At 39.8% G+C, this 57,671-nt stretch carries 56 protein-coding genes (1 of these 56 running past the window's edge); 32 read left to right on the top strand and 24 right to left on the bottom strand.

Going from position 1 to position 57,671, the window contains the following annotated elements:
- Nucleotides 1-116: 116 nt before the first annotated feature.
- The 7 genes from psaD (at nt 117) to IQ236_RS04920 (ending at nt 5,595) form a co-directional block, all read left to right on the top strand.
- Nucleotides 117-545: a photosystem I reaction center subunit II PsaD gene (psaD, locus tag IQ236_RS04890; RefSeq protein WP_193868229.1), complete on the top strand. Its 429-nt coding sequence runs from the start codon at nt 117-119 to the stop codon at nt 543-545.
- Nucleotides 546-652: 107 nt separating this feature from the next.
- Nucleotides 653-2,194, top strand: coding sequence for an anthranilate synthase component I (trpE, locus tag IQ236_RS04895; protein WP_193868336.1), 1,542 nt, complete (start codon nt 653-655; stop codon nt 2,192-2,194).
- A gap of 161 nt (nt 2,195-2,355) precedes the next feature.
- Nucleotides 2,356-2,814, top strand: coding sequence for a SufE family protein (locus IQ236_RS04900; RefSeq protein ID WP_193868230.1), 459 nt, complete (start codon nt 2,356-2,358; stop codon nt 2,812-2,814).
- A 27-nt stretch (nt 2,815-2,841) separates the two neighbouring features.
- Nucleotides 2,842-3,189, top strand: a complete 348-nt coding sequence (gene hisI, locus IQ236_RS04905) for a phosphoribosyl-AMP cyclohydrolase (protein WP_193868231.1) — start codon at nt 2,842-2,844, stop codon at nt 3,187-3,189.
- A 210-nt stretch (nt 3,190-3,399) separates the two neighbouring features.
- A complete protein-coding gene (cysS, locus tag IQ236_RS04910) occupies nt 3,400-4,839 on the top strand; it encodes a cysteine--tRNA ligase (RefSeq protein ID WP_193868232.1) in 1,440 nt (479 codons plus the stop codon).
- Nucleotides 4,840-4,984: 145 nt separating this feature from the next.
- Complete coding sequence (locus IQ236_RS04915; RefSeq protein ID WP_193868233.1) at nt 4,985-5,206, top strand: hypothetical protein; 222 nt, start codon at nt 4,985-4,987, stop codon at nt 5,204-5,206.
- Nucleotides 5,194-5,595: a type II toxin-antitoxin system VapC family toxin gene (locus tag IQ236_RS04920; protein ID WP_193868234.1), complete on the top strand. Its 402-nt coding sequence runs from the start codon at nt 5,194-5,196 to the stop codon at nt 5,593-5,595. The genes IQ236_RS04915 and IQ236_RS04920 overlap by 13 nt, the downstream gene beginning before the upstream one ends.
- A 42-nt stretch (nt 5,596-5,637) precedes the next feature.
- Here the strand turns inward: IQ236_RS04920 and IQ236_RS04925 are convergent, their stop codons facing one another.
- From IQ236_RS04925 to IQ236_RS04935, 3 genes are all read right to left on the bottom strand, one after another.
- Nucleotides 5,638-6,678 carry a HEAT repeat domain-containing protein gene (locus IQ236_RS04925; protein WP_322744085.1) on the bottom strand — a complete coding sequence of 347 codons (1,041 nt, stop codon included), beginning with the start codon at nt 6,676-6,678 and terminating at the stop codon, nt 5,638-5,640.
- Nucleotides 6,679-6,688: 10 nt separating this feature from the next.
- Nucleotides 6,689-7,567: a hypothetical protein gene (locus IQ236_RS04930; RefSeq protein WP_407676141.1), complete on the bottom strand. Its 879-nt coding sequence runs from the start codon at nt 7,565-7,567 to the stop codon at nt 6,689-6,691.
- Between the two features lie 88 nt (nt 7,568-7,655).
- Complete coding sequence (locus tag IQ236_RS04935) at nt 7,656-9,407, bottom strand: serine/threonine-protein kinase (protein WP_322744086.1); 1,752 nt, start codon at nt 9,405-9,407, stop codon at nt 7,656-7,658.
- 702 nt (nt 9,408-10,109) lie between these two features.
- Here IQ236_RS04935 and IQ236_RS04940 point away from each other — a divergent pair.
- From IQ236_RS04940 to IQ236_RS04970, 7 genes are all read left to right on the top strand, one after another.
- Nucleotides 10,110-11,540: a form I ribulose bisphosphate carboxylase large subunit gene (locus IQ236_RS04940; RefSeq protein WP_190515954.1), complete on the top strand. Its 1,431-nt coding sequence runs from the start codon at nt 10,110-10,112 to the stop codon at nt 11,538-11,540.
- 120 nt (nt 11,541-11,660) lie between these two features.
- On the top strand, nt 11,661-12,071 hold the full coding sequence (rcbX, locus tag IQ236_RS04945) for a RuBisCO chaperone RbcX (protein WP_193868237.1): 411 nt from the start codon (nt 11,661-11,663) through the stop codon (nt 12,069-12,071).
- 54 nt (nt 12,072-12,125) lie between these two features.
- The gene (locus tag IQ236_RS04950; RefSeq protein ID WP_190515958.1) at nt 12,126-12,461 is read left to right on the top strand and encodes a ribulose bisphosphate carboxylase small subunit; all 336 of its coding nucleotides are present in this window, start codon (nt 12,126-12,128) and stop codon (nt 12,459-12,461) included.
- Nucleotides 12,462-12,595: 134 nt separating this feature from the next.
- A complete protein-coding gene (locus tag IQ236_RS04955) occupies nt 12,596-14,209 on the top strand; it encodes a glycosyltransferase family 39 protein (protein WP_193868238.1) in 1,614 nt (537 codons plus the stop codon).
- An 85-nt stretch (nt 14,210-14,294) separates the two neighbouring features.
- Entirely contained in the window at nt 14,295-15,878 is a 1,584-nt protein-coding gene (locus IQ236_RS04960) for a peptide ligase PGM1-related protein (RefSeq protein ID WP_193868239.1), read from the top strand.
- Between the two features lie 354 nt (nt 15,879-16,232).
- On the top strand, nt 16,233-16,598 hold the full coding sequence (locus IQ236_RS04965; protein WP_193868240.1) for a type II toxin-antitoxin system HicB family antitoxin: 366 nt from the start codon (nt 16,233-16,235) through the stop codon (nt 16,596-16,598).
- Between the two features lie 5 nt (nt 16,599-16,603).
- Nucleotides 16,604-17,038 (top strand): type II toxin-antitoxin system VapC family toxin, encoded by a 435-nt coding sequence (locus IQ236_RS04970; RefSeq protein WP_193868241.1) that lies wholly within the window; start codon nt 16,604-16,606, stop codon nt 17,036-17,038.
- A 108-nt stretch (nt 17,039-17,146) separates the two neighbouring features.
- On the opposite strand, the gene IQ236_RS04975 is transcribed toward IQ236_RS04970, so the two are convergent.
- The 4 genes from IQ236_RS04975 to IQ236_RS04990 form a co-directional block, all read right to left on the bottom strand.
- A complete protein-coding gene (locus IQ236_RS04975; protein WP_193868242.1) occupies nt 17,147-17,830 on the bottom strand; it encodes a DUF1036 domain-containing protein in 684 nt (227 codons plus the stop codon).
- 13 nt (nt 17,831-17,843) lie between these two features.
- Nucleotides 17,844-18,896, bottom strand: coding sequence for a protein kinase domain-containing protein (locus IQ236_RS04980; RefSeq protein WP_193868243.1), 1,053 nt, complete (start codon nt 18,894-18,896; stop codon nt 17,844-17,846).
- A gap of 3 nt (nt 18,897-18,899) precedes the next feature.
- Nucleotides 18,900-20,426 (bottom strand): PP2C family protein-serine/threonine phosphatase, encoded by a 1,527-nt coding sequence (locus IQ236_RS04985; RefSeq protein ID WP_193868244.1) that lies wholly within the window; start codon nt 20,424-20,426, stop codon nt 18,900-18,902.
- A gap of 118 nt (nt 20,427-20,544) precedes the next feature.
- Nucleotides 20,545-21,231 (bottom strand): vWA domain-containing protein, encoded by a 687-nt coding sequence (locus IQ236_RS04990; RefSeq protein WP_193868245.1) that lies wholly within the window; start codon nt 21,229-21,231, stop codon nt 20,545-20,547.
- 295 nt (nt 21,232-21,526) lie between these two features.
- Here IQ236_RS04990 and IQ236_RS04995 point away from each other — a divergent pair, with 295 nt between their 5' ends.
- Nucleotides 21,527-22,033, top strand: a complete 507-nt coding sequence (locus IQ236_RS04995) for a helix-turn-helix transcriptional regulator (protein WP_193868246.1) — start codon at nt 21,527-21,529, stop codon at nt 22,031-22,033.
- A gap of 10 nt (nt 22,034-22,043) precedes the next feature.
- On the opposite strand, the gene IQ236_RS05000 is transcribed toward IQ236_RS04995, so the two are convergent.
- Nucleotides 22,044-22,460: a putative toxin-antitoxin system toxin component, PIN family gene (locus IQ236_RS05000; RefSeq protein WP_193868247.1), complete on the bottom strand. Its 417-nt coding sequence runs from the start codon at nt 22,458-22,460 to the stop codon at nt 22,044-22,046.
- Nucleotides 22,457-22,702, bottom strand: a complete 246-nt coding sequence (locus IQ236_RS05005) for a hypothetical protein (protein ID WP_193868248.1) — start codon at nt 22,700-22,702, stop codon at nt 22,457-22,459. Before IQ236_RS05005 ends, IQ236_RS05000 begins: the two co-directional genes overlap by 4 nt.
- Nucleotides 22,703-22,801: 99 nt before the next feature.
- Between IQ236_RS05005 and dnaG the strand changes: the two genes are divergently transcribed.
- The 7 genes from dnaG (at nt 22,802) to IQ236_RS05040 (ending at nt 30,894) form a co-directional block, all read left to right on the top strand.
- Entirely contained in the window at nt 22,802-24,742 is a 1,941-nt protein-coding gene (dnaG, locus tag IQ236_RS05010) for a DNA primase (RefSeq protein WP_193868249.1), read from the top strand.
- Between the two features lie 572 nt (nt 24,743-25,314).
- A complete protein-coding gene (locus tag IQ236_RS05015) occupies nt 25,315-25,542 on the top strand; it encodes a hypothetical protein (protein ID WP_190515979.1) in 228 nt (75 codons plus the stop codon).
- 274 nt (nt 25,543-25,816) lie between these two features.
- Nucleotides 25,817-26,620: a TPM domain-containing protein gene (locus tag IQ236_RS05020; protein ID WP_193868250.1), complete on the top strand. Its 804-nt coding sequence runs from the start codon at nt 25,817-25,819 to the stop codon at nt 26,618-26,620.
- A gap of 188 nt (nt 26,621-26,808) precedes the next feature.
- Nucleotides 26,809-27,435: a precorrin-8X methylmutase gene (locus IQ236_RS05025; protein ID WP_190515983.1), complete on the top strand. Its 627-nt coding sequence runs from the start codon at nt 26,809-26,811 to the stop codon at nt 27,433-27,435.
- Between the two features lie 657 nt (nt 27,436-28,092).
- Nucleotides 28,093-29,358 carry an RNA-guided endonuclease InsQ/TnpB family protein gene (locus IQ236_RS05030; RefSeq protein ID WP_193868251.1) on the top strand — a complete coding sequence of 422 codons (1,266 nt, stop codon included), beginning with the start codon at nt 28,093-28,095 and terminating at the stop codon, nt 29,356-29,358.
- Nucleotides 29,355-29,897 carry a 16S rRNA (guanine(966)-N(2))-methyltransferase RsmD gene (gene rsmD, locus IQ236_RS05035; RefSeq protein ID WP_193868252.1) on the top strand — a complete coding sequence of 181 codons (543 nt, stop codon included), beginning with the start codon at nt 29,355-29,357 and terminating at the stop codon, nt 29,895-29,897. The genes IQ236_RS05030 and rsmD overlap by 4 nt, the downstream gene beginning before the upstream one ends.
- 37 nt (nt 29,898-29,934) lie before the next feature.
- Nucleotides 29,935-30,894, top strand: a complete 960-nt coding sequence (locus tag IQ236_RS05040; protein ID WP_193868253.1) for a 3'(2'),5'-bisphosphate nucleotidase — start codon at nt 29,935-29,937, stop codon at nt 30,892-30,894.
- A 224-nt stretch (nt 30,895-31,118) separates the two neighbouring features.
- Here IQ236_RS05040 and IQ236_RS05045 read toward each other — a convergent pair whose 3' ends face one another.
- Both IQ236_RS05045 and tnpB read right to left on the bottom strand, forming a co-directional pair.
- On the bottom strand, nt 31,119-31,790 hold the full coding sequence (locus tag IQ236_RS05045; RefSeq protein WP_193868254.1) for a DUF6629 family protein: 672 nt from the start codon (nt 31,788-31,790) through the stop codon (nt 31,119-31,121).
- A 107-nt stretch (nt 31,791-31,897) separates the two neighbouring features.
- Nucleotides 31,898-33,076, bottom strand: coding sequence for an IS200/IS605 family element RNA-guided endonuclease TnpB (tnpB, locus tag IQ236_RS05050; RefSeq protein WP_228041426.1), 1,179 nt, complete (start codon nt 33,074-33,076; stop codon nt 31,898-31,900).
- A 271-nt stretch (nt 33,077-33,347) separates the two neighbouring features.
- On the opposite strand from tnpB, the gene IQ236_RS05055 reads away from it, so the two are divergent.
- From IQ236_RS05055 to IQ236_RS05070, 4 genes are all read left to right on the top strand, one after another.
- Nucleotides 33,348-34,412, top strand: coding sequence for a class I SAM-dependent methyltransferase (locus IQ236_RS05055; protein ID WP_193868255.1), 1,065 nt, complete (start codon nt 33,348-33,350; stop codon nt 34,410-34,412).
- Nucleotides 34,413-34,529: 117 nt separating this feature from the next.
- Complete coding sequence (locus IQ236_RS05060) at nt 34,530-36,230, top strand: tetratricopeptide repeat protein (protein ID WP_193868256.1); 1,701 nt, start codon at nt 34,530-34,532, stop codon at nt 36,228-36,230.
- Nucleotides 36,231-36,337: 107 nt separating this feature from the next.
- Nucleotides 36,338-37,045: a DUF433 domain-containing protein gene (locus IQ236_RS05065; protein WP_193868257.1), complete on the top strand. Its 708-nt coding sequence runs from the start codon at nt 36,338-36,340 to the stop codon at nt 37,043-37,045.
- The gene (locus IQ236_RS05070) at nt 37,042-37,455 is read left to right on the top strand and encodes a PIN-like domain-containing protein (RefSeq protein WP_193868258.1); all 414 of its coding nucleotides are present in this window, start codon (nt 37,042-37,044) and stop codon (nt 37,453-37,455) included. The genes IQ236_RS05065 and IQ236_RS05070 overlap by 4 nt, the downstream gene beginning before the upstream one ends.
- A 104-nt stretch (nt 37,456-37,559) precedes the next feature.
- Here the strand turns inward: IQ236_RS05070 and IQ236_RS05075 are convergent, their stop codons facing one another.
- The 6 genes from IQ236_RS05075 to IQ236_RS05100 all read right to left on the bottom strand — a co-directional run bounded on the left by IQ236_RS05075 (nt 37,560) and on the right by IQ236_RS05100 (nt 45,211).
- Nucleotides 37,560-38,651, bottom strand: coding sequence for a phosphotransacetylase family protein (locus IQ236_RS05075; protein WP_193868259.1), 1,092 nt, complete (start codon nt 38,649-38,651; stop codon nt 37,560-37,562).
- A gap of 176 nt (nt 38,652-38,827) precedes the next feature.
- The gene (ebsA, locus tag IQ236_RS05080; RefSeq protein WP_190515995.1) at nt 38,828-39,217 is read right to left on the bottom strand and encodes a type IV pilus biogenesis protein EbsA; all 390 of its coding nucleotides are present in this window, start codon (nt 39,215-39,217) and stop codon (nt 38,828-38,830) included.
- Between the two features lie 148 nt (nt 39,218-39,365).
- Entirely contained in the window at nt 39,366-41,978 is a 2,613-nt protein-coding gene (priA, locus tag IQ236_RS05085) for a primosomal protein N' (RefSeq protein WP_193868260.1), read from the bottom strand.
- An 80-nt stretch (nt 41,979-42,058) separates the two neighbouring features.
- Entirely contained in the window at nt 42,059-43,216 is a 1,158-nt protein-coding gene (locus IQ236_RS05090) for a sugar phosphate nucleotidyltransferase (RefSeq protein WP_193868261.1), read from the bottom strand.
- 212 nt (nt 43,217-43,428) lie between these two features.
- Nucleotides 43,429-44,268: a segregation/condensation protein A gene (locus tag IQ236_RS05095; protein ID WP_193868338.1), complete on the bottom strand. Its 840-nt coding sequence runs from the start codon at nt 44,266-44,268 to the stop codon at nt 43,429-43,431.
- A 145-nt stretch (nt 44,269-44,413) separates the two neighbouring features.
- Nucleotides 44,414-45,211, bottom strand: a complete 798-nt coding sequence (locus IQ236_RS05100) for a DUF3153 domain-containing protein (protein WP_228041427.1) — start codon at nt 45,209-45,211, stop codon at nt 44,414-44,416.
- 256 nt (nt 45,212-45,467) lie between these two features.
- Here IQ236_RS05100 and IQ236_RS05105 point away from each other — a divergent pair, with 256 nt between their 5' ends.
- Nucleotides 45,468-46,382, top strand: a complete 915-nt coding sequence (locus IQ236_RS05105; protein ID WP_193868262.1) for a bacteriohemerythrin — start codon at nt 45,468-45,470, stop codon at nt 46,380-46,382.
- A gap of 569 nt (nt 46,383-46,951) precedes the next feature.
- A complete protein-coding gene (gene pirA, locus IQ236_RS05110; protein WP_437126747.1) occupies nt 46,952-47,104 on the top strand; it encodes an arginine synthesis PII-interacting regulator PirA in 153 nt (50 codons plus the stop codon).
- Between the two features lie 158 nt (nt 47,105-47,262).
- Here pirA and IQ236_RS05115 read toward each other — a convergent pair whose 3' ends face one another.
- From IQ236_RS05115 to psbO, 3 genes are all read right to left on the bottom strand, one after another.
- On the bottom strand, nt 47,263-48,606 hold the full coding sequence (locus tag IQ236_RS05115; protein WP_228041436.1) for a TldD/PmbA family protein: 1,344 nt from the start codon (nt 48,604-48,606) through the stop codon (nt 47,263-47,265).
- A gap of 139 nt (nt 48,607-48,745) precedes the next feature.
- Nucleotides 48,746-49,519 (bottom strand): RNA polymerase sigma factor SigF, encoded by a 774-nt coding sequence (locus tag IQ236_RS05120; RefSeq protein ID WP_193868263.1) that lies wholly within the window; start codon nt 49,517-49,519, stop codon nt 48,746-48,748.
- Between the two features lie 523 nt (nt 49,520-50,042).
- Nucleotides 50,043-50,879 (bottom strand): photosystem II manganese-stabilizing polypeptide, encoded by an 837-nt coding sequence (gene psbO / locus IQ236_RS05125; protein WP_193868264.1) that lies wholly within the window; start codon nt 50,877-50,879, stop codon nt 50,043-50,045.
- Between the two features lie 404 nt (nt 50,880-51,283).
- Between psbO and IQ236_RS05130 the strand changes: the two genes are divergently transcribed.
- On the top strand, nt 51,284-51,631 hold the full coding sequence (locus IQ236_RS05130; RefSeq protein WP_193868265.1) for a hypothetical protein: 348 nt from the start codon (nt 51,284-51,286) through the stop codon (nt 51,629-51,631).
- Between the two features lie 22 nt (nt 51,632-51,653).
- Here the strand turns inward: IQ236_RS05130 and IQ236_RS05135 are convergent, their stop codons facing one another.
- Together IQ236_RS05135 and IQ236_RS05140 are read right to left on the bottom strand one after the other, a co-directional pair.
- Nucleotides 51,654-52,385, bottom strand: a complete 732-nt coding sequence (locus IQ236_RS05135; RefSeq protein ID WP_193868266.1) for a calcium-binding protein — start codon at nt 52,383-52,385, stop codon at nt 51,654-51,656.
- Nucleotides 52,386-52,453: 68 nt separating this feature from the next.
- Nucleotides 52,454-53,113, bottom strand: a complete 660-nt coding sequence (locus IQ236_RS05140) for a phosphoribosylanthranilate isomerase (protein WP_193868267.1) — start codon at nt 53,111-53,113, stop codon at nt 52,454-52,456.
- 222 nt (nt 53,114-53,335) lie between these two features.
- Between IQ236_RS05140 and psaK the strand changes: the two genes are divergently transcribed.
- Nucleotides 53,336-53,617 carry a photosystem I reaction center subunit PsaK gene (psaK, locus tag IQ236_RS05145; RefSeq protein WP_190516009.1) on the top strand — a complete coding sequence of 94 codons (282 nt, stop codon included), beginning with the start codon at nt 53,336-53,338 and terminating at the stop codon, nt 53,615-53,617.
- A 235-nt stretch (nt 53,618-53,852) separates the two neighbouring features.
- Nucleotides 53,853-55,070: a site-2 protease family protein gene (locus IQ236_RS05150; protein ID WP_193868268.1), complete on the top strand. Its 1,218-nt coding sequence runs from the start codon at nt 53,853-53,855 to the stop codon at nt 55,068-55,070.
- Nucleotides 55,071-55,141: 71 nt separating this feature from the next.
- Here IQ236_RS05150 and IQ236_RS05155 read toward each other — a convergent pair whose 3' ends face one another.
- Nucleotides 55,142-55,831, bottom strand: coding sequence for an ExbD/TolR family protein (locus IQ236_RS05155; RefSeq protein WP_190516012.1), 690 nt, complete (start codon nt 55,829-55,831; stop codon nt 55,142-55,144).
- A gap of 64 nt (nt 55,832-55,895) precedes the next feature.
- Entirely contained in the window at nt 55,896-56,708 is an 813-nt protein-coding gene (locus tag IQ236_RS05160; protein ID WP_193868269.1) for a MotA/TolQ/ExbB proton channel family protein, read from the bottom strand.
- Between the two features lie 249 nt (nt 56,709-56,957).
- Here IQ236_RS05160 and IQ236_RS05165 point away from each other — a divergent pair, with 249 nt between their 5' ends.
- A protein-coding gene (locus IQ236_RS05165; protein ID WP_193868270.1) for a transglycosylase SLT domain-containing protein crosses the window boundary here: on the top strand, nt 56,958-57,671 show its beginning. It continues 1,467 nt past the right edge of the window; the window shows 714 of its 2,181 coding nt (coding positions 1-714); the start codon lies at nt 56,958-56,960; its stop codon lies off the right edge, out of view.

Consider the following 57,671-nt stretch of genomic DNA (forward strand, 5'->3'; position numbering starts at 1 on the left):
GTCCCCCTGTCCCCCCGTCTCCCCCTCTTCTTCTGTAACGGTTCTTTACGACAACTACAGACAAGGGCAACATCAATGTTACGATTCCGTAAAAACATGATTTGAGTGATATTTCTATGGCAGAAACACTGACTGGACAACCACCCAAGTTCGGCGGCAGCACCGGTGGGTTATTAACAAAAGCCCAAGTGGAAGAAAAATATGCAATCACCTGGACTAGCACCAAAGAACAGGTGTTTGAAATGCCCACAGGCGGTGCGGCCATTATGAACGAAGGGGACAACCTTTTGTATTTAGCCCGCAAAGAACAGTGTCTAGCTTTAGGTGCTCAACTGCGGTCAAAATTCAAACCCAGAATAGACAACTATAAAATCTATCGCGTTTTCCCTAACGGCGAAACTCAATATCTGCATCCCAAAGATGGCGTTTTCCCTGAAAAAGTCAACGAAGGACGTGAAGCCGTCAATGGCGTTGCTCACAATATCGGTAGCAACGTTGATCCGGCTAAAGTCAAATTTACAGGTAAATCTACCTCTGACGTTTAAAACGCTTTAAGTAATTCCAGGGCGCAATGCCCATAAACATATTAGGATGAAGGATGGTTTATTCTCACCTTCATCCTTTTGTTTTTTATTGTTCGCTATTAGTCGCCATGATTTTTCCAGATTTTTCCCAATTTGCTCAACGCGCTTCCACAGGAAATTTTATTCCGGTCTATCAAGAATGGGTGGCTGATTTAGATACTCCGGTTTCTGCATGGTATCGGGTTTGTGCGGATCAACCCTATAATTTTTTGTTAGAGTCCGTTGAAGGTGGCGAAAAAATCGGACGTTATAGTTTCTTAGGCTGTGATCCAGTTTGGATTTTAGAAGCCAAAGGCGATGGGCTCCGCCCAGCCGAAGGCTATCGCACCGTGCAAAAATGGCGAGATGGAACAATTCAAGAATTTACAGGCGATCCCTTCAAAGCGTTAGAAGCCTGTTTAGAACCTTATCATCCGGTAAAATTACCTCAACTCCCGCCCGGAATTGGGGGACTCTTTGGGTTTTGGGGGTATGAATTAATGCAGTGGATCGAGTCCCGTGTTCCTGTTTATTCCCCGAATTCTGATGATTTACCCGATGGGTTATGGATGCAGGTTGATCAGTTATTAATCTTTGATCAAGTTAAACGTAAAATTTGGGCGATCGCCTACGCAGATACTCGCAATACCGATTTAGAAACCGCCTATCAACAAGCTTGCGATCGCGTTCAACAATTAGTGACTAAATTACAATCCCCATTATCCCCAGAAAACACCCTTTTAGAATGGACTCCCCCCGATCATCAACCGCTATTAACCTATAAAAGTAATGTTTCTGAAGATCAATTTTGCGCCAATGTAGAAAAGGGTAAACAATATATTAAAGCCGGAGATATTTTTCAAGTGGTTTTATCTCAACGGTTAACCACAGAATATTCCGGTGCTCCCTTTTCCCTATATCGTTCTTTACGGTTAATTAACCCGTCTCCCTATATGGCTTATTTTAACTTTGGAGATTGGCAATTAATTGGTTCCAGTCCTGAAGTGATGGTAAAAGCCGAAAAAAATCCCGACGGAAAATTAATTACTACTGTCCGTCCCATTGCGGGAACCCGTCGCCGAGGTCAAACCTATCAAGAAGATCAAGCTTTAGGAAAAGATTTATTGCAAGATCCCAAAGAAGTCGCGGAACACATTATGTTAGTCGATTTGGGACGCAATGATTTAGGGCGAGTTTGTCGGATGGGGACGGTTAAAGTTGATGAATTAATGGTCATTGAACGCTATTCCCATGTTATGCACATTGTTAGTAATGTGATTGGAGAATTAGCGGATACTAAAACCGCCTGGGATCTGTTAAAAGCTTGTTTTCCTGCTGGGACAGTTAGCGGAGCCCCTAAAATTCGGGCGATGGAAATTATTCATGAGTTAGAAGGCTGTCGCCGTGGGCCCTATTCTGGGGTTTATGGTTACTATGATTTTGAAGGACAACTCAATAGTGCCATTACCATACGCACCATGATTGTTGAAAATCAAGGTGAAAATCAACATCAAGTTAGTGTTCAAGCGGGTGCGGGTATTGTCGCCGACTCCCAACCTCAAAAAGAATATGAAGAAACCCTGAATAAAGCACGGGGGTTATTAGAAGCCATTCGGTGTTTAAAAGGTTGAGAATTGACTGTTGATATAATAGGGAATGCTTTTCCTATTCCCTATTATCGATTGCGGCTGACTGATAACTGATACAGACGTGCCATGGCTCGTCTCTACACTGATAACTGATTATTGCCAACACCTGCTAAACTTAGGGAGAAATTGTATCGTTTTGGATCATGTCTTCCACTGCAACCCCTTTACCCCCTACTTTAGAACGGATGGTACAGCGTTTTAAGCGCGCCTCATCTAATAAATTGCGTTATGAACAATTAATTACCATCGCCCAAAAACTTCCCCCCTTTCCAGAAGATCAGAAAATTCCTGATAATAAAGTCCCCGGTTGTGTGTCCCAGGTTTATGTGATTGCTGACTTAGATGAACAGGGAAAAGTTCAATTTCAAGGAGAGTCTGATTCTCAATTAACCAAAGGATTAGTTGCTTTTTTAATTATGGGAATGAACGGACTCACCCCCCCAGAAATTGATCAACTTCAACCGGATTTTATTCAAGAAACAGGATTACAAGCGAGTTTAACACCCTCTCGCGCTAACGGCTTTTTCAATATTTTCCAAACCCTGAAGAAAAAAGCCGTTACCTGTGATCCGAATTTTAATTCTGAAGGGTCAGGAATCTGAAAAAATACTTGACAATTTAACCGAGCAATGAATCAAGATTATTTGTGGATAGAAGCCTTAAAATTTAATGATCAAGGGTTAATTCCTGCGATCGCTCAAGATGCAGAAGATGGAACCGTATTAATGATGGCTTGGATGAATAAAGAATCGATTCAAAAAACCCTAGAAACCCAAGAAGTTCACTATTGGAGTCGTTCTCGTTCAGAATTATGGCACAAAGGAGCCACATCAGGACATATTCAAAAACTTAAATCTTTATATTATGATTGTGATGCCGATACTTTATTATTAAAAATAGAACAAATTGGCAATATCGCTTGTCATACAGGCGCAAGAAGTTGTTTTTTTACAGAAGCAAAAATCAGTTATCAGTAATCAGTTATCAGTGTAAGAGTTATCAGTTCGAGGATAAACAGTCAACATTGAGTAAATTGTTAACCGTTGGCAAGTGATAACGATTAATTTTAAACTCAAAACTAACAACTAACTACTAAGGACTGTTCAACTGATAATTGATTACTCATCACTAATAACTGATAACTGTCAACTGATAACTGATAACTGATAACTGATAACTGATTAAACATGGTAATCAAACTTTATAATACTCAAACTCGTCAAAAAGAAGATTTTCAACCGTTAGAAACCGGGACAGTAAAAATGTATTGCTGTGGGGTGACGGTTTATGATTATTGTCATTTAGGTCATGCTAGATCCTATATTGTCTGGGATACCGTTAGACGCTATTTAGAATATGTAGGATATCAAGTTAATTATATTCAGAATTTTACGGATATTGATGATAAAATTCTCAATCGTGCCAAATTAGAAGGCGCGACCATGCAGGAAGTTTCCGAGAAATATATTCAAGCTTATTTTGAAGATATTCGACGATTAAATATTAAAGATGCCGATAATTATCCCCGCGTAACTGAACATATCCCCCAAATTATTCAACTAATTCAAGAATTAGAAAAACAAGGAGTTGCTTATGCAGTAGATGGGGATGTTTACTATAGTGTCAATCAGTTTCCTGAGTATGGAAAATTATCAGGACGACAACAGGAACAACTACAAGCAGGCGCGGGGGGACGGGTTTCTTTATCCGATCCTGAAGCGATCAAGAAAAAAGATCCCTCGGATTTTGCCCTCTGGAAAGCCGCAAAATTAGGCGAACCTGCGTGGGAATCTCCTTGGGGAAATGGTCGCCCTGGATGGCATATTGAATGCTCTGCAATGGTAAAATCAATATTAGGAAATACCATTGATATTCATAGCGGTGGTGGTGATTTAGTTTTCCCCCATCATGAAAATGAAATTGCCCAGTCGGAAGCCGCAACCCATCAACCTTTATCTCGGTATTGGATGCACAATGGGATGGTGCGGGTGAGTGGGGAAAAAATGTCAAAATCCCTGGGAAATTTCACAACAATTCGAGGTTTATTAGATACGCCGCTTGATCCAATGGTGGTGCGTTTATTTGTGTTACAAGCTCATTATCGTAAACCTTTGGATTTTACCGATGAAGCGATCGCATCTGCTGAAAATAGCTGGAATACCATCAAAGAAGCCTTGTTATTTAATCATGAATATGGAGATAAATTAGGGTTTGATCTTCAGAAAACATTGATTGATCAAGATGCTATTGAACGGTTTAAAACGTCAATGGATGATGATATTAATACACCGGAAGGGTTAGCGGTTGTGTTTGAATTAGCCAAAGAATTAAAACGCGATCGCAATATTTTAGTACATGGCGGAACCCCAGAAACCTCACCGGAAACCCTACAAAAATATTGGCAAACCTTAGTGGAATTAACAACAGTGTTAGGGTTAGAAGCAAAACCAGAGGAAAGTCAGGAGTTAGGATTGAGTGATAGTGAGATTGAAGCGTTAGTTCAGCAACGGTTAGAGGCGAAAAAAGCTAAGAATTTTGCCGAAAGCGATCGCATTCGAGATGAATTAAAAGGGTTAGGGATTACCTTAATTGATCAACCCGGAAACAAAACCATCTGGCATCGTTAATTAAGGTGAATTGAGCAGGGTTCTAGGATATATAATACTTCTTAGGATAGTGTTAATTGCTTAAACTCTTCTTACTTTTTAGGCTTTTTCCTTCTGTTCCCTGTTCCCTGTTCCCTGTTCCCTATCAAAACCAAAGGAGATGATCATGTTAAAAAGTTATGAAGCAATTTATGAAAACGGTCAGGTGAAATGGTTATCAGAACAACCTCAAGTTACTTCAGCGCGTATTATTGTAACCGTGTTAGAAGAAACAAAAATCCCCCTAAAGCGTCGGATTCCTTCTGCTTTGATAGCTGGTAAAGCTAAAATTTTAGGAGATATTATTAGCCCTATTATCGATGAAGAAGATTGGGAATGTCTGAAATAATTGTTCTCGATACTCATATTTGGTTGTGGTGGATTAATCGGGAATTTGATCGCTTTCCTGACCAATGGCGAGACAAAATAGAAACTGCTAATCAGGTGGGGGTTTCTCCTGTATCTTGTTTTGAAATCGCACTGGCTGAAAAACGAGGCAGACTGCAATTATCGTGTCCTGCAAAAGAATGGTGTGAAGAAGCTTTGACCCCATCAGACATCATGTTATTTCCCTTAACCCCTGAAATTGCCTCTAGCGCCGTCAATTTGTCACCGATTCATAAAGATCCTTTTGATCGAATTATTATAGCTACAGCGTTAGTTTATCAAGCAAATTTAGCCAGTATTGATAGTGTGTTCTCTCAATATTCAGAACTCGATCCCTACTTGATGAAATAGCCGAGAAGTTCCATAAAATTCTGCAATAACTCTAATACACAATTAACCATTCACCAAATCCCACAACGCATCAATACCCCACCCAACAAATTCAGAATCTTCATGTTGTTGAATCCACTCTACCACCAACGGCTTAACTTGATCGGATTGCTTACCTAACTTGCCTAATGCCTCTGCTGCATTCCCACGCACACTACCCTCACTATCGGACAAAGCTTCAAGCAAAGCTGCAATTACTGTTTCTGAAGCATTTCCTAACTTGCCTAATGCCTGTGCTACCTCTACACGCACAAAACCCTCGCTATCGGACAAAGCATTAAATAAAGCCTCAATTACTGTTTCTGAAGTATTTCCTAACTTGCCTAATGCCGTTACTGCACTATTACGCACCGAATTATCACTATCCGACAAAGCGTTAAGCAAAGCCTCTATTACTGTTTCTGAAGCATTTCCTAACTTGCCTAATGCTATTACTGCATTCCGACGCACCCCATCATCACTATCGAATAAAGCGTTAAGCAAAGCCTCAATTACTGTTTCTGAAGCATGGCTTAAGTTAGCTAATGCCAATACTGCATTCCGACGCACCCCATCATTACTACCGGAAAAAGCTTGAAGCAAAGCCTCAATTACTGTTTCTGAAGCATTCCCTAACTTGCCTAATGTTATTACTGCATTCCGACGCACCCCATCATTACTACCGGAAAAAGCTTGAAGCAAAGCCTCAATTACTGTTTCTGAAGCATTCTCTAACCGGCTTAATGCCAATGCTGCATTCCAACGCACCAAATGATTGCTATCGGAAAAAGCTTGAAGCAAAGCCTCAATTACTGTTTCCGAAACATTCCCTAACTTGCCTAATACCAATGCTGCATTCACACGCACCAAATGATTGCTATCGGAAAAAGCTTGAAGCAAAGCCTCAATTACTGTTTCCGAAGCATTCCCTAAGCTGCCTAATGCCTCTGCTGCATTCACACGCACCAAATGATTGCTATCGGACAAAGCCTTAAGCAAAGCCTCAATCACTGTTTCCGAAGCATTCCCTAAGTTGCCTAATGCCGATGCTGCATTCACACGCACCTCATCATCACTATATCAAAATCGGTAGCCAATCAAATTCGGAATTTAAGCCTAATAATTCCGATTGATTTTGAGCGATAATAACGGAAAAATAGCTTAATAAAGTGGTTTTTCCTGAACCGGGCGCACCCAAAATGACAACTTTCTTCGCTTGATTTTTCGTTAATAAATCCTTAGCTGAAAAAGGGTTCCCTGCATAACTTTCTAAATCTGTCCATTGCCGTTGTTGTCGGGATAATTCCCCTTGACGGTTTCCGCGATCGCCTAATTCTAAAAAATCAGCTTCCCTCAAACTCCCATAACGTTCTTTTTTCTCTTCTTTGACATCTTGCATCACAAAAATTTTAGCTAGCTTTTCGGATTTATCGTCTTCCTGTCCTCTAACATCAATCCCCACAAACTTAACATCATCATACCAGTTTGCTAATTGTTTAAGATAAACAGCCTTAGCATACTGAAAGGTTAAATTACCAATTTGTTTAAAATATTCTGTTTTAAATAGTTCTAACCAAGGCTGAATAAATTCTCGATTAATTCGATTATTTCTATCGGGATTATTATTGTTAACCGTTTCTTTAAAAGCAAAAACCAGTAAATCCAGATTAATCCCCTGATTAACTAGAGGTTTTTGCAATTCTTCTAAAACTTCTCTTCTCTGAAAATATTGATCTAAAAATTTACGTTTAAACCGCTTATCACTCTGACCAAATAACTGATCACAGTGTTGATCTGCTACAGTAATCGCCACTTTTAAGGCTTTTTCAATCTCCTGGGGATTTAATTGACTGCAAATATTCTTCAGAATACCACTTGCGATTTTTACTGCTCCCCATTCCCCTAACCAAGGTGCTATTGCCGTGCCTAAAGTGCCTAAAGTTTCAAATAACATATTCAAAAATTATTCTAAATAATTCTATGATATTATTTTAACAAAAAAAATGACTGTGCGACAGTTGTTTTTGAGGGAAAACGGGGAATTAGCGATTTAACCAACGAAATATGGGAAGGATGAAATAGTGAGTGATTCCCAGAGAAAAGGCAGTTGTACCACTGAGTAACGCCATAAAACCTAAACTTTGCCAAAATTGAGGTAAATCAGGCTGTTGCATTCCAGTGGGAAACTTTAATAGCTCTTGAGGAAGAAGATCAAATTGATTGAAACCTAAAAATAAAGTTATGACGGTTAATAAAACACAAATTCCTTGAAACAGTTGATCACTGCGTAATCCTAAACCTAATGTTACTAATATCGCCGCTATTCCTAAAGGAAGTTGATTTAAAAGTTCTAATTCCCTTCCGTGAAGTCCTATATTTCCTAAACGATTAATTAATTCTCCACTGGCTCCCCCCACAATATACCCTAATAGTCCCATAATTCCGGCTAACGGATAACGGCGACGTTGATCAAATCCTCCTGCATCTGTTAAACCAATTCCAGTTCCTAATCCCGCTAATCCCCAAACTAATATTTCCGCGCCTAAAGTTAGGGGGACATTGGGCAAAAGTTGAGGTAATTCTTGGGCTAAAAAAACAGTGATTATTTCTCCCAACCCCGAAAAATAAACAAACATTGATCCAATGACAGTTCCAATCATAGATCCAATCACGGCTAATGCCATTTCCCAACTCGTTTCTACGACTCCCCGAACACAATGGAGGGTTAATTTTCCCAGTCCTAAAACCAGTTGAATTAATCCGCGATCCCATTGAATTAATGTGGTTTTGATGCGGTCTAGTAATTGTTGATGAGACGACATCATCCGTCGAGGACGTTTTTTCTGTCGAACAATTCTAAAGATATCTGTTTGAATTTCCGTCGCACTTTGGGGACGTTGACGGGGATCGAGTTGAACCATGCGATCTAATAAATTAGCAAACCCAGAACTGACTTGAACTTTTTGTCGCCAATGTAATTCCGTTGTTAACCCATCTTCTAATTCCCCTGGAAATTGACCCGTTAATAAATGAATACAAGTGCGTCCCAAGGCATAAAAATCCGTTGCTGGCCCCACCATTGCCCCCATCACCTGTTCTGGGGGACTGTATCCGGCGGACACGAGGCGGGTGGTACTGCGGGGGGTATTTTCGCGATCGCCATGTACCCGATTTCCAATTTGTTTAGCGCCGCCAAAGTCAATCATCACCAGTTGGGTTTGCCAAACTTGAGTGGTACTCAAGGGTTGATGGGGAGTCATGCGTAACATCAAGTTCGAGGGTTTAATGTCTCGATGAATAATTTGATAGCTATGTAACTCGCGTAAAATTTCCAAAGCTTGGGATAACCAACTGAGCACCCAGTCTTCGGGACAACCTTGGGGGTATTGGTTCAAAATTTCCTGTAACGTCGGGCCATGAATTTTTTCCATGACTAAACAGGGGAGATGGCCATCGTTCCCATTGCGTTTTTTTAAATAAAAATAGCCATCTCCTTCAACTCTGGGAACTCCAGAATGGCGTAACTGAGCTAAAACCGCCGCCTCCTGTTCAAACAGTTCTAAGGCTTTGGGAGAAGGTTCAATCAGAACTTTGAGGACTTTTTCGGTTTGGGTTTTGAGATCCCAAACGGTATAAAGTCGGGAAAACCCGCCACTTCCTAAATGATGGAGGGGAATATAACGTTGGTTCAGTTGTAGGGGAGCTCCACAACTCTGACAAAATTTGTTCCCCCAAGGTTGGTGGGAGGGATGGGAACAGTGGGGATTAATACAGTGGATAGTGGGTGACTTCACAATGAATCAGTTATCAGTGATCAGTGATCAGTTATCAGTGGGTAAGAGGGAATAGGTAATGGGCAACCGTCAACGGTCAACAGCTATAACAACAATCTTAACGAAGAGTTCTACGCAAAACCCAGTTTTGGGTGAATTGATTAAAATCAATTGTTAGTTAATTTACTATAGATGATATGCTATTAATCTAGCATGGGACTAACGGACTCAGACTCAAGAAAGCTGAAACTAGGCGTTAGGGACGGATCTGAATTTGGAGGGAGAAAAAAGATGTCAGGGGAAATCGCCAAACTGGGAAGACTATCGTTGAAATCCTAGGGTAAACCGGGAAATACTTCTTAGATGTTCTCCCTGGGGGAAATATTTAGGCTCTCCATCGGGGATCATGATGTTGGGCTTGACAGAAGGCTTCAAATATGCAGTCTCAACGCCGGAAAAGTTTAAGTAAAATAACTTATTCGAGTTGACAGAATTAATTTAATAACACTTAATATAAAAAGTGTCATCTTAGTGGTAAAGAGACTAAAAAATTTACTGGAATCTGAAGAGAATATGGCAATATCCGAAGAAATATAAACAAATGTTATGAAAATATTAAAAAGATTCAAGGTTGCAATGACTCATTTCTTGATACTATTTTAATCAATTGCCAATCAGCGCATAAAATAAGCGATTCCTCACGAAGGGAGATTTAAGGGAGATATGTCTTACTCTCAAACACAAAGCAAGTCCAAATCTGGCTATAAAGCTGGTGTACAGGACTATAAACTGACCTATTACACGCCCGACTATACACCAAAAGATACAGATGTTCTGGCTGCCTTTCGGGTCACGCCTCAACCTGGAGTTCCCCCCGAAGAAGCGGGTGCTGCGGTAGCTGCCGAATCCTCTACCGGAACCTGGACAACGGTATGGACAGACTTACTGACCGACCTTGATCGTTACAAAGGTCGTTGCTATGAAGTCGAGCCCGTTCCTGGTGAAGATAACCAATATATTTGCTACATCGCCTATCCTCTGGATCTGTTTGAAGAAGGGTCTGTCACCAACTTACTGACCTCTTTAGTTGGTAACGTTTTCGGCTTCAAAGCTCTGCGCGCCCTGCGTTTAGAAGACTTACGGATTCCCATTGCTTACCTGAAAACCTTCCAAGGGCCTCCTCACGGGATTACCGTTGAGCGCGATAAATTAAACAAATACGGTCGTCCTCTGCTCGGCTGTACCATTAAGCCCAAACTCGGTCTGTCTGCCAAAAACTATGGCCGCGCCGTTTATGAGTGCTTACGCGGTGGTTTAGACTTCACCAAAGACGACGAAAACATCAACTCTCAGCCCTTCATGCGTTGGCGCGATCGCTTCCTGTTCGTTCAAGAAGCCATCGAAAAAGCTCAGGCTGAAACCGGGGAAATCAAAGGCCACTACTTAAACGTGACCGCCCCCACCTCTGAAGAAATGATGGAACGGGCTGAATTCGCCAAAGAAATCAAAACCCCCATCATCATGCACGACTTCCTGACGGGTGGTTTCACCGCTAACACCAGTTTAGCTAAATGGTGCCGTAGCAATGGGCTGCTGCTCCACATCCACCGCGCCATGCACGCGGTTATTGACCGTCAGAAAAATCACGGGATTCACTTCCGCGTGTTAGCCAAATGCTTACGGATGTCTGGTGGAGACCACCTGCACTCCGGTACCGTCGTCGGTAAACTCGAAGGCGAAAAAGGCATCACCATGGGCTTCGTTGACTTGATGCGCGAAGACCACGTGGAACTTGATCGCGCTCGTGGGATCTACTTTACCCAAGATTGGGCTTCTATGCCTGGTGTTATGCCCGTTGCGTCCGGTGGGATTCACGTTTGGCATATGCCCGCCCTGGTGGAAATCTTCGGCGATGACTCTTGCTTACAGTTCGGTGGTGGAACCCTCGGACACCCTTGGGGTAATGCTCCCGGTGCAACCGCGAACCGTGTGGCTCTGGAAGCTTGTATCCAAGCGCGTAACGAAGGCCGTAACCTGTTCCGTGAAGGCGGCGACGTCATCCGTGAAGCTTGCAAATGGTCTCCTGAACTGGCTGTTGCTTGCGAACTCTGGAAAGAAATCAAGTTTGAATTCGAGTCGATGGATACCGTCTAATTGATTGGAGATTCAGGATTTTGGATTTTGGGTCAGACTTGACAAATCAAGTCAGTTGTGGTTACAACTCAATCCAAAATCTAAAATCTAAATCCACAATCAAGAGGGTTAGGTCAGCCTATGGATATCAAACAAGTTGCGAAAGAAACATCAAAGGTGCTGGCAAGCTACCTGACCTATCAGGCTGTTAGGATTATTACGAATCAATTACGGGAAACGAACCCTGGACAAGCAATTTGGCTGAGTGGATTTTCCTCAACGGGTAAAATTCAGGACGGAGAAGCTTATCTACAGGAAATGCTTCAAGAAAATCAGGAAATGGCTTTTCGCATTATGACGGTGCGAGACCATCTGGTGCAGGAAGTCGCTGATTATTTACCGGAAATGGTTCGTGACAATATTCAAAAAGCCAATATGGATTTTCGGCGTCAGTATTTAGAACGAATTACGCAACTGAGTAGTGTTGAACCTAACCCAGAGACTCAATTGCAAACCGACTCAGAACCAAACCCCGATGCTTCGGTGAGTTAAGGCTTGATTGCCATTGCCTGTAAACCTTTAGTGGACTGAACTTCAGAAACAACAATGCGGACATTACCCAAAGAACGTCGTTTTGAAACTTTATCCTATCTGCCCCCCTTGACCGATGCTCAAATCGTCAAGCAAGTCCAATATATTCTGGATCAAGGATATATCCCCGGTGTGGAATTTAGCGACTCTTCTGAACCCACCCAACACTATTGGACACTGTGGAAACTACCTTTGTTCAATGCTTCTACCGCCCAAGAAGTCTTAGGTGAAGTTCAAGCTTGCCGCCAAGAATATTCCAAATCTTTTATTCGCGTCATGGGTTTTGACAACGTGAAACAGTGCCAAGTGTTAAGCTTCATTGTTCACAAACCTTCTACTTCTCTGTACTAAGATTAAGTCTTAAGACTGGATGAGTTAGAACTAGATTCCGAAGTCCCTAACTTATCCTTTGCTTAAAATTGTTTAGAATTTGAGCCAAATTTAGGCAGGGAAATTCCCTGCTTTTTTTAATCAAAAGCTATGTTATGTTCCATCCCAGAAAAATTTTTAAGAAAATTCGCCTTCAGATTCTGCCGTTATTTTTAATTATTGCCATTGTTGTTGGTGTCAGCTTTCGCTTTGTAGCATTAGATGGAAAAATTTATTGGCATGATGAGGTTTATACCACCCTGCGGGCGGCGGGATATACACGTGAAGAATTCACCCAGGAATTCTATCAAAATCGCATGGTTTCCCCCGTTGATCTGCTGAAATATCAACAACTTAAACCGGGGAGTACCCCCCTAGATACCCTCAATTCTTTAGCCACAGAAGATCCTCAACATTCTCCCTTTTACTTTTTATTGGCACGAGGATGGATGTTTGTAGGGGGTAATTCTATTCTGGCTTCTCGTCTTTTACCTGCTTTTATTAGTTTAATATCCTTACCGTTTATGTATTTATTGGCTTGGGAACTCTTTCAATCTTCCCAAACCGCTTTACTCGCCACAGCCTTTCTCGCTTTATCTCCCTTTGATATTTTATTTGCTCAAACCGCCCGACAATATAGTTTACTGACTTTGATGGTAATTGTGAGTAGTTATTGCTTACTCAAAGCTGTCCGTTGGCGACATCCTTTATTTTGGGGTGGCTATAGTTTAGCTTGTATTTTAGGACTCTATACCCATGTTTTATTCGGGTTAACAATTATTGGTCATGGCGCTTATATTCTATTATTGAGTCTTGAACCTTCCTCGTCATTTTCCCGAAGGAAAAAACTTCCTTTCTCTACTTTGTTGTTAGAATTTTTAGCAGCAATTGCGATCGCTATCCTGGCTTATAGCCCTTGGTTAATCATTTTAATCAATAATTTACAACAAGCTGTAGATGTTACGAATTGGTCAAGTTCTTCCATGAGCTTACTCAATTTACTCAAGTTTTGGATTTTGAGTTTTACCTGTCTATTTGTTGATATCAATTTTGACTTCAACAGTATTCAGATGTATTTACTCAGACTGCCATTTCTTCTGTTAATTTTGGTAGCCTTATTTCAAATTAGCCAGCAAACAAATCGACAAACTCGCCTATTTATTTGGACATCAATTTTCGTTCCCTTTTTAATCTTAGCCTTACCTGATGTACTGCTAGGGGGAGGACGTTCCGCAGTAGCTCGATTTTTAATTCCTTGTTTTCCTGCGGTTCAATTAGCTGTTGCTTATCTATTTTCTACACACATTCAGAGTAATAAAATTTCTTTAATTGATGGAGAGATTTTTTGGCGGGGACTGTTAGCAATAATGTTTACCTTGAGTATTATTTCCATGACGCTCAGTGCCAACTCTCAAAGCTGGTGGCATCAAGTTCCCAGTCATGAAATTCCCCAAATGGCTCGTTATTTGAATCAAAATCCCTCAGCTACTCTCATCGTGGATCAAGGAATTGATTATACAAATTTAGGAAATATTATTTCGCTGAGTTACGAATTGAATCCCAACATCAAACTATTTATGGTCAATTCTCAACCGAATCTATTATTACTCCCAGTAGGGCCAAAAATTTTGGTTCTCAACCCCTCTCAAGAATTACGCCAAAGGATTGAAACTTCTAACTATCAGCTAGAAAAGGTTGCTCAACAAACCCAACTCTGGGAACTCAAGTAACAAAATTTTGCAATTTTTCTCAAAACCTCTATCTCGTTGATCCCCTAAACTAAGATGGTAATATCGGGTTCAACAGGCTAGGGTTATGAATGGATTACCTCACTCCAATACAAACACTGTTCAACGGTTTCGAGAATTACAAACTCAACTTCGCCAACGGTTTCACAGTTTAAGCTATCAGGAATTAAAAGATCAAGATGTCGTCGTGATTCCCTCTCTGAGTTTAGATAGCCATCAATTAGAAAAAGTTCAAGGTGCCCATCAATATGAGGAGCGATTACTCTTTTCTTTAATTCGATTACGCAACCCTCAAATGCGGTTGATTTATGTGTCTTCTCAACCGGTTCATCCGACGGTGATTGATTATTATTTACATTTAATGCCCGGAATTCCCCTTAGCCATGTTCGGGATCGTTTACTGTTGTTTTCAACCTATGATACCTCTCCTAAACCCTTAACCCAAAAAATTTTAGAACGTCCCCGTTTAATTTCTCGAATTCATCAAGTTTTAAGACCGAATAAATCTTATATGGTTTGTTTTAATTCCACACCTTTAGAACGAGAATTATCGGTACAATTAGATATCCCCTTATTTGGAGTTGATCCTGACTTAAATTATTGGGGAACTAAAAGTGGAAGTCGGCAAATCTTTACTGAAGTGGGCATTCCTCATCCCGATGGCAGCCCTTTAGTTTGGAATTCCGAAGATTTAACAGAAGTTGCCCTAGAATTATGGGCTCGTCAACCCACTTTAAAACGGATGGTGATTAAACTGAATCAGGGATTTTCAGGGGAAGGAAATGCTTTATTTGATTTAAGACCTTTCCAAGATTTAACTGCTCATGAAAGAGCAAAAACTTTAAAAAATTCTTGGCATCATTTAAGGTTTCAAGCCCCTGATGAAACTTGGGAAACTTTTAGCGATCGCATTTCTGAATTAGGGGTAATTGTAGAAGCCTTTATTGAAGGAGAAATTAAAGAATCTCCCAGTGTTCAGTGTGAAATTTTTCCCAATGGAAAGGTTGAAGTTCTTTCTACCCATGATCAAATTTTAAGTGGCCCTGATGGTCAAGTCTTTCAAGGATGCCGATTTCCCGCCCAAAAAGCTTATCGATTACAATTACAAGAAATGGGGGAAAAAATTGGTCAAAATTTAGCAGAGAAAGGGGCTTTAGAACGCTTTAGTGTGGATTTTATCGCGGTGAATCAACCTAATAGTTCTCACTGGGATTTACAAGCAATAGAAATCAACTTACGTCGAGGCGGCACAACCCATCCGTTTATGACATTAAAGTTATTAACCAATGGACGTTATGATTTACAGACCGGGCTATTTTATAGTCAACAATCTCGTCCTAAATTTTATATTGCGTCTGATAATTTACAAAGTGAACGCTATCAAGGCTTATTACCCAATGATTTAATGGATATTATCGTTAATCATGAATTACATTTTGATAATAGTACGGAAACAGGAACAGTTTTTCACTTAATGGGATGTTTATCTCGTTATGGAAAATTAGGGTTAACTTGTATTGGCAATTCTCCTGAACACGCCCAGGAAATTTATGATCGAGTTGTGGCGGTTCTTGATGAAGAAACCGAAATTCATCCCTTTAGAAGTTGGGAGAATGATTCTTTATCGAAGGGGATACCTATTATTCCGTGAGGGTTAAGGGATTAATAAACCACAAAGGTACAAAGACACGAAGCAGGAGAAAAGGATCAGATTAGGGGATTTTATGTCAAAATAAAGACTAGCAATTTCAGTTCAATTCCCAATGTTGACTCCCCGAATTCATCCAGAAATGATCGAAGATGTTAAGGAATGTGTTGATATTATTGTTGTAAGCGATCGCGCATTATTAAGTTACGATCTAAAACGGTGACATCCTGACCTAAAGAATGCAATCTCAACACTAATTTCTGACCTAAAAGCCCAGTTACTCGCGTAACTCAAAGCTTTTTTATAACTTCAAATAGTATATAATAAGACTGAATTAGATTATAAAAGGATAGTTCTATGACCGCTAACTTAATTCAATCGTCATCTCTATCTATTGCCAAATTGACTTATCCTGTGTTAATTCAACAACAGAATGAAGAATATATAGTAACAGTATTGGGTTTAGATTGTAAGGCTAAAGGTGCAAGTCGAGAAGCAGCACTAGAACAATTATTAGAACAAGTTAATGCTATTTTGAAGCAAGGCGAAATTGTGCAATTAGAAATTCCTCTACCCAAACCGGAACATCCTTGGATGAAATTTGCAGGAATGTTTAAAGACGATCCCTACTTTGACGAGATGCTCAAAGATATTGAAGATTATCGTCGTGAAAGAGATGCTGAAACCGAAGAATATTATCGTCAACTTGATGGAGAGGAGTAGAAAAAGTGAGTTTTTGGATATTAGATACTGATCATATTTCCTTATTTCAACGACAACATCCTGTTGTAACACAACGAGTGATTACAGTTAATCCTGAAGAAATTGCAGTTACTATTGTTACAGTAGAAGAACAGTTTTATGGACGTTTAAACCAAATTAAAAAAGCAAAATCTGCTGATGAGCTTCTGTTTGCTTACGCAAGATTAGAAGAAAATTTAAAGTATTATCAAACTATTAATGTGATAAATTTTGATCAAGAATCTTATCATTGTTATTTTGAGTTATTGCGTCAAAAAATTCGGATTGGTACGCAAGATTTACGCATTGCTGCTCTTGTCATGGCAAACAATGGAATTTTAGTAACACGCAATCGACAAGATTTTGAACGAGTTCCTGGGTTGAAGTTTGAAGATTGGAGTATTGAAAATAGGGATGTTTAAAGAATGCGATGGCGTACCTACCATCTTGATTATTATAACATTTTCTACTGATTCGGGTAAGTTAGGGTGAGCGCGATCGCAATTTTAAAACAATAACTTTTAGTTAAATTATTCTTCTAAATTCCATAGCGTTATACCTGGAGTTACTGCAAAAACTTTCATCTGAACTTTTCTCTCGCCTATTTCGTTACAAGGCATTTGATTAGCATTGATAAAATCAAATTCTCTTAAGCTATGAACACAAAAAGATAAATCAGGCAAATTTGAATTCCAAAATCTAGTTCCGCTTTGTCCGTACATATAAACATTACCTGTATAGCTTCTTCCTAGATCAACCTCTTCACATCTACTCGGATAAATAGTCAACCATCCTTTTGTTCGCAGTTTTGTTCCATTATTTCCATCCCAGTAACCGACTGCAAGATTAATTGTTTCGCCACGAGTTTGATTACAAAAACGAACAATTGTTGTTTGACGTAATTGGTCAAGTTGTGCTTGTAACTCATCTCTTTCTCGCTGAAGGTTTTGAATCTTAAGGTTAAGTCTATTATTATCTAAACCCAGCTTAAGACCCATGAAGAAGACCAAACTAGAAGCCATTCCTAAAAGAATAGCTGTAGATCTACTAAAATTATTTTGCTTCTTTTTGGCATCAGAGATTATTGTTTTTTTTACAGATTTTGAACTTTTTTCTAAAGCAATTAAATTTTTACCTCCACAAATATCACATTCTAAAGGTAATACATCAACTCTAAACTCATGAGTACAAGTCTGGCATTTATAAAGAGGCATAAGAATTTGAAAATCAATTTTTTCTTAAATTTGTTTTAATTCGAGTTCCATCCGTTTTTCTTTCTGTACTATCTGTTGGGAAGGTATCATGATGATAAAGATGTCGTAAAATCTTATGAACTTCTACAATAGATAGGCGATTTTCTGGCTTTAAAACCAACATTTTTTCAATTAATAGTTTGATTTTATGATCTGTGGGATTAGAATAGATTTTACTTGGGGTACTCCGCGTCAAACCTTTGCTAATATTGATACGGCTTTGTGGAGGAATTTCATGGGTTAAACACTCAGGAAGTGTTAATTCTTGACCACTAGAAACTGTTTGATAAGCGTATTGATAACGCTTGGGAAAAGTTGGGAGTGAACCAGTCCAGTATTGACAAAAGATTAAACCCAGGGAAAAAATATCAGATTTTTGATTGGGTGCTGAAGTTTTACCTTCTGTATTAATATATTCAGCAAACTCTGGTGAATAGTAGACTTGATCTCCCACTAAAAATTCGGGTGTTGTGGGTTCTCCTTCTAATATACTATTATCAAAATCAATAATCTTAGCGATTAAACGATTTTCCCATTCCTGAATCAGAATATTATCGGGTTTTAGATCAAGGTGAATAATTTTACTCCCATGAAGAATCTTTAAAGCTCCTGCTGCTGTTAACATCACAAACAGCCGATTTTTCATTTCTAACTCATGAACTTTATTAGATAAAGAGCTAGTATCGACTTTTTGAGAAACTTTAAAGTAATGGCTTCCATGTTCATTACCATGTTTAAAAAAGTCTATTGTTCTGACAACTAACCCGCCATCACCACAAGCCGAAAGAGCTTTCATCATCGCTAATTGTTTTCTTTCAAAAGCTTCACATTGATCTCGTTTTTTTTGTTTCCCTTTCTCACTTCCTGGTGCAGATGTACCAGGATAAACAGGGCTTAAAAACTTTTTAATAAAAACCTCCTCTGCTCCCGCTTTTGCAAATCCCCATTGACACTGACCACCATTAGCACTGTCAAAATCACGACTGACGGTATATTTACCAATAACATCGCCTGTTTTGTAAGACATAATTTAGTTTTCTCCTTCTGAAATTTGCGTTAAATTGTCAATTTTTTGAAGTAATTCTAATGTTTTCTTGTATTTTTCATTGTCATTTGCTGTAGGACTCACTCGAAGTTGATAATATTGACTTGCTTCCTTGCAATAATCCCTAGCTTTGTCTAAGTTATTACATAGGTAATTAATCCATGCGATAAAAAATTTAAAACTTGTTCTTAGATCAGAATCCAAATATTCTTTGTTTGATCCACTCTGTAAACATTGTTCTAATAGCAATTCTAAATCTTGAATTTTCTGGATATTTTCTTGACCTAGAGAATTCAAATTTTCAGGTTTCAGCAGTGGGTATAAATTTTCTAAGAACTTTTTAATAGCTTCTTGAAAATCATTGTTTTCCAAATAGATTTGAGCGAGTATTAAATAAGATTTAATCAAATTATATTCAACTTGATCAGATTCATATTTGTTATGATCTTCTATAAGTTCTTGTCCTCCATGATCTATAGTAGAATCATTCTCGTAAGAAGGTTCAGAAATTATTTCTTGAGTTGGAACAGAATCTCTATTAATTTCTACACTAGATTGAGCTAGTTCCAGTTTTTCAACTGAATATAAATATTGTTCATAAGTTTCTCGGTATTTTTCCCATAATGGATTTAATGCCCCAATATTTGTATTTTTACAATCAAAATTATCTTGTAAATAAGCCTGACGGTCTTTGTAGGATTGCTTCAAATTTTCAAAATCTTCATAGCCGATGGGGTAAAGAATAAGAGATACATCATCCTGTTTAATGTCTTGATATTGTTGATTTAATGAATCTTCCCATTGTTTAACATTCTCCGATTGATTTAAGGTATTTAACAATAACTTTTCAAACTCCCAAGGTGCAGGTAAATATTGAAAGCATCCGTCAGTACAAGCCAGAATACATCCGGGTTTATCCAATTCTTGTAATTTAAAATGAATCTGCCAGTCGTCCTTCATATCTGCACTTAAATATTGAGACATAGGCGGATCTTCTCGAATCATTTCAAACGCATCTTTTTTTACTTCTAAATCATCGTGAGTTAGTTGCTGTAAACCGGCTTCTGGACTTAAGAAGTATAACCGTGAATCTCCAATCCAAGCTAAACTAACGTGATATTTTGTTGACCCTTCAATTGATTTTGGAATACTCGCCAGTGCCATCGTTGTACACAAGCGTTTACCTGCTAAAGATCCTCCAAGACGAGAGGGCTTAATATGGGCATCAGCTGCTTCTTTTAAAGTGTTATAAACTTTCTCTTTGAGTGCTTTAACGATTTCAGCATTTAGTTGTCCATACCATTGATCTAAAAAAGCTCCGACTGTTTCTGAAGCTTTTTGGGAAGCAATTTTTCCGCCAGTTTGCCCATCATAACCTGCTGAACGCCCTCCTAAGCCATCAAAAACTCCGATGACTATAACATCAGGATAATCATCAGCACTAAATAGATGAGCATCCTCACCTTTGCCAGTGGCAATTTCTATATTGACAGTTATGCAAAACGAGTTCATAGCTTAGTCAAGCGCAATAGAAGTTTATCGATCTAAATTAGAGCAATTAGAAATTCGATTAAATCAAGAAAATCCTCATATTTTGACTCTGAAGATTTTCTTGATTTTTCAAGACCATTTAAACGCTATTAGCAATAACATCTAAAATTTCATCCATTTCAAATTCTTCTAATCCTTTACCTGCTTTAGATGCAAAATGTATCGTGTTATCCCAACTACTAGCAATCATTGTCCAAGGAGAAGCATCAGGAGTAAACAATAGTAATCGTTTAGCAGGGCTTGACATTTCAGACCAATAATCGGTGAGATCATCTAAAGATGAAGAAATTTCTTTAGGATAATGGGCAGGTTTAGGGCTTTTTTCTAAACTATGGGCGCTCGCATCAGTATAAACAATAACGACATAGCGTTGTTTAGCAAAATCTTGGGCTTTTTCCCATTTGGATCTTAACGCTAAATCCAAACCTTCTAAGCCATTTTCGGGTTCGTCCCCACCTCCTTGTGCTTGGATTTTAGAAACAAAACCAGCAAATTCAGAATTTTCTGTACGAAGATTAAAGAACTTAGACTCTACCATTGCTTGATCAGGTGCATCAGCCCAGTAATCCCGAAATACAATGACTTTAGCCCTAAGTTGATCAATTTTTTTCTGTTTAGTCTCCATCTTCGCTTCGAGCTTGGGATAGAAGTTGAGGGCTGTAGACTTGACTTCATCAATCAAGTGACCCATTGAACCTGTACCATCAATGCACATGACTAAATCAACAGCATACTTGACATATTTGTCCCCTGCTTCCTGTGCCATACTGGGTTTTAACCTCCCGACGCTGGTGAATAATTAGATTTGACTTAAATATCTATTGGCTTGACTTGCAAACTTTACGCAAATTCCTCAAAAAATTTTTTAACCTGGGTTTTGTTGTCATCGGGAGATGATGAAACAACGCTAATCCAGATCAATAGGCTTTAGTGAGTCGTAGCGAGTTAGAGATAAGCTAGGCTTGAGCTTTACTTAGTATAAAATGATTAATCCTGTTTGCTCCCTGCATTTAAACAGGAGTTATGTTAGGATAAAAACAGGATATTGAGGACGCGACATCATGACTTCCCTTGATCAACAGTTCAACCAGGCTGCACTCCATTGGGACTTGGACACGCTTTATACTGACCTCGCCTCTGCTAAGGGAAAACGCCTGACACCGATGGAAAAGCTGCATTTGCGGGGGTTGTTGTCTGGGTTTAGTCCGGCGGAAATTGCCGAACAACTGGGAAAGAACGTTAAAGGTGTGAAAACTGACCTCTGTGTGACGTTATATCGATATGTGAAAAGTTTGGTAGATAAGTTAGATGCTCGGATTGAAAGTTGGCGAGAAGTAACGGAATGGTTAGAAGAAGCCGGATATAAACGACAGACACCCCCTGAGATTCCCGTTGATAGTTTGCTGACTGAAAAAAGTGTTGTTAATGTTAATAATATTCATATTGAAAATCATCAGTTAGTTGTTGTTTTTAGTTTAAAAATCCCTACAACATCCGCCACTTCAGAATCACAAAAATATTCGGAGATTACAGAAAATTCAATAATTGCCGAAAATTTAGTTAATTAACAGTTGAATATTATAAAAACTTAATTGTTAAATCCAGAAAATCAGTCGCTTTCATAATTTTTATATTTTGATAATCATTTAATGATAAAAGATGCTTGTCACCTGTAACAATGTAGGTAGCATTCCCATTAACAGCGCACTCTAAAACCATATCGTCATCAGGATCAGCCTCAATGATTTTCAATTGGTTACTAATTTCTATCATTGTAGAGTATTGTAAAACTTCTTGAACAAGAGCTTCAGCACGCTCAGACTCATATTCAAACTTAACCACTAATTTTTCATAAAATTCATCTAAAATATCTTGACAAGTAATAGATTTAACTAGCCCTCTTTTGGCTAATGCCGTGCATTGAAAAGGTTTACTTATAGGAGAAAGAACGGCTGAAATTAAAATATTAGTATCGAAAACAACTATCGGAATCACAGTTCATCCTCATGGAGTATTTCATCAATAAATATTTCCCGTTCATCTTCGGTCATTAAATCCCAGTTACGTCCCCGTTTTGTGGCTGCCAACCGAGCTTTATCGGTGCTATCATGAGTTAATTGCTCCCAAGAATACCAAGGTTTAGTTAGTAAGAATATTACTAACTCCTCTTGTTGAGTTCGAGGTAATTGTTTAATTAATTCAATGACTTGATCATTGCTTAAAGATAAAATTGGCATGGGTTCATGTATGTGTGGTTATACAATCTAAGGTTATTATAACATTTTTTAGGACATTTTATGGCAAAATAAAGATTTACAATTCTAGTTTAATCCCCAATGCTGACTCCCCGAATTCATCCCGATACCATAGAGGACGTTAAAGAACGTGCTGATATTTATGATGTCGTATCCGAGAAAGTGGTCTTGAAACGACGGGGGAAAGATTTTGTGGGGTTGTGTCCCTTTCATGATGAAAAAACCCCTAGTTTTACCGTTAGTCCCACGAAACAAATGTTTTATTGTTTTGGATGTGGGGCGGCGGGAAATGCCCTAAAATTTATCATGGATTTAGAGAAACGTTCCTTTAGTGATGTGGTTTTAGAGTTAGCTAAACGCTATCAAATTCCGGTAAAAACCTTAGAACCTGAAAAACGTCAGGAATTACAAAGACAGATTTCTTTACGAGAACAATTATATGAGATTTTAGCGATCGCAACAAGTTTTTATCAACACGCTTTAAGACAATCAGAAGGATTACAAGCTTTAGATTATTTAAAATTAAAACGTCAGATTAAAGAAGATACGATTCAATATTTTCAGTTAGGATACGCCCCCCAAGGATGGGAAACCCTGTATGATTATCTGGTTGAACAGAAACATTTTCCCGCAGAATTAGTGGAACAAGCCGGGTTAATTGTACCGCGAAAAACTGGAAATGGCTATTATGATCGGTTTAGAGATCGGTTAATGATTCCCATTCAGGATAGTCAAGGGCGAGTGATTGGATTTGGAGGTCGAAGTTTAGGGGATGAACTTCCCAAATACTTAAATTCTCCCGAAACTGAATTATTTGATAAAGGTAAAACGTTATTTGCCTTAGATAAAGCGAAAAATGCGATTAGTAAACAGGATTTGGCGATTGTTGTTGAGGGATATTTTGATGCGATCGCTTTACATACGGCTGGAATTGAGAATGTTGTAGCTTCTTTAGGAACTGCTTTAAGTTTAAATCAAGTTCGGCAGTTAGTTCGTTATACAGAATCTAAACAAATTATTCTCAATTTTGATGCGGATGCTGCGGGAAATAAAGCCGCAGAACGTGCCATCGGAGAAATTGAAGATCTGGCTTATCAAGGCTATATTAATTTACGGATTTTAAATATTCCCTCTGGGAAAGATCCTGATGAATTTTTAATCCATAATTCTGCCGAAGATTATCAAAAATTAGTCTTAAATTCTCCCTCATGGATTGAGTGGCAAATTCAACGATTATTAATCGGAAAAAACTTGGAAACCGTTGCCCAGTCGCAACAAGTTTCAAAAGTCATGGTAGAATTATTAAGAAAAATTGACAACGGCATACAACGGACTCACTATATTCAATACTGTGCTGAACTTCTCAGTCAAGGACAATCTCGATTAGTTCCTTTATTCGCTAAAAATTTACAAACTCAAGTTAATAAACCTTATTCAGATCATGAAAAACAAAAAGTAGCTTCTGATTTACTAACTCTTAATTCTGAACGCAGTTTATTAGAAGAAGCAGAAGTTAAACTCCTGAGAATTTATTTACATTGTCCTGAATATCGACTGACCATTCAGGATGCCTTAGAAGCCAGAGATTTACAATTTAGTTTAGCCCATCATCGGTTTCTCTGGCGAGAAATTACTAAAATTGAAGAAATAGCTAAAAAAGATTTAGATCCCGTTGATTTAATTCTGGAGTTACAACAAGTTTGTTTACAAGAAAATCAACCAACAAAACAATTTTATCATCTCTTTTATTTAGATGAACATACAGAAATTGATATCCGTCGCGCCCGCTTAGTGATTCGCAGTTCCGTGGCTTCTATTGAAACAGTTATTTGTCAAAAAAGGCGAGATATGGCATTAAAATTATGGCAAGAAACAGATGTGGGAAAAGAGCAAAATTTAGCTCAAAAATATTATCAACAAATTGATGCTGAAACGAAATGGATGTGGGAATTAAAACGAATTCGGGATACTCAATTTGATGATTTGATTTCTGTTCCTTTAGGGGGAATTAATTTTAATTAAAGATTAGAGATTTTTCCTTTAAATGTGCCAATTTTTTGATTGAAACATCATATATAGCAATCGCCGCCGAGGTTGTAATATTTTATCGTAGGGGTGGTGTCCTTCCAAGCCCTCTTTGCGCCTGGGTTTTGAACGACACTACCCCTACAGAACTTTATTAAGTAGTATAAATGTAATATAGCAACCCTAAGTAACGCTAGAGAAAGTAAAATAACTAGACTCGAATTCCCCAAAATAGCGAACTATCCTAGGGAAATACAGAGGGAAAAGTTGACTGAAATATAAATAAAATGAATCTATGATAAGAACCTACTCATAAATGGCAACTATTCCTGATAAACGCCAATGAAATTGTAAAGTAGAGTGTTCACCTTGGAAAGTTTTATTATTCATTAATTTGAAAATTTCCCCTTAATTACACCCATCCGCTATCCACTATCTAATCGCAATTAAATCCGCCAATACCCCCCCTCTAATTTAAACCTTTTAAGTTGACTGAAACCCTTATTTGAGTTCAATAATTCACGGGTTTACAAGGCGGATTAACACTTTAATCGTCCCAGAAGGAGTCAATGATGTTACACAAAAGTCTGCTAATTTTAACCGTAACCCTGTTATCAATGATAACCTCTACGCCAGCGAAAGCTTCGGAGTTTATTCCGTCGAGTTTTTCTGTAGAGTCTCCCTGTCCTATTCTGAATACTACATCCCAACAACAGCTTTTACCTTCTCTGTGTCCCCAAGCTAGAGAGGAAGGTCAGGAAATCATTCAAGATACGGGTAGACCTCCACGAGATTAATATTAAAGATCAGCCCCGGCATCACTGGAACAAATTCTAATAACCCTCATCCCCCCAGTAGAGATAGGAAGTTTCAACTCAATATCTCTACTGTTTTTTGTTTCAATCTCCTAGGAGTAGGGCTTTGAACGGTATGACAACCGCAGAAACTGTAATCCTGATTGCCGATTTTGTGATAAAGTTAAAAATTGTAAAGAAATATGAGAGTCGGATGATCTCCGGGTTAACAAAAAACCCATATTGCTTACATTTATAGACATTGATAGGAACTTCCATGCAACAGAATTGGCTGCACAGATTGCTTCTCTCTCTTGCTGTATTTGCTCTAGTGCTTTCGACTTGGGCATTTGCACCCGTTGCTCATGCGTTTAATAATCCTGATTTACTTCCTAAAATTCAAACCCCCGTCATTGACCTCGCCGGAATTCTGACCGACGTTCAGGAAAACCTATTAGCAAAAGATATAGAAGAGTTTGAAACCCAAACGGGATGGAAACTCAGAGTCTTAACTCAATTTGACCAAACCCCAGGTCGCGCCGTTAAAGACTATTGGGGACTGGATGATAAAAGCGTTTTATTAGTCGCCGATGAACGGGGTGGGAATATTCTTAACTTTAGTGTCGGTCGTCAGGTTTACCCGTTTCTGTCTCGGACATTTTGGGTAGAATTACAAACGCGCTTCGGAAATCAATATTTTATTCGAGAAAATGGAGAAGACCAATCGGTACTCCAATCCATTGATACGATTCAAGGCTGTTTAGTTCAAGGTGGCTGTCGAGTGGTTCCCGGACTGCCTCAAGAACAGTGGATTTTAACCTTAATTACCTCTGCTCTGGGTGGAATCATTTGTGGTGTTGCTAGTATTCCCCGCAAACCTGGACAATTGATTGCATGGCAATGGGCGTTAATTTTCTCTCCTTTGTGGGGGATTTTATTCATTGCCTTTGGAATTGGCCCTGTTGTTTCTCGTACCCAGGAATGGCTTCCCCTTGTTCGCAATATTTCTGGCTTCCTGATTGGTTTCTTAGTGGCTTATCTCACTCCGGTGTTCAATCACTCCTCCTCCCCAGAAGCTTAAGACTGTTGACCGTTGGCGGTTGACGGTTGATTGTCAAGGTGCGCGGACGCTGGCAACGACCTTACTCCTACACTCTGTTCTCGTCACAACGCCAACAACCTGATACACTGAATAAGTTGTAATCTGGTTGTGCTAAGTCAATTTTCCTTAGCCACAGAACTGAAGAAGCTAACAATCGGCGAGTCACAATGGAATGGCATATTACCGATGCCCAGAGTTTAGGAATTATTGATGACGAAATTGGCGATCATGTATTTTCGCCAGCCGAATACGAAATTGTTCGTCGGGTGATTTATGCGACGGCGGATTTTGAATATAAAAGTTTAGTTCGTTTTTCTGACCAAGCGTTACAAGGGGGGGCGGCGGCTTTAGCGGCTCGGACAACGATTGTCGTTGATGTGCCCATGGTACAGGTGGGGATTACTCCCCGCATTCTTTCGACCTTTGCTAATCCGGTTTATTGTTCGATGGAGGCGGTAACGCGACCCCAACGGGAAAAAACCCGCTCGGCTTGGGGAATTGAAACCTTAGCAAAGCGCTATCCTGAAGCGATTTTTGTTATTGGTCAAGAACAAACAGCCCTTTCTGCCATTGTCGATTTAATTGAAGCGGATGAGATTAAACCGGCTTTAGTGATTGCGACTCCTTCAGGTTTTGTCGGGGCTGATGTCGCTAAGTCCCGTTTAAATGATTCGATGGTTCCCCATGTTCGTATTGACGGACGCAAGGGTAGTGCAGTTGTGGCGGTGGCGTTAGTTGATGCCTTAGTTGATCTGGCTTGGCAAGCCTATGGTCGAGAAGGTAATGGTAGTTAGATGGGTTTGGACTGTTGGGATAAGATAGGGGAAAATTCAAGTTCTGACTTCTAACTCCTTCCCTGTCAGTCCGATAACTTTCGAGTTTGTTATCACATTTTTGCTTTTTTGTCAAGGAGGGGTCGCTAAGGGGGGAATTGAAGTTGTGCGCGAGGTTAGTTGATTTTAGGGGATTTTTGCAGGCTTGAATTAATTTTTAACGATAGAATAGCTGTTCGGGCTGATTTTTTGGAGCTAAGATACAAGAATAACAATTTAGTCTATCTACTAAAATGCTAACATTTGCTCCAAACCTTGTCAAGTCGTCCCCTTAATAAAAATAATTCTCATTAATTTTGCTTTTATTAAGAATTGTAAACCCACGATTGTTTTGAAATTCAAAATTATTTAACTAGATATATTAGGTTAGTTAATAATTTTAGGTTAAAAAACAGCTATTTTTGGGGTCTTCATCACACCGGGCGGTTAAAACATAGTTTGAAGGTAGACTCTCCGATTTTATAAGACCAAGATGGGAGTTTGAAAACGAGCGCGTCTATGCCTTACGGCAGGCTACGCCAACAGACCTGAGATGAAAAACGACTCAGGGGTTTTAACCCCAGTGAATATTATAGTAATCTATGTTAGTATAAGGTAGGTCGAAAGCAAGAGATTTCTATGATAGTTTTAGAATACAAAGTTAAAGGCAAGATTGAGCAATACAAAGCGATTGATAAAGCCATTCGTACAACTCAGTTTGTCCGTAATAAAGCGATTAGATACTGGATGGATAATTCCAGAGAGTTGAAAATCGACAAGTTTGCCTTAAACAAATATTCCACAACTCTCAGGAAAGAATTCTCTTTTGTTGATAACCTAAATTCAATGGCAGTCCAATCCGCAGCAGAGCGGGGATGGACTGCCATTAGTCGTTTTTACGACAATTGCAAGAAAAAGGTTTCTGGCAAAAAAGGATATCCAAAATTTCAAAAAGACTGCCGTTCCGTTGAATATAAAACAACAGGATGGAAGTTACACCCAACTAAAAGGCAAGTTACCTTTACCGATAAAAACGGGATTGGTAAACTTAAATTACTGGGGAAATGGGATATCCATACCTACAATCTTAAAGACATCAAACGGGTGCGATTGATTCGTCGTGCTGACGGTTATTACGCCCAATTCTGTTTGAATATTACCATCACCGATGTTCAACCTAAAACCGGGAATGAAATTGGATTAGATGTTGGCATTGAGTCATTTTACACAGACTCCAATGGGTATCAAGAACCAAATCCTAAGTTTCTAAGAAAGACAGAACAATCCATCAAAAAATCTCAAAGACGAATTTATAAGAAAGTTAAGGGTTCATCGGGTAGACGCAAAGCTAGAAAGGTTTACGCTAAAAAACATTTAAAAGTAGAGACGCGCCATGGCGCGTCTGTACAACGGAATGAACACGCAAAACGAATTGCGCGTAACGTATGCACATCAAACGATGTAGTAGCCTACGAAGATTTAAGTGTTAGAAATCTGGTTAAAAACCACTGTTTAGCTAAATCAATTAGCGACGCTAGTTGGTATTTGTTCCGGCAATGGATAGAATATTTTGCAGCTAAATTTGATAAATTAGCAATACCAGTTGCACCCCATTTCACTTCGCAAAAATGCTCTAATTGTGGGGTGATTGTGAAAAAATCTCTATCAACTCGCACCCATGTTTGTAATTGTGGATGCGAACTACATAGAGACACAAACGCTGCAAAAAACATTCTCAATCTGGCAAAGCAAGCTAGGGATGGGCAATCCCGAAGTAACGCTACAGGAGTTGGAGTCTCTACTCTGGTTGGTGAAAACCAGAAGCGAGCAAATTCTGACGTAGAATGTAGAATCCCCGTCTCTTCAGAGCGGGGAGTGTCAATCAGTGGAGGACTTTATTTTTGAGTTTAAGAATTTCTGGAAATCGCTTAATTAAAACTTTACCAGGGGAAGAAACACGCCCCACATTAGCACGGGTAAGAGAAGCAGTTTTTAATATTTGGCAGGGTCAAATAGAAGGCTGTCGCTGGTTAGATTTATGTACGGGTAGTGGTTCAATGGGAGCCGAAGCATTAGGCCGAGGAGCATCAGTTGTGATTGGGATAGAACAACATAGAAAAGCCTGTCAAGTGATTCAAGAAAATTGGCAAAAAATTGCCGATTCTTCCCAACAGTTTCAAGTCATTCGAGGAGATATTTTAGGAAAGTTAAAAACTTTATCTGGGCAACAATTTGATTGTATTTATTTTGATCCACCCTATGATAGTAATCTTTATCAACCCACCTTAGACGCGATCGCCCAATATCAACTTCTGTCTGCGGAGGGAGAAATTGCCGTTGAGCATCATCCCCATCGTTGGCAAATTCAACCGATTACGGGGTTAGAAATTTGTCGAGAAAAAATCTATGGAAATTGTGCTTTAACGTTTTATTGTTTAAAATAATAGAATCAGGAATAAATGCCCTCTAATTGGAGTTTTTATGTCTTACGAACAAGAAAAGCAAATTGCAATTGCAGCGACATTAGCGGCTGGAAAACTATGTGAAAAAGTGCGCCGCAGTATCCCGCCTGCGATGGAGAAAAGTGATAAAAGTCCGGTGACAGTTGCTGATTATGGTTCTCAAGCCATTATTTGTAAAGCCCTAGCAGAAGTCTTTCCCAATGATCCCGTTGTCGGGGAAGAAGATGCAACGGAATTGCAAACTCCAGAAATGGCAGAAAATTTAGCAAAAATTACCCAATATGTACAGGAAATCATTCCTGATGCCACCTCAGAACAAGTTACAGATTGGATTAATAAAGGGAATGGAAAAGTTGGAAATCGCTTTTGGACATTAGATCCCATTGATGGCACAAAAGGATTTTTAAGACAAGATCAATATGCCATTGCTTTAGCTTTAATTGAAGATGGGGAAGTTAAAGTTGGGGTGATGGGATGTCCGGCTTATCCGGTGGAAAATCATGAACCGGGAGCTTTATTTGTGGCGGTGCGAGGACAAGGCGCAACGATGATAATTTGGGCAACGGGTGAAGAAATTCCGATTCAAGTTGTGCAGGCAAATGATGTAGAAAATCTTCGGTTTGTGGGCAGTGTTGAAGCCAGTCATGGAGATATTGATCGTCAGGATGCTGTAGCAAAAGCAGTAGGAATTATTGCTCCGGCGATTAAAATGGATTCTCAGGCCAAATATGGGGCGGTTGCTTCTGGAAAAGCGGCGTTATATTTGCGACTTCCTTCTCCTAAAACTCCTAATTATCGAGAGAATATTTGGGATCATGCGGCGGGAGCAATTGTTGTTGAAGAAGCGGGAGGACGAGTTAGTGATATGTTTGGTAAACCTTTAGATTTTGCCTCTAATCCGAAGATGTTAGATAATCGGGGTATTTTGGTTAGTAATGGCATTATTCATGATACGGTTTTATCGGTATTGACTCAATAAATTTCTCCGAGTTAATCAGGATTAAACCTAGGATAGAATTAAGATCGTTTTAGGGCGAGGAGATCCATCCGTGTTAACTTAACGCCAAAAAGCCCTGATTACAGCTTTGATCAGATGTCCCTAAATCCCCCTTAAAAAGCAGGGGGTTTTCATTTTACAAAATTGGCGACTCAATTTGACTCCCAAATTTTGTAAAATGAGGCAAAAAAACTGTCAGTATTGTCTTAATTTTTAAGTTCTGGGCTATATGTTTTCCAGTCAAGAAAGATAACCCATAAACTACTACTAAGAGCGGCGGCAAAGAAACACCACACTGAAATAAAAGTAGTTTGATAAAAGCTATCCGCCAAAATAAAAGAAAGAATAAGCAAAATGCCAAATCGCATTAATAACCGTTGGCTTGAGATCAAAAAGGGAAGACTGATCACTAGCAAATACAAATATTTACAAATCTCATAAAAAGAGATAAACTTAAAATCATATCTTAAATTAAGATGATACAATAAATTGCCTGAATAATTAGTAGCCAAAACTTCTTCTCGAATTACACAACTCAGAAGATAAATTCCTAAACCTAATCCGATGATTGTCAACGTTAAAATTACTTTTTGGCGAAGGGGATCTTTTTCTAATAAATACACAGAAAGCGGGCATAAAATTAACCAAAGTCCTGTAGCAAAGCCTAAAAAACCATAGGCTCCTATAGAATATAGAAGAGATGATTGATGATCCAAATTTAACCAGACCATTCCCTCCAGAAATTGCTGAGTTGCAAATAATAACGGAAAAGAAGCTAATAAAAGCTGATTTTTTGAGGTCGTTTGTGTTAGTGTCGCAATTCCTAACACCGATAAGGATAAACTGGCGGTAAAACTTGCCGTTGCTGAAAAGCACATAAAAATATTAGACTCCTAAGTTCTTAAAACCGTAGATTTTTTGAAGACATCGTTAACAAGTCTGTTGATTTCTCTGCTTTTCCTGGTGAAGTACCAATGCCAACGTTTCACTTATGGCGTGGGCTTCCTCCTTCGCGGACAAATGCCTCCCCCAAAACCAAGTTTGAGATTGGTCTTACTTCATCTCCAGAGGCTAAAACGCCACTTCCTGACGCTAAAAAATAGTCCCGCAAATTACACGCTGCATTGATATCTCGATCATGCAGCTTTCCGCATTTCGGGCATTCCCAAATTCTGATTTGTAAGGGCATAGACTTCATTTTATGCCCACAACAATTACAGGTTTTAGAACTGGGAAACCCTCGATCTACAAAAACAACAACCTTGCCTTGTTCTTGGGCTTTATACTCAGTTAATGTTTGTAACATTCCCCAAGCAGCATCCGTTATTGATTTAGCTAAACAATGGTTCTTACTCATGCCTTTAATATTCAGATCCTCAAACACGATGACTTGATTTTCGTCTACTAACTTGCGGGAAAGTTTATGATGAGAATCTGATCGACAATTAGCAATTTTATTGTGAACTTTAGCGACTTTAATCCTAGCTTTTTTCCGGTTTTGACTGCCTTTGAGTTTTCGAGAGAGGCGTTTTTGGTATTTAGCTAGTTTCCGTTCATACTTCCGATAGAATTTGGGAGGTTTAATTTTCTCCCCATCGGAAGTTACAATTAGCGAATCTAAGCCTAAATCAATACCAATTACTTTTCCCTGGGTTGAGGTTTCTGGGTATTCTCCAGCTATCTCAATTCTCAAGGAAGCAAAATACTGACCACCAGGCGTCATAGAGACGGTAATTGATTTCACTTTTCCTTTGATAGGTCGGTGAAATTTAACTTTAACTTCACCTAACTTAGGAAGTTTAATTGTTGATTGGGTTAGCTTAAATGCCTGGGGATAGGTTACGGATTGTTTACGATGTTTTGACTTAAATCTAGGATGCTTCCCGATTCCTTGAAAGTAGTTTTTAAAAGCTTTATCTAAATTCTTTAGGGATTGTTGAAGAACTTGACTTGCTACTTCAGTTAACCAAGGTTTTTCCTGTTTGAGTCCGGGTAATTGATTGGCGCATTTGACATAACTTAACCCCTGACCTGTGTTTTGATAAGTATTCTTCCACTCCGCCAAAAAGTGATTGTACACGAATCGAGCGCACCCAAACTCTTTGGAGAGTTGGATACGCTGTTCTTCTGTGGGATACAATCGGACTTTTAAAGCGGTGAACATAATAACTATGATAGACTTTCTACTAAGATAATATAATTTAACGGCGGATATGTTTCTAGCTGTGGTGAATATAAGACTTGAAAAACTCAAATCTTATATTCACCGAACAAGAGCGTCCAAACTAAGCAGAATATTATTATTTTTTAATGTCCCGCAATTCATCCAGACACCAACGATTCGATGAGTGATTTTTGTCCCTTCTTGCTCCCATTTGCGATACATTAGAGCAACAGGGCAAGTTACTATACAGCATTAAGAGGATATTGTATTCGTGGTAGCCGTGAATCAACCGATTACAGTCAATGATCAAAATCTAATTGAAAAAGCACTTTTGCTAAAAGTGAAACGACTGACTTCTGCACGAGGACAACTGGTGCTTCCTTGTGCCCCAGCTTTGCTAGAGGAATATATGAGTCAGTTTAACGCTTTGTTAATCGCATTGGGGCAGAACTTTACCTCAGATGAATTAAATGGGTTACGTCAGCTTGTAGAACGAAAACTCAATGAAGGATATCAAGCTTCACCCCATGCTCGTTTAGTGTTTAAATATGAACCCCCTAACCCCACCCACGGATTAACCAGTGGATTAAAAATCACGGTGACAACGGAAGTAGCCTCTTTAGAAAATAAATATCAACGCTGGTTAACCACCCGTGAAGGGCCGTTGTTTGGGTCACATCCCGATGCCAAATTAATGGCGGTCGTGTCCGAGTTATCCGTACACCCGCCCCGCAGTCCCATTTTAGATATTGGGGCGGGTGTAGGTCGTAATACCCTGCCTTTAGCGCGAAAAGGACATCCCGTAGATGCTGTCGAACTGACCCCAGACTTTGCTCAAATTATTGCCAAGGAAGCCAAAGAAAACAACTTACCCATTCGGGTGATTCAAAGCAATATTCTCAACCCGGCTTTAGTTTTGCCAGCTAATTATTATCGATTAGCTTTAATTGCAGAGGTGATTTCCCATTTTCGCAACTTAGAGGATGTGCAAACTCTATTAACAAAAGTTTGTGATGCAGTTGTTCCTGGGGGGTTAATTTTATTCAATACCTTTATCACCCATGACAACTATGAACCCAATAATAAAGTTCGGGAAATGGGACAAATTCAATGGTCATACTTGATTACCCGTCCTGAAATTAATCTGCTGTTAAAAAGTTTACCCCTAGAATTAATATCCGATGAGTCAGTTTATGAATATGAACGCACTCACCTCCCCCCGGAAGCTTGGCCCCCTACCAATTGGTTTGAACATTGGTCACAGGGTCGAGATATTATCCCCATCCAAAACCCGCCCATCTCTCTGCGTTGGTTACTCTGTCGGGTTAAGAAATAATTCAGCCGTTTCCGCTTCTCGATTCCCCCGTTGGCTACAATAGGGGGGATTGTTTAATCAACTTGACACCGTAGGATAGAAGATATTAGCACTCATTGGTCAGGAGTCAAACAGCCCATGTCGGAAGAATTAACCTCCTCCCTGTTTCCTGTGGACTCTCCTCCACCCACTCAACCCGCCTCTAAATTAGGATTTTTAGGGGTTTTTAAAGCATGGCCTGAATATAATAAAGGCAATCGATTTTATAAATTAGGACGCTATGAATTCGCCTTTGAACGATATGATCAAGCGGTAAATTATAAACCCGATTGGTATTCGGCTTGGTTAAGACGGGGAAATAGTCTGCGGAAATTAAAACGTTATAAAGATGCCTTAGCGTCTTATGATCGGGCGATTAAAATTAAACCAGAAGATTATTGGGCTTGGACGTTTCGGGGTATTGCTTTAGCTAAATTAGAACGATGTGAAGAAGCGGTAGCTTCCTTTGATAAAGCAATTACCATTGAACCGGAAAATTTTGAAGCTTGGTATGAACGGGGTTTAGCTTTAGAAGCATTATTACACTATAAAGCAGCGGCAGCTTCTTATAAACGAGCGATTGAAATTAAACCGAATGTTTCTTCGATTTGGTATCATCAAGCCAATGCTTTAATGAATGAAGAACGTTATAGTGATGCGGTGGCTTCTTATGATCGGGCAATTCAATTACAGCCTGCTAATTATGAAGCTTGGTTTAATCGGGGTGAAATGTTATTAAGTCAACAGAAATATGCCGATGCGATCGCATCTTATGAACAAGCAATTCAATTGCAACCCAAGAGTTATCAAGCCTGGTTTAATCGAGGAATTGCTTTACAAAAATTACGGCGATATGCAGAAGCGATTACCTCCTATGATACAGTGATTCAACTGCAACCCCAGGATTATGAAGTTTGGTTTTATAAAGGCATGGCGTTGCTGCATCATCAACACCATCAAGCGGCTTTAAATTGTTTAAATCAAGCCTTACAAATTAATCCTGATGCGGCTGCGATTTGGATTAGTCGCGCTCAAGCCTTATTAGATTTAAAACAATATCAAGCCGCGATCGCATCCTTTGATAAAGCAACCCAATTAAACTCTAATTTTCCTGAAGCTTGGTTAGGTCGAGGCAAAACCCTGTGTGAACTCGGACAATATCAAGAAGCGATTATTGCCTATGATAATGCCTTGCAAATTCAACCGGATTTTCTGGATGCTTGGAATTGTCGAGGAGAAGCGTTAGAAAAATTAGATCGGTTTGAAGAAGCGTTAATTGTCTACGATAAAGTGGTACAAATGACCACAGAAGATACCGCCTTAGCAACAAAAGCGGGATTACAACGGGGGGAAGCGTTAGAAAAATTAGAACGCTATGATGAGGCGATTATTGCTTATAAAAAAGTGATTCGGGTACAACCCGATAATTTTGAAGTCTGGGTACATTTAGGAAAAACTTTAGAAAAGGTTGAAAAGTATTTAGAAGCCGCAGAAGCCTTTCAGCAAGCGGTGAAAATTTGGCCCGATTCCTATTCTACTTGCTTACAATGGGGATTAGCCTTAGAATCAGCCCAACGCTATCAAGATGCGTTAACTGTTTATGACAAAATTATTCAACGAAAACCCGACTATTATCAAGCTTGGATTCGTCGAGGAATGACCTTTGAACAAATGAATTGTTATCAAGATGCAAATCGTTCCTATGGTGTCGCCTTGGAAATGCAACCTAATTCTGCTGAAGCTGTTATCCATCGAAATCGCGTGAATTTTAAGTTAAAAAATAATCAGAATCAAGAGTGATAGGAGGGGATTATTTGTTCTGCATTAAAACTCTATATCCTAGATACTGATAACGCTTATTTTATCAGGGTTTTACTATTTTCCCATTTTCTATTTAAAAATTAATAATGAGCAAAATATTCCGCCCAAAATACCCCTATCATGTTCCTATTTATTCAATAGTAGATGCTGCCCGATATCTTAATATACCAGTATCGACTTTAAGAACTTGGATCAAAGGACGCTCTTACCCAACAAAAACAGGACACAAAGACTTTAGACCCCTGATCCAACGTCCAGATCCCAACTATTCTCAACTCTCCTTTACTAACCTAGTAGAAGCTCACGTCTTGAGAGTTATTCGTACCGTGCATAATATTCCCCTTGATAAAGTCAGACTTGCTCTTGACTATATCAGTGAACAATTTAAAACAGAACATCCCTTAGTCCTGAAAAAATTTAGCAGCGATGGAGTTGACCTTTTTATCGAACAAGTAGAACATTTAATTAATGCGTCTCGTTCTGGACAATTAGCCATGAAACAAGTCTTAAACCATCTTCTTACCCGTATAGAATGGGATGAGGAAAATATTGCTGCTAGACTCTTCCCTTTTATTGAAGCTTATGGGGAAGACTCGCCCGAAAAAATAATAACGATTGACCCTAATATCTCCTTTGGGAAACCTACGATTTCCAAAACAGGAGTTCCTACAAAAATTGTAACTGAACTTTACGATGCAGGGGACTCCCTAGAAGAAATTGCCTTCGATTATAACTGTACTCCTTTACAGATAAAAGCAGCAATTTTATTCGAGTCCAAATTGCGGGTAGCATGACCTATCATTACACCTATTTTATAGATCGGGCGTTAGGAAAATCTCTCGGTGATGCCTTACAATCATTAGGGGTTAAAATTGAATTTCATCATGACCATTTTCCTCCTGATTCTCCTGATACAGAATGGCTACCTATTGTTAGTCAACAGGGGTGGGTGGTACTAACGAAAGATGATAACATCAGTAGAAATATTTTAGAAGTTGAACAAATTGCCCATTCTCAGGCACGAGTTTTTATTCTGGTATCAGGTAATCTTTCTCGTCAAGATGTAATTAATATTTTTGTTAATGCAATTGATAAAATAGAGAAAATAACTCAAGGAAATCAAGCTCCTTTTATTGCCAAAATTTATCGACCTGCTAAAGTTTCCATGTGGCTAAATCGAGTCCAACTACGAAAACACATCTGAACAAAAGCAGTACAATCTTTTTACAAGATATTTATCAATTGTTTCTTCGTAGAGACGCTGCTTACAACGTCCCTACAATCACCTCACCCACCTTGCTCATCATATTAATTGATCACGGATACCGGAAAGGAAATTCCTAACCGTTGAATAAAGCGATCCAGATGAAAATATTTTTTCATCAGTTGATTCACTGATTCCACTTTAATCGGTTCATGAAGGCGAACTTGACCAAACGCGCGATCAATAATTTCTACCGTTGCTAATGTATCGAGATCAACCGATAAAACCGGAACTTCTAAATCTTCAGCCCGACTTAATACCATCGGTGCGGGGGGAAGTTGACCCGTGAGGATTAAACAGTGGGTAGATTTTTCCAACGCTGCTAATTGAATATCAGTGCGATCGCCTCCGGTGACAACCGCCATATTGCTAGATTTATCAAAATACTTCATAGCCGAACTGACATTCATCGCCCCGACACTGAGACTTTCGACCATCAAATCTAAGCGCTCCTTACAGCAAAGTACCTGCGCCTTCAACTGTTTGACTAATTCTTTAACGGTTACACTGCGTAAAATAGGATTTCTCGGTATCACCCCAAAAACCGGAATTCCCTGCGCTTCCAAAAACGGCTGCATTTCAGTGGTTGTAATTTCTAGTTCTTCCGGGGGAACATCATTAATAACAATTCCTAATAAGCGATCGCCTAAACGTTGTTGAGCTAAGAGCAAATCATCCACAGCCAGGTGAGAATGTAAACGAGCGACCAACAGAACGCCAGTATCCAATTGCTCGGCCATTTGAGGTACAGATAAATCAAATAACAGTCCCTCTTGCAAGGTTCTTGGCCCTTCAAGAAAAATTAAATCCGCCGAGGATTTTTGTCGATAGGCCATGAGGGCTTGACTATAGTTAGCTTGATCTTCACCCAGCAAACGCCGATGAATGGTTGTTTCATCCAAAGTCAAAATAGGGAATCGCAGTTGCTCCCCAGACAATTTTAACGTTTGAGCCACGAACTGAAGGTCAGCATCGTTCTTTTCATCTCCATCACTCCAATCGGTGGCTAAAGGTTTACCATAAGCAATGTCTAAGCCTTTACCCTGAAACAGATGAGCCATACCCAAGGCAATTGTCGATTTCCCGGTGTAAGGCTCTGTTGACCCGATTAATATATACTTGACAGATTCAGCCACGCAATTTACTCCTCAATTTAATCTCATTAAATTCAACAAATGATGACATTTTCCTTTAGCGGTCTAAACTCTTCAAATCCTAGAGTAAGGAGCCTTTGTAAAGGAAATGGAGATAGTTGAACAATAGCTTTTCTATTGTAGGGTGAATCCTTAACCCCATTCCTTAAACTTTGGGGTTAATGATCCAAATGCAAGAGCCGTTTGTAGAACTCTTGAGAAAAATCAATTGTCCGAGTCCGACTAAAATTTTGCAAAACTTCAATTAAATACTTAATAAACTCATGGTTGGACAGGATCACCTCATAACTGAGATCGGCATTCCCATCAAACTGAACCCGACAACGGGTTAAATCCGCAGGTAAAGAAGAGACATTCCAAGTTGCTACAAAAGGAATACCATCTCCGCCATCAATATTACGAGCGCCTTCTAAACTTTTTTCTTTATAAAGGCTAATCGAATAAGGTAAATATTTACGTTTTTTTTCATCATAGTAGGGAATATAAACTACATATTCCCGTTTCTCGGCGACTTTGAGTTGAGTTAAAGCCACAGTGGGATCAGTCATAGAATTTCACCTTCGGTGCAAAATGCGGGTCAACTAAGTTGGAGAGTCACTGCTGCGACTCCTCTGGAAAACCGTGCTTGAAAGTTTCCCCTCACACGGCTCCTTAATTATATAATTTAATGCGATCGTAGGTTTTTTAAGAAAGTCTCTACAAATGCAAAGGATCAATATCAATGGTAATATAAACAGAACTGGAATTAAACTCAGAGAATTTAGGTAAAATAATAGAAGATTCTTGAGACGTTTTAATTAAAATTTGCCAGCGATAACGATTGGCTACCCGAAGAATAGGAGCCGGAGCAGGGCCTAATAATTCAAAATCAGTATTGAGATTATTTTCTAATAAAAATTCTGCTAATTTTTTGGCAGTTTCTTCAACATCTTGCTGATTAAAACTACTTAACCGTAATAAAATTAAACGACCGAATGGCGGATAATTTAACTCCTGTCGCTGTTGTAATTCTGTGGCGACAAAGGATTCATAATCATGACGTTGTACCGCTTGAATAACAGGATGTTCGGGGGTGTAGGTTTGTAAAATCACTCGCCCTGGATCATTCCCTCTTCCTGCTCGTCCTGCGACTTGGACTAAGGTTTGAAAGGCGCGTTCACTAGCCCGATAATCTGATAAATGTAATAACCCATCGGCGGATACAATTCCGACTAAACTCACAGAGGCTAAATCTAACCCTTTGGTTAACATTTGGGTTCCCACTAATAGATCGGCTTCTCCATTCGCAAATTGAGTTAATAGGGTACGATGGGCGTTTTTTCGAGAGGTGGTATCACTATCAAATCGAATACATTTGAACTCAGGAAATAGGCGGTTTAATTCTTCTGTTACCCGTTGAGTTCCACTGCCAAAATGTTTAAAATAGGGAGAGTCACAATCAGGACAACGTTGGGGATATAGTTGACTATAATTACAATAATGACATCTTAACAGTTGGGCCGCATCGGGATGTTCATGATGATACGCTAAGGATACATCACAATGGGGACATTCCATCACATAACCACAACTGCGACAGGAAACAAAGGTACTATGTCCTCGACGATGGATAAATAATATTCCTTGTTGACGAGTTTCTTTGAGTTGGTGTAGGGCGGTTTGTAAATCATAACTAAAAATAGATCGATTTCCTTGACGCAATTCTTGGCGCATATCGACAATTTTAATGGGGGGAAGGGGTCGCGCTTGAATACGTTCAGGAAGGGATAAATAAAACCGATTTTGTTGGGTTTTATGTTTAATTTCTAACCAACTTTCTAAGGATGGAGTTGCTGATCCTAATATTAAAGGACAATTTTCTAATTCCGCCCGCCATTGGGCTACTTTTCGAGCATGATAACAGGGAGAGGGTTGATCTTGTTTGAAACTACTATCATGTTCTTCGTCTAAAATAATTAATCCTAATTTCGGTAAAGGTGCGAATATTGCTGAACGAGTTCCGATGATAATTTGGGGTAAACCGAGGGTCATATTACGCCAGGTATCATAACGTTCTCCATCGGAAAGAGCACTATGATAGACGAAGACTTGATCGCCAAACCGGGCACGAAATCGGTCGGTTAATTGGGGGGTTAAGCCAATTTCAGGAACTAAGACTAAAGCAGATTTCCCTTGAGTTAGAATAGGTGCGATCGCTTGTAAATAAACTTCGGTTTTTCCTGACCCTGTAACCCCGTGTAATAAAACTTGAGCATAACCGGATAAAGAGTTAATGGTTTGTAAAGATTCCGTTTGATATTGATTTAAAACTTTAGGCTGATCGGGAGTTTGAAAAATACCCTGTTCTTGACGTAAAAACTCTCGGTTAGCAATAATAATACACCCTTTTTCTCTTAATCTTTGTAAAGTAGAGGCATCTGTATTACATATTTTCAATAAATGAGTGACCCAAATTTCTCCACCTTGTTCTTTAATCACTTTAATAATATGGCGTTGAAGGGGTGTTAAATCTACAGGAATAAAACCTTCAACGACAGTTGCAGCCAGTTGTAGTTTTGGACGAACTATATCAGGTGGCTCTAAATAACTTTTTACCCAACCCCTTTGTAATAAATCTTTTAATCCTTGCTCGGCGTTTCTAACTTTTGATTTTAAATATTTCCAACTATAGTTACCTGTCGCAGAAGATTGTAAAATTTTTAAAAGATGTAATGCTGAACTTTTGAGAAATAGTTGCGGTTCCCTAGGAATTGAATCTAAATTACTTAGACAAATTCTTCGTTTACTTTTGGCTAATAATCCACAAGGAAAAGCGACACGAACTACTTTAAATAGAGAAGTTTGATAATAATTTGCAACCTGTTGTAATAGTTGCCAATAAGTTGAAGGAAAGAATTCTTTACAAAGAATATCATCAATATCTTTAACGCGATCAGAAGACAAATAATTAGGAAGTTGAGATATGTAACGAATAACAATTACCCCCAACTGTTGAGAGTTAAAAGAGACACTTACTATATCTCCAGGTTGGACATCCAAATGGCTAGGAACACGATAAATATAAAGTTTTTCTTCTTGTATATCTACCGCCAATTCTTTTTCGTAATTTTCTCTAAGATCAACTTGTTGTTTTTCCTCTTGATTTTCTGCTTTTTCTTGATTAAATTTAGAGTTTTTAATTGGAATATCTACCAATACTTCAACAAATCGTTCTGAACCCAAAACAGAATTACCGGAATTATCTTGAGAGTAAGATGCACCCGGTTCAGCAACAATAAACTTAGATTGATCACAAATCAAAGAAGACATCAGCAGTTTTTGTTGAGTAGTAACAAGGAGAAAGGCGACGGGTGACGGATACCGAATACCGGACACCGACACCGCTTAAATTAAGGATTACCCAATAAATCGACGATGGCTTGTCGTTCAGAAGAATCTGAATTAAACACTTGACGGGTATCTGTAATTAACCAATCGAGCGCCGCCGCTTGGACATCAATGGAAGCACCGAGTTTATCTACACAATAGCGCCCAAACACCAATTTATCGACTAAACGTACTCCTGGGCCTAAACGAGAATATTCAAAAATCACGCTATTGTCTACATAAGCATCGCTACAAATCCAGCAGTTAGGGCCGATCATCGTCGGGCCAATAATCGTTGCTCCGTCTTCAATACGAGTCATCCCTCCAATATAAACCGGGCCTTGGATATTGACTTGATCCCAGTTGACAGCCACATTTAACCCGGTATAGATCCCCGGATGCACCTGATGACCGGGAATCGAGACGTTTTTAATATATCCTAATAACACACTGCGAATCGCTTGCCAATAGTCGGGCACTTTCCCAATATCCACCCATTCAAAATCCATTGAAATGCCATAAAAAGGAGCACCAATTTCGACTAAATGGGGAAACAATTCACTACCAATATCATACTCACACCCCGATGGAATATATTTAAAAATCTCTGGTTCAAAAATATAAATCCCCGTATTAATATCTGTGCTGAGAGCTTCTTCTACGGAAGGTTTTTCTTGAAAAGCTTTAACACGACCCGTGTTGTCCGTAACAACAACCCCATAACTAGAGACTTGATCTTTCGGAACAGATTTCATAACAATGGTGGCAATAGAACCTTTTTCTCGATGCCACCTTACTGCTTCTGCTAAGTCTAAATCAATTAACGCATCCCCACATAACACCACAAAAGTATCATCAAAAAAGGGATTAAAATCTTGAATTCGTTTCATCCCTCCGGCTGAACCCAAGGCTTGTCCGATTAAATTTCCCTCCTCAATTCTTCCTTCAAAAGAATAGGAAATTTGCACCCCAAACCGTTGACCATCTCGAAAATAGTTTTCAATTTCATCGGCTAAGTGGCTAACATTGACCATAATTTGGTCAAACCCGTGCATTCGCAGTAATTCCACCAAAAATTCCATTACTGGTTTTTGCAGAATCGGAATTAAAGGTTTAGGGATCGTATAAGTAATGGGACGGATACGAGTTCCTTTTCCAGCGGCCAAAATCATGGCTTTCATGTTCACTTCCTCAACCCTAAGCTATGTTTAAAGTTATCAAATGAGATGCAACTCATGGATCAAAATCAGTTGGCTTTTTGTTTACACAACACTGTCCTAGAAGCATGACTTCACATTACAATCTGATCTAGGAAATCCTGATCAATTAATAGCCTATCAAGGTTTATTAGGATTGATCCGAGAGATTCCTGAAAAGTTGTCGTTAAAAGAATTTAAGAGTTTGGTGATAGCTCAGTCAGAGAGCGAATTTTAAGGTCTTGATAAAATTCCTCTTGGACTAGCTCGACTTTAGATTGAGCCGATAATAATAATAAGGCCCAAAATACCCCCACCCGATCATGATTTGGGCTTAAGTGAACCGGGTTTTCTTCCGAAGCTGGGGGGGGTTGGGGTGGCTTCGTCTGTAACCACAGGGTTAATAGCTGGTCAAGCTCGAACCATTCCTGACTCTGTTGTGATCCTTCCCGATTCAAGAGTCGTTCCACTTGCGCCGCCATTTCCACTAAGTTTTCCTGGTGGGCCAACTCAGCGATCGCCTTTGCGGTTGTTGATCTGGTTTTGGCGGTACTGGGACGGGGACGGGGGCGAGCTTTTTGGGCGGCGATGGTGGCGGCCATCAGTTGCAACTGTTCAATCAGTTCTGACAACGTGACTCGCCGTTTTTGGGGAATTTTAGCAACAGCCCGTCGTCGCAGTTGTCGTTCAAGTTGTTGGGGCCGTTGAATGCCATTGCCTTCCTCTTCTGGTTCTAGGAACTCTTCTGCTTCGGGTAAGGTTCCATTCGGGTCTATTTCCGTTGCCATCAAACTATCTGCCTTCAGCAAGACGAGCATAGAGGCATACAAAAAGGCTTGGCCCGACTGGGACAACTCGGTAAAATTATTGCTAGAGGTTGATTCCTCTGGGGGTGTCAGTTTACTGAGATAACGATCAATGACATCAATCACCTGAACATCCCAAGGATCAATTTCTCCCCTCTGCGCCAAGTCAATTAGGAGTGCAATTCCCTCGGATAGAGCCGTTAAGGCATCTTGAGGGGTGGCAACGGCCAGGGGAAAGTTAGAGAGCGGATCAGGACTCGAAAGGATAGAATCGCCTGAAATCACTGAAGGTACAAAACTCAGTAGTTCACTTAATGTCTACCTATTGTAAACCAAAACTTTCGTTTTTAGGGCTTTTTGTAGCTGTTGAATCAGGTTAAACCTTCGTCGGAATCGGAGGTTGCTCTGTTTTAATCTTGGGGTAGGTACTCGATTTCAGGTAAATTCCTAAAGCCGTTACTATAATAATTAAAACCGTTCCTATTCCAATCGGACTCGGAACCCAGAACATGGCTTCGAGGTGATTAATTTCTCCAGGTTTGAGTGTCCAGATGACCTGTTTTCCGCTAGACTCAATATTGACTAACAACGGTTCACTCGATGGGTCAGAAAGACTGACTGGATTGATTACCGTTGCACCCCAAGGCGTTGTTAATACAAATTGCAGTTCTAATAAGTTCCCTGAACTGATTAATACGTTATCTGAGGTGGAGAGTAAAGAAAGCGATCGCAAATCTAATTCTAAGCTGAGATGATTGCGTAAGGCAAAAATAAAATTATTTTGTTTAACGTTAAAATTTGAAGAAAATTGAGGAAGTTCGATAGTAGATTGTTTCTTGGATTTTTTAGGTTTAAATTCGGCGGGATTAAAGAATTGATTGAATTTTTTCTCTAAATCCTGACCATTATAGAAAGGAATTGTCACTAAAATTTCTTGTTTAGAGAGTCGTTTGGTTTTCCCTTTTAACTGTTTAACCCGTTGTTCCATCGTAGATATCCATTCATCTACAACGTCATGGCTAAAGCTGGTCAATTGTTCTCCTAATTGAATCTTTTGAACAATTTGACCGTGGGTTTGATCCTGAAATTCTACTCCCACATCATATCGAACACAGCCACTTAACAGAAAAATAGCGCAAAAAACAAGGGTTAATTGTTTAATAATTTTGATCATAATTTTATCTCCAGTTATTGTTAAATCCTATTATATAGCGAGTCTTGATCAATTGCGCCAGCGCTAATCCTCTTATTTGTTGGAGTTGTAGGGGAAATTTGAGTAGGAGTTTTTCGGGCGATCGCATTCACTTAAAGATTCTTAATAATGTTGATTTTTTGATAATCCTGTACTATAGAGGTATAGACTCAATTAAGGCTAAGGGCCCTGAATTATTTTTAAATTTCTTCCAGACTATTACTGAGTCAACGGTTGAATGACTAAAATGACGACTTCAGGAGTTGATTTTATGGGGATTACACTCGCGCAATGGCTACCCGAATATGAAACAGGGGATCACCTTGTTGATGAACAACATCAAAGTCTATTTAGTATCATCAATTCCCTGAATAATGCCATGTTAGAGGGACAGGGTGAAGCGTTACTCCAAAAAACCCTTGAGAGTTTAAAAGACTACACAACTGTTCATTTTGATACTGAAGAAGAATTCATGCTTCGCCACAACTATCCGGGTTATCAACAACATCAGATTAAGCATAAAGCTCTCAAAACTCAAGTTTTAGAATTTGAACATAAAAATTACAATAACCTATCTCAGTTAACCATTGAAGTCTCCCACTTTTTAACCGATTGGTTAATTCATCACATCAAAGGTGAAGATCGAAAAATGATTAGATTTTGCTGTCACGGCTATTGGTTTAAGCCTCATTCAGATTCTACTCAGTCCTCCGTTACACTTGCTTCCCAGTTTGAGATTGCCCGTTGGCATTCCAAATATGAAACGGGTTATACTTTGATTGATGATCAACATAAAAGTCTTTTCCATGGGATTAATGCACTGAATACTGCGATGCTGACAGGACGAGCAGAAGAATTAATCCAACGAACCCTCAAAAGTTTGAGGAATTACACCACTATTCATTTTGAGACGGAAGAACAATTTATGCTCCACTATGGCTATCCGGGCTATTCGGAACATAAAGCCAAACATCAACGGCTGCGGGAACAAGTAGAACAGTTTAATCAACAGGAAAAGACAGAATCTAGTTCAGAACTTAGCATCAATGTCTCTCATTTTTTGACCCATTGGCTAATTGATCATATTAAAGATGAAGATCAAAAAATGATTATTTTCCTCCGCCAAAAACGACAAAAGGAACTTATTGTATAAAATCATGCTAATATAGAAATAGTGTCAATTTGGGGCTGTGGCTCAGGTGGATAGAGCAAGCGCCTCCTGAACAATCGGGCACCATGTGGGGAAACCTCGTGAGTGAATGTGGTCAAATTCAAGGAAGCCTAAGTCTGGGAACAGATAAGGTAATCTTGAGCCAAGCTTTACCTCTTATGGAGGAAAGAAGGTGCAGAGACTGGTTCTACAGAATAATTGATTTTATTCTTTAGACATAACGGCCACCACCTACAGGCAGCATCAGCCTAGGGTGAAGGGATAGTCCAGAGAGTGGGGAAACTCACACAAATCTGAAGCGCTAGGTCGGCGGTTCAAGTCCGCCCAGTCCCGTTTAATACATTTCAATCATCAAGAGCCGAGAGCAAGCTGAGACTACCCAATGAATCAGCCTAAAAGTGGTAAGTAGAAATACTCGATCCAGATTTTTGAAATAAAGCTGTAGCTTACGTTACAAAATTTTAAGATTTTGCAGCAATGTCATCCAAATTTTGCGAAAGGGGGGATATAATAAAGGAGTAAGCACAAAAGATTATTAAAAAAAGTCCATGTTGAACAAAAACTCACGCAGAAATTCCGTTAAACTCTCCGATGTCCATCGCGCTAACATCCAAAAAAGATTAGAACATCGCCTAGAAGTTGCTAGAACGAATGGAGATGAAAATCTGATCCGTCTTCTCGAAGCCGAAATGCGCCAAATTTAGAAAGATATTCTGTCAAACAATACCTGCATTCAGCTAGGCAGTGGTGAAACCCAGTCGTGTTAACCTTAGTCCTAGAAGAATATATGATTAAAAATTTCCCCAAAGCCTGGTTGAATCACATCACCAGGCTTTATAGTTACTTTCTAATCCCTTTCTAATTAACGACCCCCGACCACGACATTTTTAATCCGCACATGAGGCCCACCAACACTGACGGGTAAGGGCATTTGTCCCCCTTTCCCACAGCCCCCATTGGTGTAAAGTAAGTCATTTCCTATCCCTTCAATATCTTTGAGGGTTTGAAACACATTGCCACTGAGGGTAACATCACTCACGGGTTCAGCGATTTCACCGTTGCGGATCATATAGCCTTCGGCGGCGGCGAAGGTAAACATTTCCCCGTTGGTTTGCCCTCCCAACATTCTAACGGCATAAACCCCTTCTTCAATATCCTTAATGATTTCTTCAAACGTGCGATCGCCCGCTTCAATCGCCGTATTGGTCATTCGCACAATCGGGGGATAGGTTGCACTTAACGCTCTAGCATTTCCCGTCGGCTTCTCTTTCATTTTTCCGGCCGTTTCCAAATTATGCAACCGTTGAGTTAGTATTCCATCTTTAATTAAATATTTGCGTTGAGCTTGAACCCCTTCATCATCATAACAAATTGAACCGGGAAGGTCAGGAATGGTGGCATCATCAACCACCGTTAATTGTTCAATTCCCATCGGTTTTCCCAATTCTAATAATTCCTGCATTCGGGGATTTTCATAGACAAAATCCGCTTCCGATAAATGACCAAAGGCTTCATGAATAAACACCCCAGCTAAATAGGGATCTAAAACAACCGTATATTGACCCCCTTTAACAGGCTTGGCTTCTAACTGCCGAATTGCCCGTTCTGCTGCACTTTGCACCCGTTCTTCAATACCCTGAAGCACGTTATAATCACACCGAGAGGCAACGGATTCAAATCCTTGACGAATAATACCTGCTTCTCCTCTAGCAACTGCCCCAAATCTACCATTAACATCTAACCGTTCTTGGATGATACAACTTCCTAGGGAATTAACAAAATAAGTCTGACTAAATTGATCGGTATAACTTACAGTAGTTGTTTGAATTCGAGGATCAAAATCTAATAGCAATTGGTTATAATTTTCAATCAGTTGACGTTTTTCTTGGAGCGAAATTCCCCTCGGATCACGTTTCAATTCCACATTAACTTGATCGATAATCCCTTCCACAAGAGCAAGTTGAGTAGTTTCTTCCCCGACTAAATGAGCTTGAGAAATGGCTTCCTCAACACGGTTATTTAACTCATCTAAACCATTAAAAGTCACAAAACTCCATCCTCCCTTCTGGCAAGCTCGAATTCCTCCAGCCAGGGAAAAATTGCGGTTCACGGCATCGATTTGGGAACCTCGATAGGCAATAGCCGTTGATTCACTTTGTTGTAACCGAATTTCTAGGTAATCCACCTGATTTTGGTAGATTGCCATCGTTGTCAGTAGCCGATCTTGAATTAAATCCACAAGCCCAATCCCTTTTAACAGTTATGCCCCAATTCAAATCAGGGTGTCTTTATTTTAGTGTTTCTGGGATTTTAGGGATGGGAAGACTCGGAGCATCAGGACTCGGTTACTCGCCACCCGCCATGAGTTTTTGTAAGGAACTTAAGCCTTTTTTCACCCGACGAGAAACCGTGACGGAACTAATTCCCAAACGTTCTGCGGTTTCTTTTTGGGTTAAATCATAGAGGAATACAAATTCCAACACTTTTCGGGTTCCGTCTTCTAATTTAGCTAAAGCTTGCTGTAACCGAATTTGATCTTCTTGAGCTAACTGAAAACTACGATAGCGACTATCGGGAACTAATTCCCCTAAACAAGTTGTCCCTTCTTCTTCATCTTGAATGGGAGCGTCTAAACTGAGTAAAGAACGATTGCGGTTAGCCAGTTTAACTTCGTTCCATTCTGCTACCGAAATCCTCAATACTTCGGCGACTTCGGCATCGGTGGGGGGTCGTTTCAGTTCTAAATGCAGTTGTTGAATCACCTTCAAGGATTGCCGTTGCAGAGTCAACCATTGACGGGGAACTCGAACCGAGGGGCTTTTGTCTCTTAAGTAGTGTTGAATTTCACCCCGAATATAGGGAATTGCAAAGGAACTAAAGGCATGACCTTTAGACAAATCAAATCTTTCTATGGCCCGAATCAAGCCGATGCACCCGACCTGAAGTAAGTCTTCATAACTTTCGGTACACTGGTTTACCCAATGGTGTACCTCCTTACGCACTAATCCAATATTTAACTGGACAATCCGGTTACGGACATCCTTAGAAGGAAACTGTTGATATTGGCGTAACAGTTCCAAACTTTCGCTTCTGGGATAGTTGATGACTTGAGTAGGCATGACAAGATCCTGCGTTGGTAGGGCTGGCTAATGAGTTCAGTATCAATCTTGACCACACTCGGCTTAATATGGGAAGTGAGGTTAGAGGGGAGTACCTGGGAAAGACAGAACGCTTAACCTAGATACTACAGTCAATATGGGGTCGAGGCTGTGCACTAAACGAGGACTTTGGGGAAGTACCCTGGAAGCCTAGCTTGAATCAATTTATACAGATTAAGGGCAACAATATACTATTTTAGCTCTACTTCTGGGGTTGACACAAGATTTTTATACAAATTAATGGATTGACTTAATCATCAATAGACCCTCTAACCGCGACTCCTGATTCAGGAAAGCTGATCAGAGCGGAGTATAGGATCTGGGTGTCGGAAGATAGAGGGTTAAAGTGTTACCCCTGACCCGTTAACCGTCAAGCCATTGTCAAGGGATGGTCAACGATGAACGGGAAATAAATAACCGTCAATCCCCCTGTCTTCCAACCTCAAAGTCTCTCATGAAGAGATCAATTTATGGATAGGTTAGCTTAGACGGCAGATTCAATGCGACCATAGAACACACCCCGAACTTTGACAGCCAAGGCTTCTTTGGCACCTAAGTCGTCATCAGAAGGCTGTTCACTTTCAAAAATGCCAGCAACTTCTCCAGTTTCGCCGTCAATTTTAGAAACTTGTAAGGAAATACGACCCGCTTTGACCTTTGTATCTGCTAACTTGACATTAGCCGATGTTAAACCTTCTTCATCGGCGGTTGCGGGTAAAGCCACAGCATTATCATAGCCAGAAGCCACCCCACGAGCTTTAGGATCTAAGAAGTTAGCACCTCGATAGGAGGGAACGTTAAAATCTCCACTTAAATCCGTAGAGGTATTGATACTGCTGACTGGATTTTTAGAGCTGGCGACTAAGCCTTTAACGGTAAACAGGAAAGGAACTTCCTCACCACCGGGTAATAAAACGGTAATGGGTTGGAAATCAATTCCATCTTTTTCTTGAAAGGTTAGTTTTCCATCGGAACCAATCAGAAGATTACCACTGATTTGATCTAAGCTATAAGTGAAACGAGTTAAAAGACGACCCGGAACAAATTCAGCTTCTTTGCGTTTATTGCTGGGTTCTTCTTTCACAAAATAGTTGGTGGGTTGCAGACACAGACCACTCAGACTATAGGATTTCTTCGGATCAAGAGGAATAGAACCTCGTGCTGTTTCCGGTAAGGTCGGACAGTTTACAGCTAATCCTGTATTTCTAATATCATCATAGGTCAGTAACTTAGGATCTTTGGCTTGTGGGCCATCAGAACAAGCGGTGATTACAGTTAAACAGATTGCTAACAGTGCAGCAACCAAAGCGCGATATCTCATTGTCAACCTCAATATCCAAAATTGATATGTGAAATTAGGATTGTGGCGTTGAAATCGTTTTCGGCGATAAAGCCACAAATGGGAACACTTCTAGGGGTGCGTTCTCAAACTCCTCGGTCTAAAGACATAAGGACTTTTGCTTCAACGGGGTTAGTCACGTTGAATCAGGGAGCTATTGGGTAGCTGAAACATAACCCAATAGAGATTTTACACGGCTTGTGACTCTTTTTTTTACCACAAGTACAAATTCGTTCACTCGCAAGCAAAAGCGGGGTGGAATCTGGGGGAAGAAGACGGGAGACAGGGAACAGGAGATCAGTTAAACTACTTAAGTTGACGCAGGCGATCGCAATCTTGAAGTGGGGGTCTGCCAATTTATGGAGAGAAGAACGTTTTAATTGATTATGGATAGTCACACTCAATTGGATTTATCAGCGTCGTTAACTCAGCTTGAATCCTTAGCGGATGAGGTTTGGACATTGGCGAAGACGGCGGAAGGAAATAGTCTGGAGCTTTTGGCGATACTCAGAATTTTAGAACAGTTACACCAAGACATTCGAGATAGTCTGTTTCAGCAATCTTTACCCGATAATCGTCAGCAACTTTATCATTTATTGCGAGAGATTGAATCCCAAGGCGGGTGGCCTTATATTCCCCGCAGTTCTCTCAAATCTGTTATGGAACACTTACAGAAGGAGTCTCCCGTCATGGGTTTAGAGGAAGTATCTGGACAAGAGGAAATTCAGGGATAGGCTGGGGAAAGAGAAGGTGAGTTTACAAGAAATTGAGGGAGTTGGCGGCGAGAAAAACGCCATCTAATGCAAAGTCATCAACATTTAAAACTACAGCCAAGATTTCCTGAGTTTGAACGAGGACAATCACGGTATCGTTCACTAAACCATCGCCTTCATAATCCATTAATTGTTGATAGTTTAAATCAGCATGGGTTAGCCCATCTGTTAATGCAATTTTATCATTTTGGCTAAACCATTCAAAGTCGGCAATCACATCAACTTGCTGTGGGTTGGAGTTGGCTTCATCAGTTCTGAGAATAAAAATATCACCGCCTTCCCCTCCTGTTAAGGTATCAATTCCTAAATCCCCTGATAGAATATCTTGTCCGGCTTGACCGAAAATTTGATCGTCTCCTTTACCGCCATATAATTGATCAGTTCCGTTTCCGCCATCAATGAAATCATTGTCCAGATCTCCTCGAAGAAAATCATCTCCGGCTTCTCCAAAAATCTGATCATTTTGTTGACCACCAAAGACTTGATCATTTCCCTCGCCGCCATAAATGCTATCTTGACCTTGATTAGCAAAGATATTTTCATTATCGATACTTCCGGTAATTTGATCGTCTCCGGCTAAACTCCAAAGTCCATCGGGATAGTTTGTTAGTTCTCCTTGAAATAAGGTAATATATTCGGAGGTATCACTTGCTAATAATCGCAGAGAACCATCGGGGTCAGGAATTAATTGAACTGGGGAAGAAAGTGAAGTCATAGAAGTAATATAAAATCCTCTACTAATAAAAAAATTAATAGTTTGTTAACAGGGTTTCAAATCTAATTCTACGCAATATTAGGAGTTTTTAATTCTAATAAAACCCTTTCTATTGCTTTCAATAATTGACGAACTTTCGCTAAATCTTTATCACCGGGAGAACGTTCAACGCCACTTGAAAGATCAATCCCATCCGGTTTTAACTGTTGTAAGGCGTCCTGAATATTATCAGGGGTTAATCCTCCAGCGAGAAACCAAGAACAAGGGGGAGAAAATTGTTGTAAACTTTGCCAATCTAAGGTGTGACCCGTACCCCCTAACTGTTGAGGGTGATAGGCATCTAATAAGAGGGTATCAATAAAGTTAAAATAGTTTTGGGTTTGGAGTAAGGTTGCTTGAGATTGAATGCGGAACGCTTTGATTAATTCTATTTGGGGTAAGATTTGACGTAAGCGATCGCAAAAATCTGGGGATTCATGACCATGAAGTTGTACACCCGTTAATCCCGTTTCTATCACGGTTTGATGAATTTGCTCTAAACTGGCATTGGCAAAAACCCCAATGGTTTGAACAGCGTTCGGTAAATCCTTTAAAATATTGCGAATTTGTGCCGATGTGATATAACGAGGGGAAGAAGGCACACAGATAAACCCTAACACAGTCACACCCAGTTGAGCGATCGCATACCCTTGATCCGGTTGGGTAATTCCACAAATTTTAATTCGCATTCATCCTTTTCCTATTGAGTTTACGGTCTGATTCCGGGTGGCAATTCGTATCAAAATTTTACATGAAATATTAACTTTTTCAACAAATTAGACGTTTTTACAATCAGATTTCTATAATCCTGAAAGTTAAAGACGGTCATTCCTCAACGGCTAACGATTAGGAAAAGATCCAGTCCATTCCTTGCAATTAACAAATTTGTCAATTCATCAGGAGATACAAACTTGATTTACACTTCTTTACTAATGTCGATAAAAGGGACAGTTCCCACCACCGTTAATTGGTCTCCCAGCGTGGCAATTGTTATGATTGTCTGTAACTTGTTAGCGATTTTCATCGGTTTCTACGCCATTTCTAAAGAAAATCGGGGCAAAGGGCCAGATTTACCCGGTTTACCTCGGATGTTTACAGGATTTGGAGTTCCTGAATTATTGGCAACGGCAAGCTTTGGACATATTTTAGGGGCTGGGGTAATTTTAGCATTAGGTAACGCTGGAGTTTTGTGATCGCAATTTCCCCAGCAAAGTTAAAAACAATCAGGAAATTTTAGCTGTCCTGAAATTTTCTCTGTTATTCTCGGTTCAACCTTCTAACCTGCCCATGCGAATTAAGCGCAGGCTCAAGAATTAACAGCTTGCGCGATTCGCGTTATTAACAATAACTTCAAGAGCTTGAGGTTCTTGATACACTGTTAACAGGGAGGCTAAACCCACCTTATCTAAACGGAGTTAAAGGCATCTCATGCAGGCAGGTTGGCGGATTGGATCTTTATTTGGAATTCCACTCTTTGTTGATTCGTCTTGGTTTGTGATTGTTTTGTTATTTACAGTCGCCAATCGCCAAGATTATTCTCAATGGGGGCCGAATTTATCTTGGATTGCGGGGTTAGCGATTGCATTGTTGTTATTTGCTTCAGTGCTCTTACATGAACTTGGCCATAGTTTAGTGGCTCAATCCCAAGGCATTCGAGTCAATTCGATTACCCTTTTTCTCTTCGGTGGGGTTGCTTCCATTGATGAAGAATCTAAAACACCGGGTCAAGCGTTTCAAGTAGCGATCGCTGGCCCTATGGTGAGTTTTAGCTTATTTTTTATTCTCAATCTGGTTGTCCAATTTTTACCCACTTCAAGTTTAATTTATTCCCTGATTCAAGAATTAGCGAGAATTAACTTAGTTTTAGGCATCTTTAATTTAATTCCAGGGTTGCCCCTCGATGGCGGACAAGTCCTCAAAGCAATAATCTGGAAACTCACCGGAGATCGGTTTACCGGAGTCCGTTGGGCTGCAAAAACAGGTCAATTTTTAGGAATTTTAGCAATTTCCCTCGGCTTATCAGCAGTTTTATTTGCTAAAAGTTATGGTGGATTATGGATTGCTTTAATTGGCTGGTTTGTGTTACAAAATGCGGGTTCCTATAATCGCCTCACGGATTTACAAGAAGCCTTAGTTAAGATTAAAGCCGTCGATACAATGACCCGTGAATTTCGAGTTGTAGATGCTGATTTAACCTTACGTCAATTTGCCGATGAGTATTTAATTGGGGCTGATGTGGTTCCCGTATATTTTGCCGCCTCTAATGGTCGCTATCGCGGGTTAGTGTCAGTTGAGGCGCTGCGAATCATTGAACGGAGTCAATGGGATATTCAGAAATTACATCAAATTATTCAACCCCTGAATGAACTGATTACCGTATCGGAAAAAGCCTCATTAGTTGAAGTTATTAATACTATGGAAGAGAAAGAACTCCGCCGGATTACCGTATTATCTCCGGCTGGAGCCGTAGCAGGGATGATTGATCGGGGGGATGTGGTACGATCTGTGGCAAATTATCTGAAAGTTCCCATTTCCGAAGCGAGTATTCGCAGTATTAAAGAAGAAGGAATTTATCCTCCAGGTTTGCCATTAGTGACTTTAGCAAAAACCCTGACTTCAAGTTATAGAAACCCCTCAGAAAGTTAGGGCGTTAATCATGAATTTGACTCCTGAATCTTGATTAAGATCAGGCTGTGAGGACAGGTAAATCTGTTGAATTAAAAACTCCGTTGTCCTTGATCTTCAGAAGGAAGGGTATTATTAGCCGGAGGAATTTGAGGGACAAAGGGATTAGCGTTATCCGAGGGGGGGATAGAAGGAGTTAAAACGGGACTATCCTGAGACGGAAGACTATTAGGCGGGTTGGGTAAGGGGGGCACAATGGGGGGTAAAGCATCGCCAGAATTAGGCGTTGTTGGGGCAAAGGGAGGCTGAATATTAGACGGATTGGCAGGAGGAGTTACGCTAGGATTTAAGGGGTTTGTGGGCGGTTGAATTTCCTGAGAACTGGGTAACGTCGCCAGGGCGACCCGTTCCCCACCAATTGCCCTCAAACGATCTAAAACCCGAACAACATCGTTGTAACGGGCTTCTTTCGGGGCATATAACACAATTAAGCCACTGGGATTCCAACGACGAAATCGTAATAAGGTTCGGTCTAATTGATCTTGGTTAACAGGTTGTTGCTCAATATAAGTTTGTCCAGCCGTATCAATCCCCACAATTAACATTTTTTGCATTTGGGTTTCCCCGGTACTGGCTTTAGGTAAATCCACATTAATCGCTTGTTGACGAGTTAATTGCAAGGAAGCCAAAATAAAGAACGTGAGAATACAAAACACCACGTCAATTAAGGGAATTAATTCTATTCTGGCTTCATCAACGGTTGAATCGGTTCTAATTTTCATAAAAGTTTTGTGATTAATGTCTTGTTTTTTTCAGGGTAAAGGTAGTATTAGCTGTTAAAATCGTTTATTTTTTATCTTCTTCCTCATCCAAAACCTCAGACGGTTCTCCCGGTTTAATAATTTTTTCGGGTTCTACCGAAGCATTATGATTATTGTCTCGGTCTACGAACAAATGTTTGAAAATCGGTTCTTCTGTTTCTGCTTCCTGTTCTTCTTCGGCTTCAGTTTCAGGAATTTGTAACTGAGATTTGGCATAGGGCCAATTTTGACGATACAGCAGTTCTAATTCATTTCCCGCTTTGCGGAAGATTTTAGCTTGACCAAACATTAAACCCTGAAAAAATCGATAAAAAGCCAAACTCAAAATGGCAACAATTAATCCCGTTGCAGTTGAAATTAAGGCTTCCGCAATTCCCAAGGTGACATCCGAAGCCGATGAAGTCCCAATATCTCCTAAGCGAATTGAACCCAAGGAGTTAATTAACCCTAATACGGTTCCCAAGAGTCCCAATAGTGGGGCCATGGCAATCACCGCCTCAAAAACTTTGTCTCCCCGACGCATGAAGGCTAATTCTTCATCGGCTGCGGCTTCTAAGGCTAAACGAAATAACTCCGGGTCTGGAGACTGTAACCGTAGGGGTGCATAGAGAAACCGTCCCATGGGTTGATTGCTGGATTGTTTGGCAATTTGATGGGCTTTTCCCCATTGTCCTCGCCGCGCCGAATCAATTACTCGGTTGACGATTTGCTTTTCTTTGGTGAGGGTGGTAATCCAAAACCAAATGCGTTCTACAATCACAGTCATCGATAAGATGGATAAAATCAGCAAAGGCCACATTGCTGGCCCACCCTTAGCAAAAATCTCTTGGATATTCATGGAATTGGCACAACCTCCTAAAAACCGAACCCCTACAACTGTATTAGATGTGCAGGTAATATGGCGAATAAAAGCCAAACCCTTTCAATTTTGCCATTCTCTGGAGCGAATCGCTAGTCTAGTCTGTGCCCTGTTCCCTGCTCCCTACTATAGAAGACCGCAAGACTTCTGCTAGGGAAAATCAGGTTAAGTTAAAATTAGAATTGCTCTGTCTATTTTTCCGCTCTGTTCTTTTTTTAAACATCCATCATGATTAAGCGACGAATCTCGAAAGTTTGGATTTTGCCAGCGATCGCGTCTGGGGCTTTGTTGGTGGGTGTATTTTTCCCCCTCACTCAATTTCAAGAGTGGAAAAAATCATTCCAGCAAACTCCGGCTTCTGTTTCACAAATTCCTGAATCGGAAGTTTTAAAACTGGCTTTATTGCCTGTTTCTCAACGTCAACCCGAATTAGAAGCGATCGCCAAAACTAAAAATGATTCCCTAGAAACCAGTCGGGCGCGATATTTATTAGCCAGCGATTCTTTAAAGGAAAACCCGGAAACGGCACTTAAATTATTAGAAGGATTAGAGAAAGATTATCCCTTATTGGCGGGTCAGATTTTAGTTAAACGGGCGCAAGCTTATGAACAAATGGGAGAGCCGGAAAAAGCTGAAAAAACTTGGCAGGAACTGTTAGCGAATTATGGTGATCAACCTGTTGTCGTCGAAGCGTTATTTGCTTTAGGAAAAACAAATCCTCAATATTGGGATCAAGCGATCGCAAAATTTCCCAGTCATCCCCGCACCCTAGAAATTGCTCAAAGTCGCCTGAAACAAAATCCGAACCAACCTGACTTATTGTTATTAATTGCCCAACATGGATTATATTTAAAAGACTATGGAACTTATTTAGAACAATTAAAGGCAAAATTTGGCAATCAACTTACACCGGAACAATGGGAAATTATAGCTTTTGGCTAT

This window comes from Planktothrix mougeotii LEGE 06226, from assembly GCF_015207485.1.
Lineage (GTDB): Bacteria > Cyanobacteriota > Cyanobacteriia > Cyanobacteriales > Microcoleaceae > Planktothrix.

What these genes read in the sequence shown, in the direction of transcription:
- psaD (WP_193868229.1), top strand. Translation starts at nt 117, where the DNA reads ATGGCAGAAACACTGACTGGACAACCACCCAAGTTCGGCGGCAGCACC.
- trpE (WP_193868336.1), top strand. Translation starts at nt 653, where the DNA reads ATGATTTTTCCAGATTTTTCCCAATTTGCTCAACGCGCTTCCACAGGA.
- IQ236_RS04900 (WP_193868230.1), top strand. Translation starts at nt 2,356, where the DNA reads ATGTCTTCCACTGCAACCCCTTTACCCCCTACTTTAGAACGGATGGTA.
- hisI (WP_193868231.1), top strand. Translation starts at nt 2,842, where the DNA reads ATGAATCAAGATTATTTGTGGATAGAAGCCTTAAAATTTAATGATCAA.
- cysS (WP_193868232.1), top strand. Translation starts at nt 3,400, where the DNA reads ATGGTAATCAAACTTTATAATACTCAAACTCGTCAAAAAGAAGATTTT.
- IQ236_RS04915 (WP_193868233.1), top strand. Translation starts at nt 4,985, where the DNA reads ATGTTAAAAAGTTATGAAGCAATTTATGAAAACGGTCAGGTGAAATGG.
- IQ236_RS04920 (WP_193868234.1), top strand. Translation starts at nt 5,194, where the DNA reads ATGTCTGAAATAATTGTTCTCGATACTCATATTTGGTTGTGGTGGATT.
- IQ236_RS04930 (WP_407676141.1), bottom strand. Translation starts at nt 7,567, where the DNA reads ATGTTATTTGAAACTTTAGGCACTTTAGGCACGGCAATAGCACCTTGG.
- IQ236_RS04940 (WP_190515954.1), top strand. Translation starts at nt 10,110, where the DNA reads ATGTCTTACTCTCAAACACAAAGCAAGTCCAAATCTGGCTATAAAGCT.
- rcbX (WP_193868237.1), top strand. Translation starts at nt 11,661, where the DNA reads ATGGATATCAAACAAGTTGCGAAAGAAACATCAAAGGTGCTGGCAAGC.
- IQ236_RS04950 (WP_190515958.1), top strand. Translation starts at nt 12,126, where the DNA reads ATGCGGACATTACCCAAAGAACGTCGTTTTGAAACTTTATCCTATCTG.
- IQ236_RS04955 (WP_193868238.1), top strand. Translation starts at nt 12,596, where the DNA reads ATGTTCCATCCCAGAAAAATTTTTAAGAAAATTCGCCTTCAGATTCTG.
- IQ236_RS04960 (WP_193868239.1), top strand. Translation starts at nt 14,295, where the DNA reads ATGAATGGATTACCTCACTCCAATACAAACACTGTTCAACGGTTTCGA.
- IQ236_RS04965 (WP_193868240.1), top strand. Translation starts at nt 16,233, where the DNA reads ATGACCGCTAACTTAATTCAATCGTCATCTCTATCTATTGCCAAATTG.
- IQ236_RS04975 (WP_193868242.1), bottom strand. Translation starts at nt 17,830, where the DNA reads ATGCCTCTTTATAAATGCCAGACTTGTACTCATGAGTTTAGAGTTGAT.
- IQ236_RS04980 (WP_193868243.1), bottom strand. Translation starts at nt 18,896, where the DNA reads ATGTCTTACAAAACAGGCGATGTTATTGGTAAATATACCGTCAGTCGT.
- IQ236_RS04985 (WP_193868244.1), bottom strand. Translation starts at nt 20,426, where the DNA reads ATGAACTCGTTTTGCATAACTGTCAATATAGAAATTGCCACTGGCAAA.
- IQ236_RS04990 (WP_193868245.1), bottom strand. Translation starts at nt 21,231, where the DNA reads ATGGCACAGGAAGCAGGGGACAAATATGTCAAGTATGCTGTTGATTTA.
- IQ236_RS04995 (WP_193868246.1), top strand. Translation starts at nt 21,527, where the DNA reads ATGACTTCCCTTGATCAACAGTTCAACCAGGCTGCACTCCATTGGGAC.
- IQ236_RS05005 (WP_193868248.1), bottom strand. Translation starts at nt 22,702, where the DNA reads ATGCCAATTTTATCTTTAAGCAATGATCAAGTCATTGAATTAATTAAA.
- dnaG (WP_193868249.1), top strand. Translation starts at nt 22,802, where the DNA reads ATGCTGACTCCCCGAATTCATCCCGATACCATAGAGGACGTTAAAGAA.
- IQ236_RS05015 (WP_190515979.1), top strand. Translation starts at nt 25,315, where the DNA reads ATGATGTTACACAAAAGTCTGCTAATTTTAACCGTAACCCTGTTATCA.
- IQ236_RS05020 (WP_193868250.1), top strand. Translation starts at nt 25,817, where the DNA reads ATGCAACAGAATTGGCTGCACAGATTGCTTCTCTCTCTTGCTGTATTT.
- IQ236_RS05025 (WP_190515983.1), top strand. Translation starts at nt 26,809, where the DNA reads ATGGAATGGCATATTACCGATGCCCAGAGTTTAGGAATTATTGATGAC.
- IQ236_RS05030 (WP_193868251.1), top strand. Translation starts at nt 28,093, where the DNA reads ATGATAGTTTTAGAATACAAAGTTAAAGGCAAGATTGAGCAATACAAA.
- IQ236_RS05040 (WP_193868253.1), top strand. Translation starts at nt 29,935, where the DNA reads ATGTCTTACGAACAAGAAAAGCAAATTGCAATTGCAGCGACATTAGCG.
- IQ236_RS05045 (WP_193868254.1), bottom strand. Translation starts at nt 31,790, where the DNA reads ATGTGCTTTTCAGCAACGGCAAGTTTTACCGCCAGTTTATCCTTATCG.
- tnpB (WP_228041426.1), bottom strand. Translation starts at nt 33,076, where the DNA reads ATGTTCACCGCTTTAAAAGTCCGATTGTATCCCACAGAAGAACAGCGT.
- IQ236_RS05060 (WP_193868256.1), top strand. Translation starts at nt 34,530, where the DNA reads ATGTCGGAAGAATTAACCTCCTCCCTGTTTCCTGTGGACTCTCCTCCA.
- IQ236_RS05065 (WP_193868257.1), top strand. Translation starts at nt 36,338, where the DNA reads ATGAGCAAAATATTCCGCCCAAAATACCCCTATCATGTTCCTATTTAT.
- IQ236_RS05070 (WP_193868258.1), top strand. Translation starts at nt 37,042, where the DNA reads ATGACCTATCATTACACCTATTTTATAGATCGGGCGTTAGGAAAATCT.
- ebsA (WP_190515995.1), bottom strand. Translation starts at nt 39,217, where the DNA reads ATGACTGATCCCACTGTGGCTTTAACTCAACTCAAAGTCGCCGAGAAA.
- priA (WP_193868260.1), bottom strand. Translation starts at nt 41,978, where the DNA reads ATGTCTTCTTTGATTTGTGATCAATCTAAGTTTATTGTTGCTGAACCG.
- IQ236_RS05090 (WP_193868261.1), bottom strand. Translation starts at nt 43,216, where the DNA reads ATGAAAGCCATGATTTTGGCCGCTGGAAAAGGAACTCGTATCCGTCCC.
- IQ236_RS05100 (WP_228041427.1), bottom strand. Translation starts at nt 45,211, where the DNA reads ATGATCAAAATTATTAAACAATTAACCCTTGTTTTTTGCGCTATTTTT.
- IQ236_RS05105 (WP_193868262.1), top strand. Translation starts at nt 45,468, where the DNA reads ATGACTAAAATGACGACTTCAGGAGTTGATTTTATGGGGATTACACTC.
- IQ236_RS05115 (WP_228041436.1), bottom strand. Translation starts at nt 48,606, where the DNA reads ATGGCAATCTACCAAAATCAGGTGGATTACCTAGAAATTCGGTTACAA.
- IQ236_RS05120 (WP_193868263.1), bottom strand. Translation starts at nt 49,519, where the DNA reads ATGCCTACTCAAGTCATCAACTATCCCAGAAGCGAAAGTTTGGAACTG.
- psbO (WP_193868264.1), bottom strand. Translation starts at nt 50,879, where the DNA reads ATGAGATATCGCGCTTTGGTTGCTGCACTGTTAGCAATCTGTTTAACT.
- IQ236_RS05130 (WP_193868265.1), top strand. Translation starts at nt 51,284, where the DNA reads ATGGATAGTCACACTCAATTGGATTTATCAGCGTCGTTAACTCAGCTT.
- IQ236_RS05135 (WP_193868266.1), bottom strand. Translation starts at nt 52,385, where the DNA reads ATGACTTCACTTTCTTCCCCAGTTCAATTAATTCCTGACCCCGATGGT.
- IQ236_RS05140 (WP_193868267.1), bottom strand. Translation starts at nt 53,113, where the DNA reads ATGCGAATTAAAATTTGTGGAATTACCCAACCGGATCAAGGGTATGCG.
- IQ236_RS05150 (WP_193868268.1), top strand. Translation starts at nt 53,853, where the DNA reads ATGCAGGCAGGTTGGCGGATTGGATCTTTATTTGGAATTCCACTCTTT.
- IQ236_RS05155 (WP_190516012.1), bottom strand. Translation starts at nt 55,831, where the DNA reads ATGAAAATTAGAACCGATTCAACCGTTGATGAAGCCAGAATAGAATTA.
- IQ236_RS05160 (WP_193868269.1), bottom strand. Translation starts at nt 56,708, where the DNA reads ATGAATATCCAAGAGATTTTTGCTAAGGGTGGGCCAGCAATGTGGCCT.